This is a genomic window from Streptomyces sp. NPDC036822 (assembly GCF_055609145.1).
This window is the reverse complement of the sequence record NZ_JBVJPY010000009.1, coordinates 171,402-228,059: the sequence shown is the minus strand read 5'-3', so window position 1 is coordinate 228,059 and position 56,658 is coordinate 171,402. Positions and strand designations below refer to the sequence as shown.

Below are 56,658 nucleotides of genomic sequence, written 5' to 3'. Positions count from 1 at the left end.
TGACGATCCAGTCCGGCAGCAGGCCGATGAGGCTGCCCGCGCCGACGGCGATGGCGACGTGCACGACGAACGCGGTGGAGGTGCCGAACCAGACGTACAGCGGACGCATCCGCGTGCCCATGGCGAGGGACGCGAACATCGTCTTGTCGGGAAGCTCGGCGAGGAAGATCAGCCCGAAGGCGGTGAGGATCGCCAAGGGGTCGAGGTGCATACCGGGGGCTCTCTGCTCGATCCGGGCCCGGGATCCGCACGGCACCACGGTGGGCGACGGGAAGAACCACTCGGCCCGGCATGACGGACCACGCCCACGGAACGCGGACATGGCGAATGCCTGACCGAAGGTCTCGCCCGTCCACGCTCTCGCGCGGACCCGGCCACCGGGAACCCGAGGGTTCCAGTGTGTCGACGACCGGTTCGCGGGGCTACTCCCCTTCGCTGGCGGACAGTCTACCGGAGCCTTGCGCCGATCTTAGTAGACAGTGTCTATGGAGTTTGGTAGACACTGTCTATGACTCAGGACCAGGAAGCCGACGGACTGCGCGGCCGGCTCGTCGACGCCGGTGTCGAGCTGGTGGACGCGGAGGGGGCGCAGGCCCTCTCCCTCCGCGAGATCGCCCGGCGCGCCGGGGTGTCCCACGGCGCGCCCCGCCGCTACTTCCCCGCCCACCTCGACCTGCTCTCCGCCATCGCCCGCGAGGGCTTCGCCGAGCTGGCCGCCCGCGTCGCCGAAGCCGCCGAGGGAAAGGGCGGCGGCGCGGGCGACGACCATCGCGCCCGGCTGTACGCGCTCGCCGAGGTCTACCTCGATTTCGCCCTGACGCGCCGCGGCATGTACGAGCTGATGTTCCGGCACGACCTGCTGGAGAGCGGACGGCTCGGGCTGCGGGAGACGAGTCTGCCTCTCTTCGAGCTGCTGACCCGGCTCGTCGCTCTGGCCCTTGCCCGCCCGGAGGCCGACGCGGGCGTGGACGCGGGGGGCGGACGTGGGGCCGGGGGAGAGGGAGGGCCCGGAAGCGCCGACGGCGCCGCCCGCGCCACTCAGCCGTCCGTCGTCGCCGGGGCGCTCTGGGCGAACCTGCACGGGATCGCCCAGCTGTGGGGCTGGGGCAGCCTCCAGCTCGCCACCGGCGCCGACGCGGTGGCGCCCCTGCTCCGGGCCGCCGTCGACGCGCATCTCGGCCCGGCGGGACGCGGACGGTGACGGCCCGACGCCGCTCCCCGGAGCGTGTGCCCGGGCCGGGCGGGACGCGCGGGGTGAAGACCCGGCGCCGGCGCATCGGGCGGGCGCCTGGACCCGGCGGGGCACGCGTGGTGACGGCCCGACGCCGCTCCACGGAGCGGGTTCCCGGGCCGGGCGGGACGCGCGGGGTCGCGGTCCGGCGCCGTGCCACGCTCGCCTGCAGCGTCCTGGGCGCCGCCGTCGTCGCCCTCGACGGCACCGTGCTCACCATCGCCCAGCCGGCGCTCCAGCGCGATCTGCGCGCGGACGTCGACCAGGTCCAGTGGACGAGCACCGGCTACCTCATCGCCGTCGCCGGCCTCCTCGTCTTCGCCGGACGGCTCGGCGACCGCTACGGCCACCGCCGGCTCTTCGCCCTCGGCACGCTCGGCTTCGCGGCCACGTCGGCCTGCATCGCCTTCGCGCCCGGCATCGGCTGGGTGACGGGTCTGCGGGTCGCGCAGGGCGTCTGCGGAGCGCTGCTGCAACCGGCCACCCTGGGCATGCTGCGCGCTGCCTTCCCGGCCGACCGGCTCGCCATGCCGATCGCCCTGCGCACCAGCGCGATCGGGCTCGCCGCGGCGGCCGGCCCCCTCGTCGGGGGCGCGCTGGTGAGCGCGTACGGCTGGCGGTCCGTCTTCCTGCTCACCGCCGTGCCGGCGCTGCTCGTCGGCCTGCTCGCCGCCGCCGTCCCGTTGCCGGCCCCGCCGCCCGCTACTCGCGGCCCGCGCGCCTCCCGGGGGCTCGACCTGCCCGGCGCCTGTCTGCTGGCCGTGACGCTCGCCTGCCTGGTCCACGTGCTGGTCACCACTCCCAGCCCCCTGGTGACCCCGCTCGCGTGCGTCACGGCGCTCGCGGCCGGGTCCGCGCTCGTCCGGCACGAGCGGCGCACCCCGCATCCGCTGCTGCCACCCGCGGTGCTCCGGTCGACGCCCGTCCTCGCCGGCCTCGGCACCCTGCTCGCCGCCTCCGCGGCCCTGTTCGGCACGCTGTTCGTGACCACGTACTTCCTTCAGGACACCCTCGGTCTCGACCCGCTGCACAGTGCCTTGTGGGCCCTGCCCCTGGCCGCCGTGATGGTGCTCGGCGCGCCCGTCGCCGCGCTGCTTCCCCGCCGCTTCGGCCCCCGCGTCACGACCGTCTCCGGCGCGTCCCTGCTCGCCGTCGGCGTACTGCTCCTCGCCCGGCTCGACGAAGGGGCGACGGCCCTGGCGACCGGAGGCTGCTTCGCCCTGGTCGGCGCCGGATTCGTCACGGTCATGGTCACCGCCACCGCCGTGCTCGTGCACCGGGCGGCCGTGGCCGACGCCGGGGTCGCCGGCGGCCTCCAGCAGACCGCCATGAACATCGGCCCGGCCCTCGGCGTCGCCGTCGCGACCCTCCTGATGACCGTCGTCCCGACCGGACGCGACGCGGGCGGCACGACGCCCGCCCTGCTGGTCCTCGCCGTCATCGCCACGGCCGGCGCGGCCGCTGCGCTGGGGCTCCCGGGGCGCCCACGGCCGCCGGAGGCCGAGGCCGACACCGGGGCGGACCCCGCGGCCGGCGTCGAACCCGGCCCGACATCCGGAGCGACCTCCGCGGCCTCGGCCGGCGCCACATCCGGACCGTGATCCGGGGCGGCATCCGCATCCGCTGCCGAAGCGGGAGCCGGTGCCCCCGGCCCCCTGCCAGGCACGGAGCGGCCGTAGCGGCCGGGGTGGGCGCGGGCGTACGCCGCCGCTGAGCCGGGTGGCCCAGGCGGCGCAGCCGCATCCGAGGCCGAAGCGGAAGCCGGTGCCCCGGAGCCCCCGGTGCGCACCGAGCGGCTTCCGCAGTCCGGGGCAGGCGCGGGCGGTCGCCGCCGAACCGGGCGGCCCAGGCGGCCCTCCCGGTCCGCGCCGTCGCCGTCCCTCGTCCGGACACGCCCCGGAGGGAACCGGAGACCCGCCGCGCCCTCTGCGTACGATCACGCAATGCCCCATGGTGGTCACCGTCAGTTCCCCTCCGCCCGGACGCGTACGCAGATCACCCTCGGTCGCTCGCTGCCCTTCGTGGTCATGGCGCTGACGGTCGTCGTCGATCTCCTCACCCCCGAGCGGGAACGGTTCGACCGCCTCCTGGTCGCCGCACCCGCCCTCGCCGCGGTGACCTGGGGCGTCCGCGGGACCGTCTTCATCGGCGGGCTCGCCATGGGGCTGCGCGCGCTGCTCGGGCTCTCGCGGGGGGAGCCGTTCCTGCCCGATCTGCTCGCCAACGAGGTGGTCCTCGCGGCGGTGACGGCGGCCGCCGTCTGGGTCAGCCGGGTCCGGGTGCGGTACGAGCGGGATCTGCGGGAGGTCACGGCAGTCGCCGAGGTCGTCCAGCGGGTCGTCCTGCGCCCCCTCTCGCCCCGGCTGGGTGCCCTGCGGCTGCACCTGCTGTACGTCGCCGCGGCGGCCAAGGCACGGATCGGCGGCGACTTCTACGAGGCGGTGCGCGTGCCCGGCGCCGTGCGGCTGATGCTCGGGGACGTCCAGGGCAAGGGGCTCGGGGCCGTCGAGACCGCGTCCGTGCTGCTCGGCGCCTTCCGCGCCGCCGTCGACGAGGCGGCGGACCTGCCCGAGCTGGCCGACCGGCTCGAGAAGGGCCTCGACCGCTATCGCACCTGGGAGCCGGACTCCGACGCCGTCGAGCGGTTCGCCACCGTCGTCCTGGTGGAGGTCCCCGACGACGGGCACATCGCCCGGCTCCTCAGCTGCGGCCACCCCGCCCCGCTGCTGCAACACGGCTCAGGCGTACGGCCCGTGGAGTTCACCGACCCTTCCTTGCCGCTCAGCCTGGCGGGCCTCGCCGACCAGAGGCACCGCGTCGAGGAGGTGCCGTTCGGGCCGGGGGACCGCCTGCTGCTCTTCACCGACGGGGTGAGCGAGACCCGCGACCGTGCCGGCGTCTTCTACCCCCTGGAGGAGCGGCTGCGCGGCTGGGCGGGCGTCCCCGGAGAACGCCTCCCAGCCCTGCTCCACACCGATCTCGTGGCCTACGGGGCCGACGGCCTCGACGACGACGTGGCCGCCGTCCTCGTCGTACGCCCGTGATCCGGAGGCCGTGACGGCCGGCTCAGCCGAGCGCGTGGCCCGTCGTCGCGTCCACGTGGTCCGGGATCTCCCCGTGCCGGTCGCCGACCGAAAGCGTCCCGGTCGGCTCGAAGAGCAGGATGGACGCGCCGGAGGGAGCGTACGGGCGGTGCTCGGCCCCCCGCGGGACGGTGAAGACGGAGCCCTTGGCCAGCGTCACGGTGCGCTCCGTCCCGTCCTCCCGCAGCGCGATGCGCAGTTCGCCGTCGAGGACGAGGAAGAACTCGTCCGTGTCGTCGTGGGCGTGCCAGACGTGCTCGCCCGCCACCTTGGCCACGCGGACGTCGTAGTCGTTCACCCGCGTCACGATGCGAGGGCTCCACAGGTCCTCGAAGGAGGCGAGTGCCTGGGTGAGGGCGATGGGGTCGTTGCTGCTCAGGTCGCTCATGCGCCCATCCTGCGCCGTGACCGAGTACCGCCGCGAGTGCTAGAAAGAGCACATGTCGCAAGGATCCTCGCACGGGGCGGAGCGGGACCGTACGGGCCCGCACCGGGTCGTGGTCATCGTCGACGCCAACTCCAACCCCTTCGAACTCGGCTGTGCCACCGAGGTGTTCGGGCTGCGCCGGCCCGAGATCGGCCGCGAGCTGTACGACTTCCGGCTCTGCTCGCCCGAGCCCAGGACGCTCATGCGCGACGGGTTCTTCACCCTCACGGGTGTCGCGGGGCTCGACGCCGCCGACGACGCGGACACCCTGATCGTCCCCAACCGCCCGGACGTGCAGGTGCCCCGCCGCCCCGCCGTGCTCGACGCCGTCCGCCGTGCCCACGCGCGCGGGGCACGCCTGATCGGCTTCTGCAGCGGAGCCTTCACCCTGGCCGAGGCGGGGGTCCTCGACGGCCGCAGGGCGACCGCGCACTGGCAGTGGGCGGACTCCTTCCGCGCCCGCTTCCCCTCCGTACGGCTCGAACCGGACGTCCTCTTCGTCGACGACGGGGACATCCTCACCGCCGCCGGCAGCGCCGCCGCCCTCGACCTCGGACTGCACGTCGTGCGCCGTGACCACGGCGCCGAGGTGGCCAACGCGGTGAGCCGCCGACTGGTCTTCGCCGCCCACCGGGACGGCGGGCAGCGCCAGTTCGTCGAGCGACCGGTCCCCGACCTGCCCGAGGAGTCCCTGGCGCCGCTGCTCGCGTGGGCGCAGGAGCGGCTGGGCTCCCCGCTCGCCGTCTCCGACCTCGCCGCCCGCGCGGCGGTCAGCCCGGCGACGCTGCACCGCCGCTTCCGGGCCCAGCTCGGCACGACCCCGCTCGCCTGGCTGACCGGCGAGCGGGTGTCCCTCGCCTGCCGTCTCCTCGAACGCGGCGACGTCTCCCTGGACGTCGTAGCCCGCTCCAGCGGACTGGGTACGGCCGCCAACCTGCGCGCGCTGATGCACCGGCAGACGGGCCTGTCACCCTCCGCGTACCGCCGCCGTTTCGGTCCGGCGGCGGGCTGATCCCCTTCGGATCGCCCCCTCGCCCCTCGGCGCCCCGTTCGGGCGGCACCGTCGCGCCCCGATCCGCGGCCCGTCGGCCCGTACCGCTGCCCTCTCGACCCGCCCTCGCGCCGACGCCGTCGGACGGGGCACCTCGTCACGCGCCTGCCCGGACCGCCTGCCCGGACCGCCTCCGCGGCCGGTCCGGGGCGCCTCAGGAGCGGTACGGCGTGTTCGCCGCCGCCCAGTCCGCGAGGGCGCGGGCGCAGTCCGCCACCGACTCGCGCCAGGTCCTGGCCGCGCCGGCACCCGCCTCGTCGCTGACGTGCTTGACGATGCGCAGCGGGACCCCGGCGACGGCCGCGGCGGACGCCAGGGCGTACCCCTCCATGTCCACCAGCGGGGCCCGGGCGGCGAGCCGGGCGCGGGCCGCCTCGTCCGAGATGAAGGCGTCGCCGGTGGCGAGGACGACCCCGCCGCCGTCCGGGAGGGCCAGCGGCCCGCCGTAGGTCTCACCGGTCAGCGTGGCGAGCAGTTCGCCGTCGAGGTCGTGCTGGAGCACGGCGCCGACGACGTGCGTCCCCGTCCAGCCCGGCCGCAGGGCACCGGCCGTGCCCAGATTGACGACGCCGGAGGGGTGGGGGCCCCGGCCGAGCGTGGTGGCGAGCGCGGTCGCCGCGTTCACCTTGCCCATGCCGGTCAGCAGGATCGGCAGGTCCGTGTCGAGGAACTGCGCCTCCTCCTTGACGGCCAGGACGAGCAGGGGTCGGTCGGCCGCTATCTTCCCGATGAGTTCCATGGGGTCACGCTAGTTCGAGACGCCCCCGCCCGTACAACCGGCGGGTTCCGACCGGCCCCGTGACCACCGCGACACCGCCGGTCACCGCCGCCGCGGTGCCCCCTCCGTCACCGCCGCCACCACCCCGAGAGACGATTTCACGCCGCGGCGTGTTTCTTACTGCAGGACGCTTGTGCGCGGGCCTTCGTCCCGGCACGCTCCTCGGTATGAACACAGCCAGGCACGCCAGTGAACGCCTGATGAGCTGGCCCTCGCTGATCGCCGACCCCGCCCTCTGCGGCGCCGAGGTCGGCCTGCGGACCGCCACGCGCGAGATCGTCCACTTCCACGGTGAACACGAGGCCGACGTCCACCTGAGCCGGGCCATGATCGCGAAGCTGCGGCCCGCCCTCCTGGGGTCCAGCGCCGTGCGGTTGCGTGCCGGTTCCGGCTGGGTGACGGTCCGTCTGGACATGGGATCCGACATCGACTTGCTGGCGACGCTGGTGAGCGCCGCGCTCCAGGCCTCCACCCGCGCCCCGGACACGGGGGACGGCGTGCCGGACGGCTGCACCCGCACCTGACGTCCGCGTAGCCCGTTCGGCGGCATGCCGGAGGGGTCCCGTCTCCCTGCGGGTACTCCCCGTGGCATGCCCCCCACATCCGGTGCGCCCCACGAGGCCGCCCTCGACGAGCACGGCCACCGGTTCCGCAGGCTCTACCAGCGCGTCGTGACCTCGGTCATCGGACTCGCCTGGAGCCGGGGGCGCGAGATGGAGCTGATGCACCGGGCGATGGGGTTCGCGGCCCTCAGCCTCCTCACCCTCGTACCGCTGCTCATCATCGTCGCCGCCGCCGACCTCGCCAGCGGCCGGGGCTTCGCCCGCTGGCTCGTCCAGGGCCTCGGGGTGTCCGAGGTCTCCGAGGAGGAGGTCGAACAGCTCTTCGGTCAACCGGGGCAGGCGCTGCAACGGACCACCGCTTTCGGCCTCGCGGCGCTCGCGGCGTTCGGTGTGACCTTCGGTTCCGCCGTCCAGACGGGATACGAGCGGGTGTGGGACCTCCCGACCGCTCGCTGGCACACCATGTGGCGCCATGTCGTCTGGCTCGCCGTGCTCGTCGCCGCGCTCCTCGTCTTCGCGGCGACGCCCCCACCGGAGAGCGCCGGCGCGACCGTCGCGGTCGCCGCCGCGGACACGGTGGGGACCGCCCTCTTCTTCTGGTGGTCGCAGCGCTTGCTCCTCTGCGGGCGGATCCGGTGGCGCGCCCTCGCCCCCGGGGCCGTCTGCACGGCGCTCGGGCTGTTCGGCCTGCGGATCTTCTCCCAGTTCGTCTTCTCCCCGCTGATCGCCTCCAACGCCGTGACGTACGGGCAGTTCGGGACGGTCCTCGTCCTGCAGTCCTGGCTCGTCGGCGTCGGCTACGTCGTGTACGGGGGCGCGCTGGTCGGCCGGCTGATCCACGAACGCCGGGTCGCCCGGCGGCTCGATCGGGAGCCCCTCGACCCGACCCCTGATCCGGGCTGACCGGGGGCCGCGCCCGTGCTCACCCGATCCGGTGACGCGCGGACGGCTCGGCCGGCGCCGCCGTGCGGACCGCTTGGATGGGAGTGATCCACATGGTCCGACCGCCGAGAGAGAGCTGCCCCATGGCGAACACCTGGCTGCCGCCCGCCGAGTACATCGCGACGCTGCCGAGAGCGACGGCGTACGCCTGCCTGTACTTCACCGACACCGACGGCCGGCCCTTCCAGCTCCGCGCCTCCTACCCGACCGAGCTGTGGCAGTGGCCCGGAGGCAACATGGACCCGGGGGAGACGCCCTGGCAGACGGCGGTCCGCGAGTGTCACGAGGAGACGGGGATCGTCTTCCGGGGCCGGCCGCGGCTCCTCGGCACCCACTTCGTCGGAGACCAGGGGGAGGAGTGGCCCGCCAACCGCATCGGGTTCGTCTTCGACGGCGGCGTCCTGACCCGGGACCAGCTTGACGCCGTGGTCCTCGACCCCGACGAGCACAGCGAGTTCAGCGTGCGCACGCTGGCCGAGTGGGAGCGGGAGATGACGCCACGGAGCTTCGCGCGCCTCGCGGAGATCGACCGGGCGCGTCGGCTCGGCACCACCGTGTACGTGGAGAGCGGCGCCGAGATCTGAGAGGGGCGGCGCGCCGAGCGCGGGACGCTCCGGGAGGCCGGGGCGTCCCGCACGGCGTGAGGAGGCTTCAGCCGGGGGAGCGGCATGCCGCCCCGGGGGACTCCGAGCATGCACCAGGTGGTTTCAGAGGATTTCATGGGATCTCATCTGATATGTCTGGGACGTGTGCTGGAGCGCGACGGCCGATCTCGTGGCGGGCACCGCCATCGCCGCCGTCGGGGTGGCCTGCCTGGCCTCCGTGCGACGCCCCGGCGACGCGCCGCTGGCCGCCCTGCCCCTGCTGTTCGGCGCACACCAGATCGTCGAGTCCGCGGTCTGGCGCGCGGGCGGCGGCGCGGGCCCGGCCACGCTCGCCTGGGCCGTGATCGCCCTGCCCCTGCTGGCCCTGTGGGTCCCGCTCGGGGTCCTGGCCGCCTCCCCGCGAGCCGACCGACGGCGCCTGGCGGTCCCGGTCGCGGCCGGCGCGGCCGTCGCCGGCGTCCTCGGCCACCGCCTGGCCGACCGGCCCGTCACGGCCGAGGTCCGCGGCCACACCCTCGGATACGTGCTCGACCTGCCCTTCGCGGCCCCGCTGATCGCGGCCTATCTCCTCGCCACCGTCGGCGCGCTGCTGCTCTCCCGCGACCGCCTGCTGCGCCTCCTCGGCCTGCTGACCGGCGCCGGAGCGGTCGTCTGCGTCCTGCTGTGGCGCACGGAGTTCGTCTCCACCTGGTGCGCCTTCGCCGCCGTCGCCTCGCTCGTTCTGCTCGTCTGGGTACGAGGCCGTAACCCCCGGGCGCCTCGGCAGTTGACCAGGGCATGAAGAAGCGCAGCATGCTCGCCATCGCCTCCCTCGCCGCAGGCGTCGTCACGGCCCTCGTCACCCCGCCGCCCCACGCGACCGCCGCCACCGGCGCGGACGCGGGTGCGGCCGGCCTCACCGGACTCTCGCAGAACGACACGGAGCTCGACACCCTGCTGGACGAGGCCACGCCCGTCGTTCCCGACGGCAGCCTTCAGCTCCCCGACAGCGGCCCCCGCCCGTAGTCGGTGTCAGGACCGGGCAAGGAACGGATCTACGGATCCCCGCACCCACGGCGGTGTGCGGGGATCCGTCATGTGGCGGCAGCCCGTGCGCGCGCCGCGCACAGGGAATGACAGGATGTCCCCATGAGCGAGAACGTCTACTTCGACATCACCATCAATGACGAGCCGGCCGGCCGTATCGTCTTCAAGCTGTTCGACGACGTCGTCCCGAAGACGGCGAAGAACTTCCGCGAGCTCGCCACCGGCGAGCACGGCTTCGGCTACGCGGGCTCCCCCTTCCACCGCGTCATCCCCCAGTTCATGCTCCAGGGCGGTGACTTCACCCGGGGCGACGGCACCGGCGGCAAGAGCATCTACGGCGAGAAGTTCGCGGACGAGAACTTCCAGCTCAAGCACGACCGCCCGTACCTCCTCTCGATGGCGAACGCGGGCCGCAACACCAACGGCTCCCAGTTCTTCATCACCACCATCGTGACCGACTGGCTCGACGGCAAGCACGTCGTCTTCGGTGAGGTCGTCGAGGGCCAGGACCTGGTCAAGAAGATCGAGGGCCTCGGCTCCCGCTCCGGCGCCACCAGCGCCAAGATCGCCGTGTCCGCCTCCGGCGTCGTCAAGGCCTGAGCGCCCTCCGCCCCACGCACACCGGCGCGCCCCTGAGGGGAGCGCGCGACCGCCCCTGCCGAGTCCTCGCAGGGGCGGTCTTCGTCTGCGCCCCCGCCCCGATACGGCCCCCGGCTCGTTAACCGGATGCGCGCCTCCGGTGCCGCGTGTACGGTCGCCCCACGTGCCGATTCCGTACGGTCGCGCCACACGCCGACCCCGTACGCCCGCGGCCCGCGCCGAGCCCGGCCGGAACCTGGAGGTGAGCCCGCATGAACGACCAGCGCCCCCCTCGGGCCCTCCCCGTCGTCGCGGCGGACTGAACCGCGACCGCGCACGGGAGTGCCCGCCGAACGAGCACTCCCGAGCGAAGGAACCATGACCGTCACGCCTTTCCGGATCTCCGTCTCCGACGACGTCCTGCACGACCTGCGGCAGCGCCTGCGCCGTACGCTCTACACCGAGCCGTCCGACTCCACGTACTGGGCGGCCGGCACCGACCCCGGCTACCTCCGGGGTCTCGTCTCCCACTGGGCCGACGGCTTCGACTGGGCCAAGGCCGAGGCCCATCTGAACACCTATCCGCACCACATCGCCGACGTCGGCGGACGCCCGGTCCACTTCGTCCGGCTCAGCGGCCGGCGCGCCGAGGGCGCGCCCGCCCCCCTCCCGCTGATCCTGACGCACGGCTGGCCGAGCAGCTTCGTGGAGATGCTGCCCGTCGCCGAACTCCTCGCCGACCCCACCGCGCACGGCGGTGACCCCGCCGACGCCTTCGACGTGGTCGTGCCCTCGCTGCCCGGATTCCTCTACTCCGCTCCGCCGGCCGGGCCGTTCACGCGGCGGGGGGTCGCCGAGACCTGGCACACCCTCATGACCGAGACGCTCGGCCACGCGCGCTTCGGCGCCTTCGGCGGAGACATCGGCGGCGGGGTGACCCAGTGGCTCGGAGGCCTCCACCCCCGTGAGGTGGTCGGGGTGCACATCACCTCCGCCGTCGTCGCGTGCGACTTCGAGGCCGAACCGCCCACGCCGGAGGAGCGGACCTACCTCGACGCCCTCACCGCCTACGACGCCCAGGACGGGGGCTACAGCGAGATCATGTGCACACGGCCGGACACGATCGCCGCCGCCCTGCGGGACTCGCCCGCCGGGCTGCTGGCCTGGATCGTCGACAAGTACCGCGACTGGAGCGACTGCGCGGGGGACGTCGAGTCCCGCTGGGACAGGGACACCCTCCTGACGGTGGCCACCCTCTACTGGGCCACCGGCTCCATCGGCTCCTCCTTCCGGCAGTACTACGACTACCCGCACAACCGGCCCGTGCCGCCCGTCGAGGTCCCGGCCGCGATCACCCTGAGCCACGAACCGGCCTACGCCGACTATCCCCGGAGCCTCGCGGAGCGCACGTTCCGCGACCTGCGCCACTGGAGCACCCCGGGGCGTGGCGGCCACTTCATGGCGCACGAGGAACCCGCCCAGGTCGCCGAGGAACTGCGCGCCTTCTTCCGTCCGTTGCGGTAGCCGCGCCGCCGCTCAGGCCGCCGGGCCGAAGGCCGTCGCGTCGCGCTCCGCCCACGCGGAGAAGGAGCGCGCGGCTCGGCCCGGCGGCGCTCGACGACCTGGTCGGCGAACCGGCCGTCTCCCGGCCGGTTTTCGGGACGGGGTCGCTCTCGGGTCCTCAGGAGGACTCCTCGCCGTAGCGGCGTTCGAACTTGGCGACGCGGCCCTCGGAGTCCACCGTGCGGGCCTTGCCCGTGTAGAAGGGGTGGCTCTCCGAGGAGATCTCGACGTCGACGACGGGGTACGTCCGGCCGTCGTCCCATTCGATGGTCTGCTCACTCGTCGCCGTGGAACGGGTCAGGAACGCGAACCCGGCCGAGCGGTCGCGGAACACGACGGGTCCGTACTCCGGCTGCTTGTCCTGCTGCACATGTCCTCCTCGAGCGGCCTGCTTTCTGGGCCCAGCCTCGCGGCGCTCCGTGACGCCGACCAGCGACCGGGGGCCGACCGGGTGACGGGGCGCGGAGAGGGCGGGGCCCGTGAGGCCGTTCCCTCGTGATCAAAGGCCCGCTATCGTCAGGTGATCGCGCGCCGCCCCCGGGGCGGCCGCCGGTGAAGGGGGAAGCGCATGGCCGCCGTCGTCGTCCTGCTGGGTGTGATCGGGGTCGCCGTCGCCCTGCTCGTCGTGACGCTGCTGCGACGCGGCAGCGGACGGACCGAGAACGCCGACGGGCTTCTCATGGAGCAGGCGCGCCGAGAGCAGGCACACCACGACCGGGTCTCGTTCTCGGCCATGGCCCAGCACGGTTCGATGCCGACCATGGGCGACCACCACCACCGTCGGCGCTGACCCCGGGACCCGGGTCCGGCGTCAGGCGGGGGACGCCCAGCGGGCGGCCAGCAGGAGGGCGATGTCGTCCGGGCGGTCCGTGGCGCGTCGGGCGTCCCGGATCAGCCGGTCCGCCGTCTCCGCGAGCGGGGCGGACCCCGTGGCCGAGAAGGTACGGCGCAGCCGCTCCACGCCCTCGTCGATGTCGTGGCCCGGCTGCTCCACGAGCCCGTCGGTGAACAGGGCGAGGACCGCGCCCGGTTCCAGGCGCACCTCGGTCACCGGGTACGTCGCGTCGGCGTCGATGCCGAGGACAAGGCCGCCCGCCAGGTCCATGACCTCCGTCTCCCCGTCCGGGTGCCGCAGCAGCGGCTGGGGATGCCCGGCCCGCACGGCCTGGGTGGCACCGGTACGGGGGTCGAGGACGATGTAGCAGCAACTCGCGAACTGCCCCGGGTCGAGGGCGATCAGCAACCGGTTGGTGCCCTGCATCACCTCCTGCGGCGGATGGCCGCCGATGGCGAAGGCCCGCACGGCACTGCGCAGCTGGCCCATCGTGGCGGCGGCGGCGACCCCGTGCCCCTGGACGTCGCCGACCACCAGCGCCAGCTGTCCCTGCGCCGTCTCGATCACGTCGTACCAGTCCCCGCCGACGTCCATCCCCTGCGTCCCGGGGAGGTAGCGGGCCACGGTGTCCACCTGGTCGAGCACCGGCAGGCGGTGGGGGAGCAGGGCGTCCTGCAGTCCGCGGGCCAGCGCGGACTCGGAGTCGTAGCGGCGGGCCCGCTCCAGCGCCTGGGCGATCAGCCCGGCGAGGGCCGTCAGCACGGTGCGCTCCTCCGGGCTGAACCCGCGCGGCCGGTCGAAACCGAGGATGCACGAACCGACGGGCCGGCCCGAGGCGATCAACGGGAGGAAGGCCCGGGCCCCCGTGTCGGCGTCCAGCGGAAGCCCCGGATAGGCCACCCGCAGCTGCTCCATCGACTCGTAGAAGAGCGGTCGCCCGGTCGTGAGGGTCTCGACGCCGGGCAGCCGGGCGTCGAGACCGACGCCGTCGAACGGCTCCAGGAACCCGGGCGGGAACCCGGTCTCCCACGCGAGGTAGAGGTGGCGCTCGCTCAGGAGGTAGATCGCCAGCTGGCGGCCGCCGAAGGCGGGGAGCAGCTCGTCGGTCACCACCGCCGACACCTGGCGGGCGGTGACCGCCTCGGTCAGGGCGATGGCGAGCGCCACCGGCCGGTACAGCGCCGCCGCGCGGTCCGCGGGGGAGCCGAAGCCCATGTCCGGCTTGGTCACGGAGGTGGGCTGGTAGACGGGGTCCTCCTCGGGGAGCAGCAGCAGCGTCACCCCGTCGTGGCCGGGATAGAGCGAGACCGAGAGCCACTCCCGTTCCGAGGGGTGGGCGAGGAAGTGCACCGACTCGTCCGAGAGCAGGGCCGCGCGCAGCTGTTCCTCGTGGGCGGGGTGGCCGAACCAGGGGAAGACCTCCACGAGGGGCCGCCCGGCCAGCGCGGACCGGGGACGGCCCACGAGGTCCTCGGTCCGGTGGTTGACGTAGGTGATCCGCCCGAGCCGGTCGATGGCGAGGATGGCGCGGGGAAGCCGGTCGGTGGCGTCGGAGCCGACAAGGCCGGTGCCCAGGTCGACCAGCGAGCCGGTCAGCCGTCCTCCGGCGGGGAGGCCGGGCGGGACGTCGGCCGGCGGCGGGGCCGTCATCGCGGCCGAGGAGCCGGCCGGCCCGTCGCGGGAGGCGGCGCGGGCGGAGACCTCGAGGAGGTGGAGCCCGCCGTCCGGGCCCTTGAGCCGGATCCGCCGGGCCACGGGAGCGCCGGACTCGGCGGCCCGGCGGGCGATCGTCCACAGGGCGTAGGTGTCCTCGGGGGCGAGGCGGGCCGTGAGCGCCTCGATGGTCCCGGGCCACGGGGCCTCGTCGCCGATGATCGCCCGCAGCCCGTCGTCGACGGTGACCTTTCCGGAGTCCAGGTCCCAGTCGAAGTAGCCGATCCGGATGGGCGGGGTGCCGGCCGACGGCAGCTGGACGCACACCGGCTCCGTGGGCCACGCGACCGACGTGCCGTCCGCGCTCAGCTCCGCGAGGGCCGCGCCGAGCCGGCGCGCCTCCTCGGCGAGCCGCCCCCGGTCGCGGGCGTTGACGGGCACGCCCGGGCTGGGCGCACGCAGCACCACGAGCACCCCGAACCGCTCGCGGCCGCTGACGACCGGCGCGTAGAGGGAGGCGAAGGGGAACGGCAGGCTCGCCACGAACTGGGGGAAGAGCCGCATGGCCTCCTCCGCGTCGGCCAGGTGCACCGGCTGGCCGGAGCGGTACGCCTCCGCCACGGGGAACGGGCGGTTCACATGCATCCGCCACCAGGGCCGGAACAAGGAGCCGGGCAGACCGGCCAGGACCGCGAGCCGCAGCAGGCCGGGGGTGCCGGAGCGCAGGTACACACCGCCCGCGTAGCCGCCGACCGCCTCGATCGTCCTCAGGGCGGCCTCGGCCAGCGTCAGCGGCAGCGCACCGAACGCCTGTACGTCGGCGCGCGCTGTCCTGGCCGCGTCCCCGGCGTCGGCCGACGACACGGGGCCGGGCGCACCGTACGAGGTCACACTGCCAGCATGCTCCCGGGCCGAGCCGCCCCGCATCTCGGCGGTTGCGGACCGCGTCGCGCGGCGCTTTCCGCGCCGGGGCCGCGAGCCGTCGTCGTTCTCCGGGAATCCGGCGCCGCCCGGGGGCGAGGGGCGGTCGCGTCGGGGAACATGGGGGGCCAAGGCGGGGAGGCGGGTGCCATGGAGGCCGGTGTCCTGACAGCGGTGATCGCCGCGGCGGCGCTCGTCTGCCGCGCGGCCGTCCTGGAGTGGCGCGACCCGGGCGCCGGCCGCCGCGTCTGGGCCTTCGCGAAGGATCCGCGGGCGCTCGGTGCCGGGCTGGCCGCCGCCGTCCTCCTCGGCGCCGTGGCCTGGAGCCGGGCCGGTGCGGGCGCGGTCGTGTGGGCGGCCCTCGCCGGGGTGCTCGTGGCATCGCTGACGGCGGGAAGGCGGCCGTCCGACGACCGGGACGGCCGGCCCGGGAACCGGCCGACGTAACCTTCGGCGCCCGAACCCTTGACGTACGACTTAACTCATCCCTTGAATCATGCCTGCAACCAAGCAGTCGGCATGTTCTCGGGAGGTCGATGTCATGAGCATGATTAGCCGCGCGTCGGCCTCCTCCCCCCACCAACGGAAGAGAGAGTCATGCGCCCCTCCCGCACCCCACGGCGCGCGCTGTGGTCGGCCATGACGGCGGTGACGGTCCTCGCCGTCACCGCCCTGGGCCTCGGCACACCGGACCCCGACGCAGGGCCTCCCGTCACGGAAGCCGCCGTCAGCACCGTCGCCCAGGCCGCCGCCGTCACCTTCTCCGACGACTTCGACGGACCCGCGGGCGCGGCCGTCGACGGCGCCCGGTGGCAGATCGAGACCGGTGACAACGTCAACAACCACGAGCGGCAGTACTACACGGCGGGCAACCGCAACGCCGCGCTGGACGGCCAGGGCCACCTCGTGATCACCGCGAGGAAGGAGAATCCCGGCAACTACACCTGCTGGTACGGCCGGTGCGAGTACACCTCCGCCCGTCTCAACACGGCGGGCCGGTACACCGCGCAGTACGGCCGGGTCGAAGCCCGGATGAAGGTGCCTCGCGGCCAGGGGATGTGGCCCGCGTTCTGGATGCTGGGCAACGACCTCGGCCAGGTCGGCTGGCCCGCCTCCGGCGAGATCGACATCATGGAGAACGTGGGCTTAGAGCCGTCGACGGTGCACGGCACCCTCCACGGCCCGGGCTACTCCGGCTCCGGCGGGATAGGCGCCGGGTACACCTTGCCCGGGGGCCAGGCCTTCGCGGACGCCTTCCACACCTTCGCCGTCGACTGGTCGCCCGGCAAGATCACCTGGTCGGTCGACGGCACCGTCTACCAGACCCGCACCCCCGCGGATCTCGGCGGCCGGGCCTGGGTCTTCGACAAACCGTTCTTCCTCATCCTCAACCTGGCCGTCGGCGGCTACTGGCCCGGCGACCCGGACGGGTCCACCGTCTTCCCGCAGCAGCTCGTCGTCGACCACGTCCGCGTCACCACGGCCGACAGCCCGTCCTCCGGCGGACCGATCACCGGCATCGGCGGCAAGTGCGTCGACGTCGCCGGCGCGAACACCGCGAACGGGACGGCCGTCCAGCTGTACGACTGCAACGGCACCGCCGCCCAGAAGTGGACCGTCGGCGCCGACGGGACCATCCGCGCCCTGGGCAAGTGCCTCGACGTCGCCTCCGGCGGCACCGCCGACGGGACCGTCGTCCAGCTGTGGGACTGCAACGGCACCGCCGCGCAGCGCTGGGACGCCAACGCGGCCCGGGACATCGTCAACCCCCAGGCGAACAAGTGCCTGGACGCGACGGGCAACAGCTCCGCCAACGGCACCCGGCTCCAGATCTGGACCTGCGGCGGCGCCGCGAACCAGAAGTGGACGGTGACCCGCTGACCGTCCCGGCCCCGGACGTGCCGCGCACGTAGCGTCGCGACCCGGGCGGGACTTCAGGGGGCCGACCTGCGGGCCGGGCCTTCGGACGCCGTCCGGAGGCCCGGCCCGCAGCCCTGGAGCCCGTGCCCGGGTCGACCGTCCCGAGGGGTGCGCGTCAGGAGTCTCGCGGCGGTATGTTGCGTACAAGGACGTGACGACAGGGGGCAGGGTGACACAGCGCAGCGGCCGTACGGTGCGTGACCTGCGGCGCGAGAACCGCACCGCCGTTTTGCAGCGCCTCTACTTCGACGGTCCGCTGAGCCGCTTCTCGCTCGGCCCCGCCACGGGGCTGAGTTCGGGCTCCGTGAGCAACGTGGTGGCAGAACTGGTCGCCGAGGGACTGGTGGAGGAGGCCGGCAGCGTCGACTCCGCCGGCGGACGCCCCCGCATCCTGCTCCGCGTCAGGCCGGACAGCGGCTACATGATCGGCGTCGACGTGGGGGAGACCCGGATCCGGGTCGAACTCTTCGACCTGGCGCTCACCGAACTCGCACGGGTGGAGCGACCGCTCGCGACCGAGGGCCCGCGGCGGACCGACCGCTACGACGTCGGAGTCGTGGTCGGGCATCTGCGCGAAGGCATCGCCGAGGTTCTCGAGCGGGCCGGCATCGAGGCGGAGAGGCTCCTCGGCGTCGGGGTCGGCGTCCCCGGCATCGTCGCCCGCACCACCGAGGACGGCGCCGTGGTGCACGGCCAGACCATCGGCTGGGACGGCGTGCCGCTGGAGCGTCTGCTCCGCGAGTCCGGCCTCCTCCCCGAGTCGGTGCCGTACTACATCGACAACGGCGCCAAGACACTCGGTCAGGCGGAGATGTGGTTCGGCGCCGGACGCGGCGCGCGCAATGCCGTCGTGGTGCTCTTCGGTTCCGGCGTCGGCGCCTGCGTCGTCTCCGACGACATGCGTCCCGGCCGGGCCGTGGAGTGGGGACACCTGACCGTACGGGTCCGGGGGCGTCGGTGCCGCTGCGGCGCCCAGGGCTGCCTGGAGGCCTACGCGGGAGCGGAAGCGCTCCTGGAACGGTGGGCGGAGGCGGGCGGCCGGCCCCCGGTCGGTGTGGACGAGGAGACGGCGCTGACCGCCATGCTCGCCGCCGCGTACCCCGAAGCGGAAGCCGGTGCGGACCCGGCGACGCAAGCGGGCCCCGCCGGCGCGGCCGCCCCGGCGCGCGAGGCCGACGCGACCGCCCTGGCCGTCCTGGAGGAGACCGCGGAGTACCTCGGAGCGGGCTTCTCCGACCTGATCAACCTCTTCCAGCCCGAGCGGATCCTCGTCGGAGGCTGGGCGGGTCTCCAGCTCGGCCACCGCTTCCTGGACGCGGTACGGGCGCACGCCACCTCCTACGCCCTGGCCTACCCGGCCGCCCACGTACGCATCGACCTCGGCACCCTGGGGCCGGACGCCGTGACGGTGGGCGCCGCCATCCTGCCGCTCACCGACTTCTTCGCGCGGGGCGGACGCCGGGCCGACACGGATTCGCGGGAGCAGGAGCCCATCCCTGCCTGGCGTGCGACCCTCGAGGAGCGGACGGCCCCCTGAGCCACGTCCGGTGTGTCGCGGCTCGGGCGGCACCCCCCGGACACGACGCGTGGGCGCGGGTCACTCCTCCAGGCCCGGCAGCCCGTCCGGGGCCGGGCAGATCCGGTGGCCGGCGTGATCGAACACGTACAGCTGCGCCAGATCGACGAGCAGCGGGATCTGCGCCCCGGTGCGCACCCGGACGTGCGGGCCCGTCCGTACGACGAGGTCGCTGCGGCCGACGGCCCGCCGCTCCTCGGACGCCGGTGTCTCGGGGCCGACCGGCTGCGGTGCGTCGGCCGTGGGGGGGGCGGGTTCCGCGGGACGGGACCCGCCGGTCCTGGCCAGCGCGTGCTCGCGCAGACGCGCGAGGACGGTCCGCTGCGGGGTGCGGCGGCGGCGTCCGGCGGTGGGGCGGGGGCGGGACGCCTCCAGGTCGGCCACCACGGCCGGGTGCGAACCCGTGTTCACGTGTACGAGCGCTTCGTGGCCCTGGTACTCCACGTGCTCGACGATGCCGGTCAGCGCCACCTCGCCGGGCCGCGCCTGGCTGGGCGGGGCGATCCGTACCGCCTCCGAGCGCAGCCCCACGATGATCCGGCGCCCCTGCTGGATGCGGAGCAACTGGTGGTCGCCGCTGAGCGGTTCGGGCAGGAAGAGGCGCTGCCGGCCGAGGTCGATCGACATCCGCGCGTCCAGCGGCGCGTGCACCACGGCCTGCAGCAGGCTGATGCGCGGCGTACCGATGAACGCGGCGACGAAGACGTTCGCGGGCAGGGCGTACGTCTCGCGCGGGGTGCTGATCTGCTGGAGCACACCTCCGCGCATCACCGCCACCCGGTGGCCCAGGGACATCGCCTCGGACTGGTCGTGGGTGACGTAGACCGTGGTCACGCCGAGCTCGGCGGTCAGCCGGGCGATCTCGGCCCGGAGGTGACTGCGCAGCTTGGCGTCGAGGCTGGAGAGCGGCTCGTCCATCAGGAAGACGGACGGGCGCCGGGAGATCGCCCGCCCCATCGCCACGCGCTGCCGTTCGCCACCGGACAGCTGCCCCGGGAAGCGGTCGAGGAGATCCTCGATCGCGAGCATCCGCGCCGTGGCCTCCACCTGCGGACCGTGGTCCGTGCGCGGGTCCCGCAGCTTCAGCGGAAAGCCGATGTTCTCCCGGCCGGTCATGGTCGGGTACAGCGCGAAGCTCTGGAACACCATGGCGATGTCCCGCTCGCGGGGCGGTATGTCGTTGGCGTACTCGCCGTCGAGCAGCAGTTCGCCCTCGGTGATGTCCTCCAGGCCGGCGATCATGCGCAGTACCGTGGACTTGCCGCAGCCGGACGGCCCCAGCAGGACCAGGAACTCACCCGGTCGCACGGTGAGGGAGACACGTTCGACGGCGTAGGAGTCGCGCCCGTATCTCTTGCTGACATCGCGCAGTGCAATGGCACGGCTCATAGCGATCCGCCTGAAGGAGGGAGGAGGAAGGAGGGAGGGGAGAGCGAGGGGGGAGAAGAAGGGGGGAGAAGAAGGGGGGAGGGCGCATCAGGGGAAAGGCAGGGCGCGGGGTGTGACGCGTGCCGGATGTGACGCGTGCGGGGTGTGACGCGTGCGGGGTGTGACGCCAGAAGTTAGCCGACAAATGCCCTTCAGGGAACGCCTTGCGCCAAGATCGGGAGAAGCGGCTCCAGGTCGGGCAAGAGGCGAACCGGCCAAACAACTCCCCGCGCTCTTCAGCGAGTTGAGAGACTCGAACGAGCGCGCTCCAGCGGCGGGCGAGCACCGGTGTACCCCGGTCGGCGGCACGCCGGGCCCTCGCCGGGCGGCAGCGGGCCGGATCGACGACAGTGGGGGGCGTGGACGTCGATGTGGACGAGGTCGCCTCGGAGCTGTACGGACTGCTGCCGACGGACTTCACCGCCGCCCGGAACGCCGCCGTCTCCCGGGCCCGTGAGGCGGGCGACGCGGAAGCGGCCCGGCGGATCGCCGCGATGCGGAAGCCGACGCTCGCGGCCTGGGCGTCGACCCTTCTCGTACGGCACCGACCGGAGGAGACCGAGCGGCTGCTCCAGCTCGGGCGCGCGCTCAGGGAAGCGCACCGGAACCTCGACGGACCCCGGCTGAAGGCGCTCGGCCACCAGCAGCACGCCGTCCTGGCCGCGCTCGCCCGGCAGGCCCGTGACCTCGCCGCCGAGGCGGGGCAACCGGTGAGCGACGCCGTGGTGGGGGAAATCGAGGAGATCGTGCGGGCCGTGGTCGCCGACGAGAGGACGGCAGAGCGGTGGTCGACCGGAGTCCTGGAGAAGGCGCCGCCCGTCAGGGTCGGCTTCACCGGTCTGGAGCCCGGGCCGGGGGCCGTGCCCACGCCCCCGGGGGACGGCGGGGGAGCCCGTCCGGAGCGGGGGCGGGACCGGCGGCGCGAGGAGCCGGGGGAGGCCCGGGAGGAGGGGAGCCAGGGGCGGACGCGGGACAGGGAGAAGGAGGGGAGGGAGAGGCGGGAGGCGGCGGTCGCGGCCGCCCGGCGGGAGGTGGCACGCCGGGACAGGGAGCTGCGCCAGGCCGAGGAGGCCCGGCAGGCGGCCGGTCGCCTGCTGTCCCGGGCGGAGGACCACCTCGCCGACCTCGAGCGACGCCGCCGCGAGGCGGAGCGGGAGCGGGACCGGGCACGGGAGGACGCCGAAACGGCCGAAGAGCGGGCGACGGAAGCGGGACGGGCCGCGCAGACGGTCCGGGAGGCGCTGGAGCGCCTCCCGGACGCCTGATGACGGCACCTTTCCGCTCGGCGCAGGCCGGGCGATTGTCAGAGGTGGATGCGATGCTGCCGGGTATGGACGAGCTGATGAGAGGCCGTGTCTACGGCGCCGACCACGACGACCCCGATCCGGGGCCCAGGCCGGGGCACGACTACCGGGAACTGGTGGCCGGCCCCCTGGACGGACTGCTCCTCGACGTCACCGGTTGGACGCCTGAGCAGCTCCGGCAGGGAGCCGCACTGGCCACCGAGATAGGGACCTACGGACCCGGTGGCCGTGCCCAGTACGGACCGCGGGACGGCGATCCGTCGCACTGGGACTGGGAAGGCGACATCCGCTGAGGCGAGCGGCCCGCGGCACGACGACCGGAGGCCGGCCGGAACGCGTGTTCCGGCCGACCCCGGGAGGCGTGTCACGGACCGACGGCCGTCACAGCGCCGGGTAGGCGTTCTTCATCAGCTCCTGGAACTGGGCCGAGAACCACTGGCCCGAGATCGGCGCGTCGGGAAGGGCGCCCGACATGCTGTTGCCGTTGCGCGCGTTGCCCGTGTAGGTCGGGTCGCACATCCGGTCGAAGCCCTTGCCCTCGTTGTTCGGGATCTCCTTGCTGGCGCCGTCGGACTCGCCCGGGGGCTTCATCCACACGTACGCGTCGATGCCGGCGGCCGGAGCGGCCTGCGGCCGTTCGCCGAGGCCCGCGCCCGACTGGTTGCACCAGTTGCCGAGGTGGATGCGCCGGTCGTAGCGCCCGCCGTTGACGTACGTGTCGACCGAGGTCTGCGCTCCCGGCGTGGTGGGACGCGCGGTGCCGCCCCAGCCGTTGCGGGAGGTGTCGATCAGCATGCCGAGCTTCGAGTCGAAGCCGAGCGTGACCAGCTTGTCGCGCATCGCCTGGGCGTACGACAGCTCGTCGACGTACCGGTTCCAGTCGACCCACTTCGACTGGCGGACCGAGACCCCGTTGACGGAGTCGTTGATGCCGAAGTGGTTCTCCTTCAGGGCGCTGTAGTTGGCGGTGTTCACGATGAAGCCGTGGACGTTGGCGACCGTGGAGCCCTCGGCGGTCGCCGCCTGCTTGAAGAGTTCGGCGGAGGGGCCGAAGTTGTCGTCCCAGCCGAGCCAGCCGTGGTGGCCCGCGTCCACGTAGTTGTAGACGTTGGCGATCGAGCCCAGCTTGTTCAGCGCGTAGCCGACGCCCTTGATGTAGTTGCCGTTGGACTTCATCACGTCGCAGTTCGGGGTGGCCGTGGGGCGCCCGGAGACGTTGGTGACGAGGTTCGGCAGCGAGTCGATCTCGACGGTGGTGACGACCCGCAGGCCGGCGTACTTCGGGTCGGCGAGGACCGCCGCGATCGGGTCGATGTACTGCGTCTTGTAGCGGTCGATCTCGGTGGGGCCCAGCTCGCCGTTGGAGGCGAGCGCGGCACAGTCGCGTCCCGGCAGGTTGTAGATGACCAGCTGGACGACGAGCTCACCGTTGCCCTTCTGGACCAGGGCCTCGTCGAGGTGGTCGCGCAGGCTCATGCCGCCGTTCACGCCGCCGATGGCGGCGATGCGGTCGAGCCAGACGCCGGTGGGCTGGTTCGAGATCCTCGTCCCACCGGGCTCGGCGGCGGCCTTCTCCGACCACTCCGGGTTCACGTACACCTTGGCGCCGGCGTACGGGTTGTCGGCCTTGCCGCTGGTGGGCGGCGGCGTCGTGGGCGGGGTGGTCGGGTCGGTCGGCGTGGTGGCGCCGTTGCAGGTGACGCCGTTGAGCTTGAAGGTCGCGGGCACGGCGTTCGTGCCGCTGTAGGAACCGTTGAACCCGAAGGAGGCCGTGCCGCCCGTGGCGAGGGATCCGTTGTAGGACAGGCTCTTCGCCGTCACGGCCGCCCCGGACTGGGTGATCGTGGCGTTCCAGCCCTGGGTGACCTTCTGGTCGCCGGCGTAGGACCACTCCAGGGTCCAGGTGGCCACCGGGTCACCGGTGTTGGTGACGACGACATTGGCGCCGAAGCCGGAGTTCCACTGGTTGGTGACGGTGTAGTCGACCTTGCAGCCCGCGGCGGCGGCGCCGGCGGTGGACGACATCACGGTCGCCGTGGCGCCGGTCGCCGTGATCAGGCCGATGGCCGCCAGCAGGGCGGTGCGGCCGGTGGTACGGCTGGTTGTGCGGCTCATTTCGTGGGGTGCCTTTCAGTTCTGGGCGCGCAGGTGGTCGCGCAGCCCGATGCCGAATGCGGTGGGTGTGCCGTCGTACGACGTGATCAAGGCGGGACCCGTGGAGCAGTTCCAGGTGTTCCAGGTCCAGCCGAGATACGAGAGGGAGCGGTCGTCGAACCACTTCATGACCCGGTCGATGAAGCCGTGACCGCAGGTGTTCTCACCGATCTCGCCCGCCACCAGGGGCACGCGGGCGGCGACGGGTGCAAGGGTGCTGTCCCAACAGGCTTCGTTGGAACAGGAGTTGAAGTTGTACACGTGCCAGGCCGCGGCGAGATTGCCCGCGGGGTCGGTGGGGGCGTGGGCGAGCCACTGGCTCAGGTCGTTGGAGTACGCGATGCCGGGAACGAGGGCGAGGTTGCGGGCACCGGTCGCGCGGACCGCGTCCAGTAGGTCCTGCATCCCGGCGACCTCGTAGCCGATGCCCGGGCAGGTGCCGCCGTCGCGCCAGCAGGTCCAGGCCTGCGCGGCGGTGGAGGTGGCCCGGTCCGGATAGGGCTCGTTGAACAGGTCGAAGACGACCCGGCGGTCACCCTTGAAGGTGTCCGCGACCGAGGTCCAGAACGCCGGGGTGTACCGGGCGTTCGGCATCGGCTTCTGGCAGGAGGCGTGCACGTCCGAGCAGCCCGAGGAGTTGCCGGTGTAGAGGCCGTACGTCCAGTGCAGCTCGACGATCGGCGTCATCCCGTGCGCGAGGACGCGGTCGACCAGGCCCTTCACGGCGTTGATGTAGGAGGTGCCCCGGTATTCGGGCTTGATGTTGTCCAGGCCCAGCCAGCACTCCTCGTTGAGCGGGATACGGACGGTGTCGGCGTTCCAGTCCGCGATGGCGCGGACCGAGGCGTCGTCGACGGGACCGTCGAAGATGCCGTGGCCCTGGACGCACATGAACTCGCCACCGGAGCGGTTGACCCCGAGGAGCCGGCGGGTGGAGCCGTTCTGGTCCACGAGCCGGTTTCCGGCCACGCTCAGTTCGGGCGCGCCGGAGACGGGGTCCGGAGGGTCGGTCGGGTCGGTGGGCGTCGGCGTCGGGTCGGTGGGGGTCGGAGTGGGGTCGGTCGGGCCGGGGCCCGGGCCGACGTGGCAGGTCGTGCCGTTGAGGGTGAAGACGGCGGGTGCCGTGTTGGCGCCCGCCCAGGAGGCGATGAAGCCGGTGGTGACGCTCGCGCCCGTGGCGAGCGCACCGTTCCAGCCCTCGTTGACCGCGGTGACCGTCGCTCCGGACTGGGACCATGTCGCGCCCCAGCCCTGACCGACCTTCTGGCCGGCCGGGAAGTCGAAGGCCAGGCTCCAGCCGTTCAGCGCGGAACCGCCGTTGGTGACGGTCACCGATCCCTGGAAGCCGCCGGCCCACTGGCCGACGACCGAGTACTCCACCGTGCACGAAGGTGCGGCCGCTGCTCCGGCGGCCGTACCGACCACGGCGAAAGCGGTACTCGCCATGGTGAGCGCCGCTCCTGCGAGCAGCGCGGACAGACGTGGGGGATGACGCATGAGCGAGTCCTTGCAGCGAGGACGCGTCTGAGACGACGCGCCGACTGACGGAATCGCTCCCACTGGTGGGGCCAGACCGTAGCGCCAACCGGCGCCAAGCAAAAGAGGAGTTGAAGAAGTTCCTGGTCGAATGTGTTCGACTCTTCACGCACCTTGACGCCCTTGCGTCCCGTCTGCACAGTGGGAGCGCTCCCACTGGTTCAGAGCTTGTGTCCTTCTCTCCGCACGCCCCGCCTCCCCGAGCCGCGAGGAGAACCACCCGCATGCCACCCCTCCCCAGCAGAACCCGCAGAACACGCAGGCCACGCGCCGTGTCGGCCGCCCTCGCCGCGGCCCTGACCCTCCCCCTCGGTCTGACCGCCGTCGGCACGACCGCCCACGCCGCGGCGGTGCAGTGCAGCATCGACTACAAGACCAATGACTGGGGGTCGGGCTTCACCGCCGAACTGACCCTCACCAACCGCGCCACCACCGCGCTCGACGGCTGGACGCTCACCTACGACCAGACCGGCGACCAGAAGCTGACCAACGGCTGGAACGGCACCTGGTCCCAGTCGGGCAAGAGGGTCACCGTCGTCAACGCGGGATGGAACCGGACCGTCGCCGCGGGAGCGGCCGTCACCACCGGCGCCCAGTTCACCTACACCGGGACCAACGCCGCCCCGACCGCCTTCGCGGTCAACGGCACGCCCTGCGCCGGAGCCCACCAGCCGCCCCTCGCCGTGCTCACCAGTCCCGCTCCCGGTGCGGTCTTCTCCCAGGGCGACCCCGTGCCGCTGGCCGCCACCGCGGCCGCCGCCGACGGCGCGAGCGTCGACAAGGTGGAGTTCTACAGCGACACCGCCCTGCTCGGCACGGACACCACCGCCCCGTTCACCTTCAGCGCGACCGGTCTCGCCGCCGGCTCCCACTCGCTCTACGCCAAGGCGTACGACAGCATGGGCGCCTCCGCCGAGTCGGCCCCGGTGGGCGTCACCGTCGCCGCCGGACCGGCGCTGGTCGCCACGCCCGCGCAGTTCGGCGTCCGCCAGGGAGCCACCGGCACCTTCGACCTGAAGCTCTCCACCCAGCCCGCCGGCAACGTCACGGTGTCCACCGCGCGCACCTCGGGCAACAGCAACCTCACCGTCGGCGGGGGCGCGAGCCTCACCTTCACCCCGGCGAACTGGAACACCGCCCAGAAGGTGACCATCGCCGCGGCGGCCACCGGGACCGGTTCGGCCGTCTTCACCGCGACCGCTCCCGGCCACAGCAAGGCCGAGGTGACCGTCGCCCAGCTGGCCGCCGACTCCACCTACGACGCCCGCTTCCTCGACCTCCACGGAAAGATCACCAACCCGGCCAACGGCTACTTCTCCCCTGAGGGCATCCCGTACCACTCGGTGGAGACCCTCATCGTCGAGGCCCCCGACCACGGCCACGAGACGACCTCGGAGGCGTACAGCTACCTCATCTGGCTCCAGGCGATGTACGGCAAGATCACCGGCGACTGGACCAAGTTCAACGGTGCGTGGGACACCATGGAGAAGTACATGATCCCCACCCACGCCGACCAGCCCACCACCGGCAGCTACAACGCCTCCAAGCCGGCCACCTACGCACCCGAGCACGACCTGCCGTCGCAGTACCCGGCCCGGCTCGACTCCGGCGCCACGTCCGGATCCGACCCGATCGCCGGCGAACTGAAGAGCGCCTACGGCACCGACGACATCTACGGCATGCACTGGATCCAGGACGTCGACAACGTCTACGGCTTCGGCAACGAGCCCGGAAAGTGCTCCGCCGGACCGACGGCGACCGGACCTTCGTACATCAACACCTTCCAGCGCGGCCCGCAGGAATCCGTCTGGGAGACCGTCACCCACCCGACCTGCGACAACTTCACCTACGGCGGGAAGAACGGCTACCTCGACCTCTTCACGGGGGACGCCTCCTACGCCAAGCAGTGGAAGTTCACCAACGCCCCCGACGCCGACGCCCGCGCCGTCCAGGCCGCCTACTGGGCCGACATCTGGGCCAAGGAGCAGGGCAAGGGGACCCAGGTCACCGCGACCGTCTCCAAGGCGGCCAAGATGGGTGACTACCTGCGGTACGCCATGTTCGACAAGTACTTCAAGAAGTCGGGCAACTGCGTCGGACCCGTCACCTGCCCCGCGGGCACCGGCAAGGACAGCGCGCACTACCTGATGTCCTGGTACTACGCCTGGGGCGGTGCCACCGACACCAGCGCCGGCTGGTCCTGGCGGATCGGCTCCAGCCACGCCCACGGCGGCTACCAGAACCCGCTCGCGGCCTACGCGCTGAGCGAGTACGCCCCGCTGAAGCCCAAGTCGGCCACGGGCGCGGCGGACTGGGCGACGAGCCTCGACCGTCAGCTGGAGTTCTACCGCTGGCTCCAGTCCTCCGAAGGCGCCATCGCGGGCGGCGCCACCAACAGCTGGCAGGGCCGCTACGCCACGCCGCCGGCCGGGACGCCCACCTTCCACGGCCTCTACTACGACGAGAAGCCCGTCTACCACGACCCGGCCTCCAACCAGTGGTTCGGATTCCAGGCCTGGTCCATGGAGCGGGTCGCCGAGTACTACCAGCAGACCGGGGACGCGGCCGCCAAGACCGTCCTCGACAAGTGGGTCGGCTGGGCCCTGTCGAAGACCACGATCAACCCCGACGGCACCTACCGCATCCCCTCCACGCTCCAGTGGTCCGGCGCCCCCGACACCTGGAACGCGGCCAACCCCGGTGCCAACACCGGGCTCCACGTCACCGTCGCCGACTACACCGACGACGTCGGCATCGCCGCCGCCTACGCCAAGACCCTGACCTACTACGCCGCCAAGTCCGGCCACGCCGAGGCCAAGCGGGTCGCCAAGGCCCTGCTCGACGGCATGTGGACCCACCACCAGGACCCGCTGGGCATCGCCGTCCCGGAGACCCGCGCCGACTACAACCGGTTCGACGACCCGGTGTACGTACCGTCCGGCTGGACCGGCACCATGCCGAACGGCGACACGGTGAACAACGCGTCCACCTTCGCCTCGATCCGCTCCTTCTACCAGGACGACCCCGCCTGGCCGAAGGTCGAGGCCTACCTGGCGGGCGGCGCCGCGCCCGTCTTCACCTACCACCGGTTCTGGGCCCAGGCGGACATCGCCCTGGCCATGGGCTCGTACGCGGAGCTGCTCGAGTAGCAGCCGCCCCGCCAGGAGCCGGCTCCGCGTACGACGAGGCCGGACGGATCCGCTTCCCGGATCCGTCCGGCCATCCAAGCGTCACGCCACACGTCACACGGCGGCCCGGTCGAGCGCCGTGAACGTGAAGGAGAACCGCGCGGGGGCGGCCCGCAGCCGGTACGGCGGCAGCACACCGGGGCCGCACGACCGGGAGCCGATGCCCTGCTGCGCGTGGTCCAGACGGAGCCAGACCGTGTCACCGGGGACCAGATCGCTCCGGTGCTCCGCCGCGTCGAGCTGCTCGTCGGTCCAGCGGCGGGCCGTGAACCAGAACAGGGGGTCCCCCTCCACCCGCAGCCCGCCGTGCTCCCCGCTCAGGTCGAGCCACCGGGTGTCGATCCGGGCACCGTTCTCCTGCGGGCGGACATAAGGGGTCTGGAGATCGTCCACGCCCGCCTCCCAGCGGCCGATCCGTGCGGCGGCGCGGGTGTCCGGATAGGCCTCGCCCGGCCCGCCGCCGAACCAGGTGACCCGGTCCAGAGCGGCCGGAAGGCCGAGGCGCACACCGAGCCGGGGGAGGGGCAGCGGCCACTCGCCCTCCGGGACCACGTCGACCGTGAGCCGCAGCCGGGAGCCGTCGGACGTCCAGCGGTACGCGGTGCGCAGCCCCGCGTCCAGCGCAGCGGGCGCCACCCGGGTCCGTACCGTCAGCCCTTCACCGTCCGCCTCCACCGCGTCGACGCGGTGCCTCATCCGGTGCAGACCCACCTCGCGCCAGAGCGTTCCGTAGCGTTCGTCAGGCTTCCACCAGGCCCCGTTGTCGTTGTCCGTCGGCGCCCGCCACACGTCGAGGCGCAGCCCGCGCACGGGAATGCCGGCGAGGGAGAGCGGCTCGCCCGTACGGGCGTCGAAGGAGGCCGGACCGAGCGTGATGAGCCCCGAGCCCGCGCCCGGCCGCGCACCGCTCACGTCGCGGCCCACCACGGGCCGTCCCGGCAGCGGGAGCTGGCCCCACGCGACTTCGTGGCCCGCCGATGCCCAGGCTGTGTCGTGGGCGAGCAGCGCCCGTACGGTCCAGGTCCGCTCCCCGCCGCCGTGCCCCTCGCCGCCTCCGTCCGCTCCGGGCTCGGGCGCGGCGGGCAGGGCGACATCGGCGCTCTCCCCGGCGCGGAGCGCGGGTACCGCGAGCGGCCCGCCGCCTGCCGGCACCCCGTCCACCAGGTATGACCAGGTGAAGGACAGCGCGGAGAGATCGGCGAAGTCGTGGAGGTTGGTGATCCGTACCGAAGCCGGCGCGTCGTTCCCGGCGCCGGGGACCGGTTCGATCCGGACCGGCTCGATGACCTTCTTGTACTCGACCAGGCCGGGTGACGGGGTCCGGTCGGGGAACAGCAGCCCGTCGCAGACGAAGTTGCCGTCGTGCAACTCCTCGCCGAAGTCGCCGCCGTAGCCGTAGCCGTACTCCGGGTGGGCCAGACCGTGGTCGATCCACTCCCAGACGAAACCGCCCTGACAGCGCTCGTACCGCTCGAAGAGCCGCTGGTACGCGGAGAGACCACCGGGCCCGTTGCCCATCGCGTGCGCGTACTCGCAGAGGATGAACGGGAGTTCGCGCCGGGAGTCGGGGCCCTCGTCCTCCCGGCGGCCGATCTCCTCGACCTCGTCGTGCGTGGCGTACATCCGGGAGTAGAGGTCCGTGTCCGCGCAGGACGGATCGCCTTCGTAGTGGACGAGCCGTGACGGGTCGCGGTCGCGGATCCACGCGGCCATGGCGGTCAGACCGGCGCCGGTGCCGCACTCGTTGCCGAGCGACCAGATGATCACCGAGGCGTGGTTCTTGTCGCGCTCGACGGTCCGCGCCGCACGGTCGAGCAGCGCCGGGGTCCAGCAGTCGTCGGCCACCGGATTGCCCCGCCAGCCGGAGCGCTGGAAGCCGTGGGTCTCCAGGTCGCACTCGTCGATCACCCACAGTCCGTACTCGTCGCACAGGTCCAGGAACGCGGGGTGCGGCGGATAGTGCGAGGTGCGGACCGCGTTGACGTTGTGCCGCTTCATCAGCTCCACGTCCTGGCGCATGGTCGCCAGGTCGACGCTCCGACCGGTGTCGGGATGGAACTCGTGCCGGTTCACCCCCCGGAAGAGGACGCGGCGGCCGTTGACCTTGACCACGCCGTCCTCGACGACGACGGTACGGAAACCGACGCGCAGCCCGACGCGCTCGCCGCCGACGGCCAGCTCGCCCGCGTAGAGGCGGGGGGTCTCGGCGGTCCACGGCTCGACCGCGACCGTCACCTCCTCGTCCGTCGCCACGTCGATGCCCAGCTCCGGCACCGTGACCCGGCCCGGTACGTCGCACGCGACCCGCAGCGTGCCCGTGGCGGAGGCGTGGTCGTACGAGGCGTGCACGAAGAAGTCCCGGGCCGCGCCCTCGGGGCGGTGGTGCAGGGTGACGTCCCGGAAGATGCCCGGCAGCCACCACTGGTCCTGGTCCTCCAGGTACGAGCCGGCCGACCACTGGTGGACACGGACGGCGAGGACGTTGCCGCGCGGCCTCAGCAGGGCGCCGACCGCGAACTCGTGCGGCAGGCGCGAGCCCGTGAAGGTGCCCAGCTCCTCGCCGTTGAGCCAGACCCGCGCCGCGGACTCCACTCCGTCGAAGCGCAGCACGGCCCCGCCGCCCTCCGGCCAGTCCTCCGGGAGGTCGAAGGGGCGCAGATGGTCACCGGTGGGGTTCTCGGTCGGGACGCGCGGCGGGTCGACCGGGAAGGGATAGAGGATGTTGGTGTACGCCGGGGCACCGTGGTCCTTGCCCTGGAGCACCCAGTGTCCGGGGACCGCGATCTCGTCCCAGCCCCGGGAGTCGTACCCCTCGGCGGCGAAGGAGGCGTCCTCGGCGTCGGCGGTGGGGGAGAGCCGGAAGCTCCAGGTCCCGTTCAGGGAGAGGGAGACGGCGTTCGAGCGGGCGTACCAGGCGCGGGGCGGCAGGCAGCCGCGGCCGGGGGAGACGTCTTCGTACCAGGGCAGGGAGGGCATGGAGCTCCTGCGGGAGAGGACGGAGGGGGGAAGAGGGGGAGAGGCGGCCGGTGAGCTGGGAAGCGCTTGCCGCCCCCGGTTTCCATCCCATCCTGACCTCTCCCTCCGCGCAACCCCGGCGGCGCGCCGGGCTGTTGGACCTTTCGCGGCGGGTTGGACGGGTGTCGCCGCGTGCACCGGGCCCGGACCGACCGGCCCGGACCGACCGGGCCGGCGCGCCGCCTCCGTCAGCGGCCCGCCCGGCGCTTGTTCCAGACGTCGAAGCCGACCGCCGCGAGCAGCACCAGCCCCTTGATGACCTGTTGGTAGTCGGTGCCGATGCCGACCAGCGACATGCCGTTGTTCAGGACGCCGAGCACCAGGCCGCCGATCACGGCGCCCGTCACGGTGCCCACGCCGCCGCTCATCGACGCGCCGCCGATGAAGGCCGCCGCGATCGCCTCCAGCTCGAAGTTCAGGCCCGCCTGGGGCGTGCCGGCGTTGAGCCGCGCGGCGTAGACGCATCCGGCGAGCGCCGCGAGGACGCCCATGTTGACGAAGACCAGGAAGGTGACGCGCTTGTCCTTGACGCCCGAGAGCTTGGCCGCCGCCTTGTTGCCGCCCAGGGCGTACACATGACGGCCGACGACGGCGTTGCGCATCACGTACCCCAGACCGATCAGCAGCGCGCACATGACCAGCATGACCACCGGCACGCCGTGGAAGCTCGCCAGGGTCAGCGTGAACGCCACGACGGCCGCGGTCATCGCCACGCACTTCAGCGTCCACAGCCCGGCGGGCAGCACCTCGAGCTCGTACGCCAGCTGTCGCTTGCGGTCGCGCCACTCGCGCAGGAGCAGGAAGACGACGGTGGCCAGACCGAGGAGCAGGGTCGGGTTGTGGTACTGCGTGTAGGGGCCCATCTCGGGGATGAACCCCTTGGCGATGTTCTGGAAGCCGTCGGGGAACGGCGCCAGGGACCGGCCCTCCAGGAAGATCTGGGTGAGACCGCGGAAGAGCAGCATCCCGGCGAGCGTCACGATGAACGACGGGATGCCGAGGTACGCGATGAAGTACCCCTGCCAGGCCCCGGCGGCCGCCCCGACCAGCAGGCAGAGCACCAGGGCCAGCCCCCAGGGGACGTCGTGCCGGACCATCAGCACGGCCGCCAGGGCTCCGACGAACGCGGCCAGGGAGCCGACGGAGAGGTCGATGTGGCCGGCGATGATGACGATCATCATGCCGATGGCCAGGATGAGGATGTAGCTGTTCTGCTGGATCAGGTTGGAGACGTTGTTCGGCAGCAGCAGCGTCCCGTCGGTCCATATCTGGAACAGGACGACGAGGAAGACGAGGGCGACGAGCATGCCGTACTGGCGCATGTTGGCCCGCACCGCCTGAAGGAGCAGTGCACCGGCCGACGGGGGCTCCGGCCGGGCCGTCGCCGTGTCCTGCGCGGGGGGAGTCGTGGTGGTCATGGCGGGCTCAGCTCCTGCTCATGGTCATGTGGCGCATCAGGGTCTCCTGGGTGGCCTCGCCGCGGGCCACCTCACCGGTGAGTCGGCCCTCGGCCATCGTGTAGATCCGGTCGCACATCCCGAGGAGCTCGGGCAGCTCGGAGGAGATGAACAGCACGCCCTTGCCCTGGGCCGCGAGCCGGTCGATGACGGTGTAGATCTCGTACTTGGCGCCGACGTCGATCCCACGGGTCGGCTCGTCGAGGATCAGCACCCGGGGGTCGGCGTGGATCCACTTGCTCAGCACGACCTTCTGCTGGTTGCCGCCGGAGAGGCGGCCGACCTGCTCGAAGACGGTCGGGGTCTTGATGTTCATGGTGGCGCGGTAGCGCTCGGCGACCTGGCGCTCGTGGTGCTCGTCGACGACGCCGCGCCGCCGCATCCCCGGCAGGGACGCGAGGGAGATGTTGCGGTGGACCGTGTCGATGAGGTTCAGGCCGTACCGCTTGCGGTCCTCCGTCACATAGGCGAGACCGGCCTCGATCGCCGCCGGCACGGTCCGGGTCGACACCTCCCGGCCGTCGATCTCCACCGTCCCGGAGACGTACCGCCCGTAGGAGCGGCCGAAGACCGACATCGCCAGCTCCGTGCGGCCCGCGCCCATCAGACCGGCGAGGCCGACGATCTCGCCCGGGCGGACGGTCAGGGACACGTCGTCGACGACCGTGCGCCGCTGGTCGACCGGGTGCCGTACGGTCCAGCCGCGCACGGCCAGCGCCGGCCGGTCCGCGCCGGCCGCGTCGTGGGGCGTGCGGTCGGGGAAGCGGTGGTCCAGGTCGCGGCCGACCATGCCGCGGATGATCCGGTCCTCCGACAGCTCCGGCGCGGCGGCCGGCTCGGGCCGCACCGTCAGGGACTCGACGGTGCGGCCGTCGCGCAGGACCGTCACCGCGTCGGCGATGCGCCGGATCTCGTTCAGCTTGTGCGAGATGACGACGGAGGCGACGCCCTGCTCGCGCAGCTCCAGGATGAGTCCCAGGAGGGCGGCGCTGTCCTCGTCGTTGAGCGCGGCCGTCGGCTCGTCGAGGATGAGCAGCCGCACCTTCTTGGACAGTGCCTTGGCGATCTCGACCAGCTGCTGTCCGCCGACGCCGAGGTCGGCGACCGGTGTCAGCGGGTTCTCGCGCAGGCCCACGCGGGCGAGGAGCCGGCGGGCGCTGCGCAGGGTGTCGTTCCAGTCGACGATCCCGCGGCGTGCCTGTTCGTTGCCGAGGAAGATGTTCTCGGCGATCGACAGGTGGGGGATGAGCGCCAGCTCCTGATGGATGATCACGATGCCGCGGCGCTCGCTCGCCCGGATGTCCCGGAAGGCGACCGGCTCGCCCTCGAAGCGGATCTCGCCCTCGTAGCTGCCGTGCGGATGGACACCGCTCAGCACCTTCATGAGGGTCGACTTCCCGGCTCCGTTCTCCCCGCAGAGCGCGTGGATCTCGCGGGGGCGGACCGTGAGGTTCACCTCGCTGAGCGCGGTGACGCCGGGGAAGGTCTTCGTGATGCCGCGCATCTCCAGCACGGGACGGGACCCGTGCTCGTCCGCCTCGGGCCGCTTCACGACAGCTGTCCCGCCGTGAAGTACCCCTCGCGCACGAGGAGCTGGGTGTTCGACTTGTCGATACTGACCGGGTCGAGGAGGTACGACGGCACGATCTTCTTGCCGTTGTCGTAGTCCTTGACGTTGTTGACCTCGGGCTTCCGGCCGTTCAGTACGGCGTCGCCCATGGCCACCGCCCGGGCGGCCAGCTTGCGGGTGTCCTTGAAGACGGTCTGGGTCTGCTCGCCGCGGATGATGGACTTGACCGAGGCGAGTTCCGCGTCCTGGCCGGTGACGATGGGCAGGGGCCGCTCGGACGTGCCGTAACCGGCGCTCCTGAGGGCGGAGATGATGCCGATGGAGATGCCGTCGTACGGCGAGAGGACCGCGTCGACGCTCTCCGCGCCGTAGTTCTTGCTGATCAGGTCGTCCATCCGCTTCTGCGCGGTGCCGCCGTCCCAGCGCAGGGTGGTCGCCTGGTTCATCCGCGTCTGCCCGCTGCGTACGACGAGCTGTCCGCTGGCGAGGTAGGGCTGGAGCACCTTCATGGCGCCGTTCCAGAAGTACCGGGTGTTGTTGTCGTCCGGCGAGCCCGCGAACAGCTCGATGTCGTAGGGCTTGCCCGCGTTCCGGGCGGGCGCGCCCAGCTTCAGCCGGTCGACGATGTAGCGCGCCTCCAGCTCGCCGACCCGCTCGTTGTCGAACGAGGCGTAGTAGTCGACGTGTTCGGTGCCCATGATGAGGCGGTCGTACGAGATCACCGGGATGCCCGCGTCGTGCGCGCGCCGCAGGACGTCGGTGAGGGCGGCGCCGTCGATGGCGGCGACCACCAGCAGCCGCCTGCCCTTGGTGATCATGTTCTCGATCTGGGCGATCTGGTTCTCGACCTTGTCGTCGCCGTACTGCAGGTCGGTCTCGTAGCCGGCCTGCCGGAACTGCTTCGCCATGTTCTCGCCGTCGGCTATCCAGCGTTCCGACGCCTTGGTGGGCATGGCCAGGCCGATGGTGCCGCCCTTGCCCGCGTCGGGCCGGTAGCGGCTGCCGCCGCGGGCCTCCTGGCCGCAGGCGGAGAGGGCGAGGACGAGCAGGGAGGCGAGGGCGGCCGCCCTGAGTGTGCGGATGCGCATGGTCAGTTCCCTTCGGGGGCGGGGAAGCGCCGGAGTCCGCCGGGCAGCCGGGAGCCGAGCGGGGACATCCCGCCGTCGGCGCCGTGGCGGGCCAGCAGATCGAGGACGAGCCGGCCTCGCCGCACGCGCTCGCGTGCGGTGGCGAGGGTGTGCTCGCGCAGATGGGCGCCGTAGGGGTAGATGCCGGCGGACTTGCTGAGACCGAACTTGAGGTAGAGGGGCGCCCCCCTGCGGATCAACTCGGCGGCCTCGTACATCCGCACGAAGCCGCCGAGGTCGTCGGGCGCCTCCACATAGAGGTCGAGGGGCGCGCGGCTGGCCCGGCGGATCTCGGTGAGGTGGTCGAGGGTGAGGTCGGAGGGGACGTTGAGGGAGTCCGCGCCGAGGTGCTCGTAGACGGCGTACGACGCGGGGTTGGCGGGGCCGATGAGGGCGGAGGCCTTGAGGGTGGTGTCGGCGGGGAGCACGCCCGCCGCGCGCATCCGGTGCAGGGTCCACAGCACGCCCTCGTCGGCGACGAGCAGGCAGCGGACGCCCGCCGCGGTGGCGCGCAGGGCGTCCTCGACGCAGCCGGCGAGCGCGTCGTGGCCCCGGGCCCGCGGCCCGGCGCCACCGGAGTCCGTGCGGGTGGCGGCGCCGGTGTCCCAGGTGCCGCGCGGTCCGGTGAAGAGGCACAGCTCGACGGCGCGTTCGGCGCAGGCGTCCACCATCTCGGTGATCTCGGCGTCGGTGAGCATCCAGACGCCGCTGCCCTGGCTGACCCGGTGGACGGGGACGTCGAGCCGGGCGCTCTCCTCCAGGACGACGGCGAGCGCCTCCGGCCCTTCCACGGAGGGGACCTCGGTGCGCCAGGTGCCTCCGTCGGGGAAGCGGTGCGGAGAGGTGTCCGCGGGGTCGGCCGGAGGCACGGGATGGCCGATCCGGGCGAGCGCGTCGGCCCCGGGGCGGCGGGGCGGGGAGGGCGAAGCGTTCACGGAGGTCCTTTGTTCGGGATATCGGACACGGTTCGAAGTGAGCGGCGTGCGCCGGCGGGGAGGTGGTGCGGGTACGAGGCGTGTGCGGCGGTGGGAGCTTGGCGCGGGCTCCCGCCACCGCCGTACGGTCGACGGCCGAGTCGGGTCAGGGACGGAGCAGGATCTTGCCGGTCTTCGGATCGCCGCCGCCGACGAGGGCGACGGCCTCGGCGAACCGCTCCAGCGGGAACTCGTGGGAGATCAGCGGGGACGGGTCGAGCAGCCCGAGACCGAAGGCGCGTACCGCGTCGGCCCAGGCGCCGGAGGACGCCCCGAAGACGCTGCGTACCTCCAGCTGGCTCAGGGAGAGGTGCACCGGGTCGATCCCGACGGCCCCCCGCGTGAACATCCCGGTCAGCACGACACGGCCGCCCCGGCGGGCCAGCAGGCAGGAGGACGCGGCCGTGGAGGGCGCCCCGGCCGTCTCCACGACCAGGTCGAAGCGGCCGGCCAGCGCGGTCGCCTCGGCCGGGACGAGGCTCCGGCTCGCGCCGGACCGCAGCGCCTGCTGCCCGCGGGCCGTCCGCGGGTCGACGGCGACGAGTTCGGCGGGCGAGGAGGCGGCGAGCAGCTGGACCGCGAGCAGCCCGAGAGTGCCGGCGCCGACGACGGCGACCCGCTCGCCGGGCCGGGGGCGCCCGGCCCGTACGGCCGCGGCGATCACCGCGGCCGGTTCCAGGAGCGCGGCGGACCGCAGGTCCGCGTCGTCGTGCAGCAGGTGCAGCAGCCGGGCGGGTACGACCACGTGGTCGGCGAAGGCGCCCGGCTCCGTGAAGCCGGTCTCCGCGTACCCCGCCGCGCACAGGGTGGTCTCGCCGCTCCGGCACCGCTCGCAGGTCCCGCAGGAGCGGAAGCCCTCGGCGACGCAGCGGCGGCCGACCAGGGCGGGATCGGCGCCGGGCCCCGCCGCCTCCACGGTGCCGGACCACTCGTGGCCGGGCGTCACCGGAAAGCGGACGTAGCCGGGGTCGCGGTGTCCGTCGTACATCTCGCGGTCGCTCATGCAGATCCCGGCGGCGGCCACCCGGACCCGCACCTCACCGGGGCCCGGGCGGGGGATCTCCCGCCGCACGAGCCGGTGTTCGCCGGGTCGTGCGATGACGATCGCTCGGCTCACTTGGGCTCCCTGCGCTCCCAGCCCTCGGCCCACAGGTCGAAGCGGGCCCGCTGCTGGGGGAACGCGGCCGCCGCGTCCACGTCCAGCTCGACGCCGAGGCCCGGCTCGTGCGAGACCGTGAAGCAGCCGGTCTCCGGATCGACCTCCGGCGCGCCGCGGACGACGCCCTTGATCTCGGCGTCCGCGAAGTCGTTGAAGTGCTCCAGGATCTTGAAGTTCGGTGTGCAGGCGGCGAGCTGGAGCGAGGCGGCGGTGAGCACCGAGCCGCCCACGTTGTGCGGGGCGATCAGCGTGTAGTGGGTCTCGGCCGTCGCCGCCAGCTTGCGGGTCTCCAGGATGCCGCCGATGTGCCCGACGTCCGGCTGGATGATGTCGGCCGCCTGCGACTCGAACAGCTCGCGGAACTCGATCCGGTCGTGGATGCGTTCACCGGTGGCGATCGGCAGGTCGACCTTGGCGGCCACCTTCTCCAGCGCCTTGAGGTTCTCCGGCGGTACGGGCTCCTCCAGCCACGCGGGGCGGAACGGCGCCATCTCGCGGGCGAGCCGGATCGCCGTCGCCGGGGAGAAGCGCCCGTGCATCTCCAGCATCAGCTCCGTGTCCGGCCCGATCGCGTCCCGGACGGCCTCGATCAGCGAGACCGCGTACCGCGAACGCTCGTCGTCCAGCTCGAAGTGGCCGGTGCCGAACGGGTCGATCTTCAGCGCGCGGTAGCCACGGGCCACGACCTCCCGGGCGGCCTCGTGGTACGCCTCCGGCGTGCGCTCGGTGGTGTACCAGCCGTTCGCGTACGCCTTGACCCGGTCGGTCACCTTGCCGCCGAGCAGTTGCCAGACCGGCACGCCGAGCGCCTTGCCCTTGATGTCCCAGCAGGCCATCTCCACCACGGCGATGCCGGACATCACGATCTCGCCGGCCCGGCCGTAGTCGCCGTACTTCATGCGCCGGACGAGGTCCTCCACCGCGAACGGGTCGGAGCCGGCGATGTGGTTCGCCTCCGCCTCGCGGAGGTATCCGACCAGAGCGTCCGTGCGGCCGAGCATACGGGTCTCGCCGACGCCGGTCAGGCCCTCGTCGGTGTGGACCCGGACGTAGGTGAGGTTGCGCCAGGGCGTACCGACGACGTGTGTGGTGATTCCCGTGATGCGCACGGAGGTTGCTCCCAGGATCGGCTCGTTCGATATTTCGTCATGCGTTCGAAATGTTGGCGTGACCGTAATCAGCGCTCCGGAGAGTGTCAATGGTCCACGCGGGGCCATTGCCCGGCGAACGCGGCCGTGGTTAGCCTGTGTTCGTCATACCGGTCATTGATCGGAATATCGAACGGGTGAGGGTGGGTGGGCGGTCGTGGGACGTCTCGTACCGGCAGTGGCCAGAGCTTTCGACATCCTGGAGCTCTTCCTCCACGGCGACGGCACCCTCTCGGCCCCCGAGATCACCCGCGCCCTCCAACTGCCCCGCACGACCACGCACGAGCTGCTCACCACCCTGTCGGCGCGCTCCTACCTCGTGCCCGTCCCGGAACAGCCCGGACGCTACCGGCTCGGCGTCCGCACCTACCAGCTCGGCAGCCGCTACGCCGAGCAGCTCGACCTCGCCGCCGAGGGGCAGGCGGTCGCCCGCGAGGTCGCCGACACGTGCGGCGAGACCGTGCACGTCGCGATCCTGGAGGACGCGGACGTCATCTACATCGCCAAGGTGGACTCCACCCACGCCGTCCGCATGGTCTCGGCGGCGGGGCGAAGACTCCCCGCGCACTGCACCTCCGTCGGCAAGATGCTGCTCGCCTCGCTCCCCGAGCCGGAGCTCGACGCCCGCATCGAGGGGCGCGAGCTGGCCTCCATGACCCCGAACAGCATCACCGACCCCGCCGCGCTGCGCGCCGCCCTCGCACGGATCAGGGAACGCGGCATCGCCACCGAGCACCGCGAGTCCAACCCGGACGTCAGCTGCGTCGCCGCGCCCGTACGGGACACCTCCGGCCGGGTCGTCGCCGCCCTCTCCGTCTCCGCGCCCGTCATCCGCTGGAGCCCGGAGCGCGAGGCCGAACTGGCCGAACTCGCCGCCAAGGGCGCCGCCGACCTGTCCCTCCGGCTCGGGCACCGGAGCCGGTGATGAGAGCCGGAGGACGGACCGCGGGCGACCCCGCGATCGAGGTCGCGGTCCGCGAGCCCGCCGAGCTCGGCGAAGGGCCGACCTGGGACCCGGCCGGCGGGCGGCTGATATGGGTGGACATCCTCGGCTCCCGCCTCCACACCTACGAGCCGGACGGCGGCCACGTCTCGGTCACGGCCGTCGACCAGCACATCGGCGCGGCCAAGCCCCGGGCAGGAGGCGGCTTCGTCGCCAACCTCCGGGACGGCGTCGGCCTCTACGACACCGACGGCGCCTTCTCCTGGCTGCACCACGACCCCGTCCCCGGCCGGCGGGGCAACGACGCGGCCGTCGCCCCCGACGGCAGCCTGTGGGCCGGCACCATGCGCTACGACGAGGCGCCCGGCGGCGGACACCTCGTCCGGGTCGCCCCCGACGGCTCCGCCACCACCCTGCTCGACGGCGTGACCGTGAGCAACGGCATCGACTGGAGCCCGGACGGCGCCGTCGCCTACTACGTCGACAGCCACACCCGGCGGATCGACACCCTCCGCGTCCGGGAGGGCCTCCCGGTCGAACGGCACGCGTTCGTCGAGGCCGGAGCGGACGCCGGCTTCCCCGACGGACTGACCGTGGACGCCGAGGGCTGCGTGTGGGTCGCCTTCTGGGACGGCGGACAGCTCCGCCGCTACACCCCGCGCGGCGACCTCGACCGGACCGTCCCGCTGCCCGTACGACGCCCGACCGCCTGCGCGTTCGGCGGGCCGGAGCTGCGCGACCTGTACGTCACGACCGCCCGCACGGGCCAGGCAGGCCCGGACCCGCTCTCCGGCGCGCTGCTCGTCCTGCCGGGCATCGGCCAGGGCATGCCCGCCACCCCGTTCGCCGGATGAACGGCCCACCGTCCCCCCGGGCACCACGGCCGACCCGCCTGGACAGCCCGCCGAGCCGCCGCCTAGGGTCGGGACCCGAAACGTCGGGCAGCCGCCCGGGGAGCCGGGAACTGCCGCGGAGAACTGAAGTGGTCACCCTCGCCGATGTCGCCCGTCACGCCGGAGTGTCGGCCAGCACGGTCAGCTACGTCCTCAGCGGGAAACGGTCCATCTCCGCCACCACCCGCGAACGGATCCAGCGCAGCATCGACACCCTCGGATACCGCCCGCACGCCGGTGCCCGCGCCCTCGCCAGCAGCCGGACCAGCATCCTCGCGCTGATGATGCCGCTGCGCACCGACCTCCACCTCCCCGTGATGCTGGAGATCGCCATGGCCGTCACCACCACGGCCCGCGCCCACGGTTACGACGTCCTCCTCCTCACCGGGGAGGAGGGACCCGACGCCGTACGACGCGTCGAGGGCAGCGCCATCGCCGACGGCATGATCGTGATGGACGTGGAACTCGACGACCCCCGGCTCCCCCTGCTCCGGCAGGCGGAACGCCCCTTCGTCCTCATCGGACTGCCCGGCGACCCCAGCGGACTCGACTGCGTCGACCTCGACTTCGAGGCCGCCGGAGCCCGCTGCGTCGGTCACCTGGCCGACCTCGGACACACCGGCATCGCCGTCCTCGGCGAACCGCCCGCCGTCTACGCCCGCGGCACCGGCTTCGCCGAGCGCACCCTCACCGGCCTGCGCGCCACCGCGCGTGAGAGGGGCGTCGACCTGCTGCACCGGCCGGTCGAGGGCACGTACGCCGCCGTCTCCGCGACCCTCGGCCGGATCTTCGAGGAACGCCCCGCCACCAGCGCCCTCGTCGTCCAGAACGAAGCCGCCGTCGAACCCCTCCTCGCCGTCCTGCGCCAGCGGGGACGGGCCGTGCCCGAGGACGTCGCCGTCGTCGCCGTCTGCCCCGACCAGGTCGCCCACCAGGCTTCGGTCCCCCTCACCGCCGTGGGCGTCCCCGCCGCGGAGATGGGACGCCTGGCCGTCGAACGGCTCGTCGCCCGCCTCGGCGGACAAGCGCCCTCGGGGCCGACGCTGATCGAGCCCGAACTGACCGTACGCGAAAGCTCGGGGAGCCACCGTGATCACGGCGGCCGGTGATCCCGCGACCGAGTTCCACGCCTTCTTCGAGCGCCACTACGCCGAACTCGCCCGCCTCGCGCACCTGCTGACGGGCGACCGCGAAGGCGCCGACGACCTCGCCGCCGACGCCATGGTCGCCCTCTGGCACCAGTGGGACCGCGTCCGCGCCGCGGACCACCCGGTCGCCTACGCCCGTGGAGTCGTCGCCAACCTCGTCCGCAGCAGGATCCGCGGCGCCGTGCGGGAGCGCCGCCGCGTCGCGCTGTTCTGGGACCGGCGCTCGGAGTGGACACGGGAGCCCGACGTCCCGGTCGTGGTCGACGTCCAGTCCGCCCTGCGGGCGCTGCCCTTCCGCAAGCGCGCCTGTGTGGTCCTGCGCCACGCCTTCGACCTCTCCGAGCGCGACACGGCCCTCGCCCTCGGGATCTCGGTCGGCACGGTCAAGAGCCAGACCTCCAAAGGCATGGCGGAGCTGCAGCGCCTGCTCGGAGCGCAGTCCGCGGCCGCACTCGTCGGAGGGAAGAGCTGATGGACGAAGCGCAGGTACGCCGACGGCTGCGTGAGGCGGCCGGAGCCCATCAGCCCGACCGCGCCCGCATCCTGGCGCGCGTGGAGCGCGGGATCGCGAGCCCGCCTGAGCGCGCCGCCGAGGCGCGTCGCCGCCCCCGGGCGCTCTGGACGACGGCGGCCGCGGTCGCGGCCGCCGTCGTCGGGGTCCTCTCCCTCGGCGGCCTCGCCGCGACGACGCTGCACCCCGACGACGACCCCGGCCGCATCGCCACGATGCCGGCCGCCCCCCCTCCCGTCGGCGCGGCCGGCACCGTCGACCCGGGGAGCAACCGGTGGTGGGCGCAGAGCAATGTCACCCTCACCGCCCCCGCCCCCCTGACCGCGCTCACCGTCGAACTGCGGATCGCCCGCACCGCCGGCGTGTCGAGCACCGGCCACTGGCGCACCCGTCCCGCGGACGACTTCACCGTCTCCGTACGCCAGGAGGCGACGGCACTCGTCTACACATGGGTGCTCAAGCCGGGGCGCACGGTCCCGGCCGGGCGCCATGTCTTCGCCGGCCAGTACAACCACGCCGAAGGAGGACGGGACGCCGGATCCGACACGTACACCGTCACGTCGGCGGAGGGCTCCCACGGACGGGCCGTGACCCGCGGCGGCTTCGCGCCGGCTGCCCTCGGGCGGTGAAGCCGTGCTCAGGAGCAGAACGGCCGGGGGCTCCAGTCGCCGAGGTAGGAGCTCCTGGTCGCGGACCGGGCCTGGAGCGGCGTCAGCTGCGGCCGGTTCTCCGGGACCGTGACCACGGCGCCCGGCCCCGTGTTGCGGTACTCGGCGAACCGCTGGGCCTGCCACGGGAAGGCGTCCCGCATGTTCGCGTACGGTGCCACGGCGTCGATCCCGGGGCCGAGCACGCTGTCGCGCACCACGAGCGAGGGCCAGGCGGTCGGGTCCGAACTGGGCACCCACGGCCGGGCCAGCTTGTAGTAACCGTCCGGGGCGGCGCTGGTGATCCGGCAGTGGACGGCCAGGAAGCCGTACGCGTTGTGGCCCGCGGTCGACGGGGCGAAGACGAAGCCGTGCGGCGCGGACGCCAGGTCGGTGCGGAGCAGCGTCCGCAGATGACAGTGCTCGAGGACCGCGCGGGCCCGGCCGAAGACGAAGTCGACGTCGCCCTCGACGTGGCAGTGGGCGTAGTACTGGCGCGCGACGGCGGTCAGCGCCGTCGAGTCGGCGTAGAGGGTGTCCTGGTGGCCGAGGAACCGGCAGTGGAAGAACGCGGACCGGTCGCCCTGCGCCTTGAGCGCGACGGCCTGGGTGTCCTTGATCTCCGGGTGCCCGGCGCGCAGGAAGTCGTTGGCGAAGGTGATCCACTGCGCGGTGAACCCGTCGGCCTGGACGGTGGTGGTCGCCGACCCCGAGGTGCCGTAGGTGCCGCCGCCCGGTTTCGGCGTCCCACTGGCGTTGTCGTACACGACGACGACGTCCCGGGGGTCCTCGCCGGCCCCGATCCACGTCATGCCGGTCCGTGCCGCGTTGACGGTGACGGTCTCGCGGTACGTGCCGGGGGCGATGACCAGCGTCCACCCCGGGCCGCTCGCGGCGGTCACCGCGGCCTGGACGGTGGTGTGGTCGCCGAGCCCGCCGGGATGGACGTACAGGGTGTAAGGGGTGAGCCGGGCGGCTGGGGCGCCGAACCTGCCGAACGGTCCGCGGGACCGGGCGGTGGCGGGGGCGGCGAGCAGGACGGGGGCGAGCGCCGCGCCGGCGCTCGCGGTGAGCACGGCACGGCGGCTGAGCGGAGGCATGACGGCGCTCCTTCGCGGGAGGGGGAGGAGGAGGGGGAGGGGTGGACAGGAGCGGGGGCGGCCCGACGCGTGGTCGCGGTCGGGCCGCCCCCGGTCCGACGGCCGGGGGTGGGTCAGCGCAGCCGGCCCGCGCCCGCGCAGTGGTCCACCAGAGCCGGCACGGCCCGCGGAGTGTCGACCCGGGTGCGGAGCTGCGGTGTCCAGCCGGCGTCGCCGCGCAGGATCTCGGCCGGGAACTCCGCGTTGTGGACGGCCAGCAGGTCGACGGACCTGCCGTTGACGTGGTTGTCCGCCGTCGTGACCGGGGCGTCCTTCCACTTCTTCAGGATCTTCCCGGCGCCGACGCCCGCCGGCAGGGTGAACGCGTTCCTCTCGGCGACCAGTTGCGACTCCAGGCCGATGCCCAGGCTGTACGCGTATCCCGACGCCGGAACCACGAAGTGGTTGTTGTACGCGTCGACCTTGCCGAAGCGGACCCGCGGGGCACGTTCGATCACGTTCTTGAAGAGATTGTGGTGGAGGGTGACCCGCAGCTTGTCGCGGTCGGTCGCGCCCGCGCTGTCGCTGTTGCCGATCATCAGCGTCTTGTCGTGGTCGGCGAAGACGTTCCAGGAGACCGTCACGAGGTCGGCGCCGCGCACGATGTCCAGTTCGCCGTCGTGCTGCTGGTAGATCTCGCCGTAGTACGACGGCAGCGAGCTGTCCGGGTGCGCGCCGTCCGTGAACGTGTTGTGGTCCACCCACACGTGCGTGGAGCCGTACACGACCATGCTGTCGTACTCGGAGTTCCAGGCGCCGGTCGCGCCGTCCGTGGGATCCCACTGCGGGAAGCAGTCGAGCGGGCTCTCCAGCTTGAGGTTGCGGATCACGACGTTGTCGACGCCCTGGATCTGCAGACTGCCGCCGGTGATCCCGGCGTTCCTGCCGACGCCGACGATCGTGGTGTTGGCGGGGACGTACGCCTTGATCGCCTTGGCCTGGGCCGTGGCGGACGCCGCCCGCAGGTCCTCCTGGGGGCCGCTCACCGGAGTGTCGTACCCCCAGACCGCCGGGTCGTAGTCCGCGAGGTACCGGTCGAAGTCGTAGCCCTCGGCCTCGAAGGCCGAGCATCCGGCGGCGGTCGCGTTCAGCGTCCCCTTGATCTTGACGATCCTCGGCTCGGTGCCGGGGACGGCGAGCGCGGTCCGCAGCTGCTCCCAGGTGGTGACGGTGAAGACCCGGGAGGGGGCGGCCTTCGCGCCGCCGCTCGTCCCGGTGCCCTCCGACGCCCAGCCGTCCCCGGCGGGCAGCGCCTGCCGGGCCGGGTCGGGCGCGGCCTGGGCCGTGGCGGCGGGGCCGGTGACGGTCAGGGCGAGGGCGGTCGCGCCCACCGCCCACAGGTGTGTCTGTCTCAAGGTCGGCTCTCCTCGGATGCGGGCCAGGTGATCCACTCCGCGGGGATCTCGTCGTCCAGGCGGCGTGTGTCACCTGGTGCGAGGACGCGGGAGTGGAGGAGTGCGCCGGCGACCAGCCGGGCCACGGCGATCGCGCCGGGCGGGTTGAAATGGGTGTTGTCCTGTTCGACCGGTGTCCAGTTGAAGTACGTCTTCGTCGTCTCCGGACCGAGCTTCTGCCACAGCGCCAGGGACAGCTCCTGGATGTCGAGCAGCGGGACGCGCTCCTCGCGGGCCACCTCGCGCATCGCCGCGGGGTAGTCGCCCAGCGTCGGCAGCGCCGTGCCGGCCGCGTCGAACCTGCGCCTCTCCACCGAGGTGGCGAGCACCGGCCGGGCGCCGCGCTCGCGCGCACCCGCGACGAAGCGGCGCAGGTTGTCCTGGTAGGTGGACCACGGTTCGGTGTAGCGCGTGGGGTCGGCGGCCTTCTGGTCGTTGTGGCCGAACTGGACGAGCAGCACGTCGCCCGGCCGGATCGCCTCCAGGATCGCGGCCAGCCGGCCCTCGTCGATGAAGCTCTTCGTACTGCGGCCGTTGATCGCGTGGTTGGCGACCGTGACGCCCTGGTGGAGGAAGAAGGGCAGGGCCATCCCCCACCCCGTCTCCGGCGCCGCGTCGGCGTACTTCTGCGCGGCGGTGGAGTCGCCTGCGATGTAGAGGGTGCGCATGGGGCGGTGTCCTCGGGAGGGGCGGGAGGAGGCCGCGGCGGGGGCCGCGGCCAGGGCGAGCGCGAGGCCCGTCCCGGCCGCGACCACCGCACGGCGGCTCGGCGCGGAGGTCACTTCTTCTGCGACTTCCACTCGGCCTGCGCCGTGTTGAGCTGCTCGGCCAGGCTGTCGAGGAACTCCTTGGCCGTCGACTTGCCGAGCAGCACCTTCTGGAAGGCGGGCTCGTTGTCGGCCTTGGAGATGGTGTTCCAGTCGGGCAGGTAGTACGGCAGCTGGACGATCGCGGCCTTGCCGCTGAAGAGGACGTCGGCGGCGAGCTTGGTCGGCTCGGCCTTCTGGATCCAGGCGTCCTTGGCCGCCTCGGTGTTGGCCGGGATCGCGCCCGCCGACTCGTTCCACTTGCTGTTCGAGGCGTGCGAGGCGGCGAACTCGATGAACTTCCAGGCCGCGGCCTTGTTCTTGCTCGACGAGAACAGACCGAGACCGTCGACCGGGTTGGAGACCTGGACCCGGGTGCCGTCGTCCGTCGTCGGGTTCGGGATGCCCCGGAACTTCTCCGTACCGAGCGCCTTCACGTGGTCCTTGTACGAGCCGAGGTTGTGGTTCAGCATGCCGATCTCGCCGCTGTCCCACTGCGCGACCATCTTGGTGAAGTCGTTGTTGACGTCCGCCGCCGGCGTGTTCTTCTTGAACAGACCCGCGTACTTCTCCAGCGCGGCCACGTTCTTCGGGTCGTTGACCGTGGTCTTGTCGCCGTTCCAGAAGCTGGTGATGCCGCTCTGGCCGTACATGGCGTCCAGCGCCTGGGCGATGGAGCCGGCGCCGCCGCGGATGGTGTAGCCGAACCGGTTCTTGTCCCTGGCGGTCAGCTTGTCGGCGGCCGTGTAGAACTTCGACCAGGTGGTGGGCTCCTCCAGGCCCGCGGCCGCGAACAGGTCGGTGCGGTAGTAGAGGACGCCGTTGCTCGCGGAGGTCGGGACCGTGAAGAGCTTGTCCTGTCCGCCCGCGGACTTCACGCTCTCGACCATGCCCTCGTTCAGCTTGCCCTTGAGGGCGCTGCCGTCGATCCGGGCGTCGAGCGGCTCCAGGGCGTTCTGGGCGGCGATCCCGGCGAGCATCGCCGCTCCCACGCCGCCGACGTCCGGCAGGCCGCCACCCTGGATGGCCGTGTCGTACTTGGACTGCACCTCGGTGGAGGCGATGCCGACGTACGTGACCTTGATGTCGGGGTTCTGCTGCTCGAAGTCCTTGATGATCTCCTTCCAGACGTCGGTGCGGACACCGCCGTTGTTGTCCCAGAAGGTGATCTCTCCCTTGCCCGAGCCCTCGTCGCCCTTGTCGCCGCCCGCTCCGCTGCCGTCGTCTCCGCAGGCGGTGGCGGTCAGGGCGAGCACGGTCGTCAGGGCGAGGGCGCAGACGGCTCTGCGCCGTCCGCCACGGAAGATGGTCATCGTCGGCTCTCTTCTCTCGGGTCCTACGCGGGTCCTACGGGGGGTCTTGCGGGGGTGGTGCGATGGCGTGGGGGGAGTCAGGGGGTGAGGTGGAACGACGTGAACACGGCGGTGCCGGTGGGTCCCGTGCCGGGCGGGGCCGCCGCGAACAGGCCGAGCAGCGCGCCGACCCACCGCCAGGGGGTGGCGGCGAAGACCTCGCCGACCGGCGTGAAGCCCTCGCCGGTGTCGTACGAGAAACGGCAGCGCGCGTCCCGCCCGAGGCTGATCCGCAGCCGGGCGCTGCCCTCGGGGGCGGGCCGGTCGTACGCGGCGTCCCGCTCCCGGTCGGCGTTGGCGGGCGCGAACCGGTGCACGAGCCGCGCCGAGCCGTCCGGCTCGCGGCGCAGCCCGATCCAGCTGTAGGCGTCGCCGAGCACCACGAGCCCCGCACGGGCGCCGGGAAGCGCGCTGTCGAGCCGCAGCTCGACGTCCACCGTCCCGGCGCGCGCCGGAAGCCGCTGGGTGAGCAGATGCGGCAGCGCCCGCAGGTCGTCGACGTGCTCGCTGCGCCCGCAGGAGAGCCACAGGCCGTCACCGGAGTGCTGTGTGGTCCAGCCCTCGCCGGGATTGGCCGTCCACTGCCACTGACGGCCGAAACGCCCGCCGGGGAACGCGTCGTCGGCGGCCGGGGCGGAGGGCGCCTGCTCCGGCAGGTCCGGCTTCGCGTGGACGGCGACCGGAGTGCCCGCCGCACCGAGCACCGGCCATCCGTCGGCGCCCCAGCGCATCGGCTGGAGGTGGACGACCCGCCCGTACGCCCCGCGCTGCTGGAAGTGGAGGAACCAGTCCTCGCCACGCTGGGTACGGACCCAGCCGCCCTGGTGGGGGCCGTTGACGTCCGTGTCCCCCTGCCGCAGCACGACCCGTTCCTCGTACGGGCCGAAGAAGGAACGCGACCGGAACGCGCCCTGCCAGCCGGTGGAGACGCCGCCGGCCGGGGCGAGGATCCAGAACCACCCGTCGTGGCGGTACACCTTCGGCCCCTCCAGGGTGAACCACCCGGGGATCCGGTCGGCGTCGACGATCGTGGTCCCCTCGTCGAGGACCCTGCCGCCGTCCGGGCTCATCCGATGGCCGGTGAGCCGGTTGTTGACGCCGGAGCGGGACTTGGCCCAGGCGTGCACCAGGAAGGCCTCGCCCGTCTCCTCGTCCCACAGCGGACAGGGGTCGATGAGGCCCCGGCCCGCCTTCACCAGCACCGGCTCGCTCCACGGGCCGCGCACGGAGGGCGAGTTGACCTGCCAGATGCCGTGGTCGGGGTCGCCCCAGAAGATCCAGAAGCGACCGTCGCGGTGGCGCAGGGAGGGCGCCCAGACCCCGCCGTCGTGCCGCGGCGAGGCGTACGCGGCCTCCGGCCGGAGCCGGTCGAGGGCGTGTCCGACGATCGTCCAGTTGACCAGGTCGCGCGAGTGCAGCAGCGGAAGGCCCGGCGCGCGGCCGAAGCTGGACGCGGTGAGGTAATAGTCCTCGCCGACCCGCAGCACATCGGGGTCGGACCAGTCGGCCGCCAGGACGGGGTTGCGGTACGTGCCGTCCCCGAGGTCTCCCGTACGGGGAGCGGTCATGGTGTCGGCGGCGCTCGCGGGGCGTCCGGTGCTCGTGGCGTCGTTCACGAGGCGACCGCCTTCCGCACCAGGGACGCGGTCTCGGCCCGGTCCGGACGGCCGTCGGCGACCACGGTGACCACGCGTCGTACGACGGTCCCGCCGGCCTCGACGGTCAGCCGCCGGTCGTGGGCGAGCGAGGAGCCGACGCCCGGATACTCGGCGGCGCGGACGAACCACGGATCGCGCCGCGTCTCCTCCGTCGCTCCGGCGAACACCAGCGTCCAGCCCTCGCCCGCCATCGCCACCCAGTCGGCCCGCGCACCGTGCACGTCCTCCTCGCCGTCCGCGTCGGCGCCGAAGACGGCGGGCGCGGACGCCTCCTTCGGCGCGCGCCAGAAGAAGCCGCCGTAGGCCGCACCGGGCCGGCCGTTGGTGGCGGGACTGCCGAGGGAGAGCTCCGCCCCGGAGACGTTGGTGAGCGAGAACGTGAAGTCCAGCGCCCACGCCGTGTCCGTCAGCGCCGCCACCGCCACGGTCCGGTGCTCCCGCAGCAGCACCCGGTCCGCCGCCGTCCAGCTCAGCTCCTCCACGAACCCGTCCGGATCGCGCAGCTTGAAGCCGTCGTGCCGCTGGAGGCCGTGGTTGTCGAGCACCGTCGGCCCCTGGCCGCGTACGAAGGTGCGCCCGCCCCAGAAGTTGTGGCCCGCCACATCGGCCACGGCGACGCCCACGCCGAGGTGGTGCGGGTGGTCCTCGGGCATCAGCTCGGTGACCCGGGTCCCCGCCAGGGTGGTGACCGGGTGGAGGTACGGCCGGGGCGCGTGGTCCGCCGCCAGCTCGGGCCGGGTGAGGTACCGGGCGACCGGGCGGCCGGCGCAGCGCAGGACGATCGCGGCGTTCACCGGGCCTCCGCCGTGGTCGAGAGCGCCCAGGGGGCGCCGAGCTCGGAGTAGAGGCCGAGCATCTCGGCGCTCCGGTCGACCAGGGCGTCGATGCCGGAGACGACCCGGCGCGGCGCGTTTCCCCCCGGCTCGGTGTGCCAGAACGCCTCCGGCAGCGGCGCCGGTTCGGGGGCCAGCCGGATCGCCTCGACCACCCGCATGAAGGCGCCGGTCTCCTCGGGCGGCACGCACAGCGGCTCGCCCCGGGTCACGTGCCCGACCAGGTTCTCCAGCAGGTCCGTGCGGCCGTGGACCGTCTCCTCCGGGCCGTGACCGCCCCGCTGGAGCAGCACCCGGTCCTGCTTGTACCAGAACGTGATCCGGCCCCGGGTGCCGTGGACCACGACGTACGGTTCCGCCGCCGTCTCCGCGCACAGCGTCGCCGCCACCGTCACCCGCGTGCCCCGGGTCGTCACGATCCGGACGCAGGAGGTGTCGTCGGCCTCGATCGCGTGGGCGCGCAGGAGTTCGGTCTCGATGTGTGCCACGTCCTGGTCCCGGCCGGCGCCGGCGAGCGCCAGCGCCGTGGCGACGGCGTGCGCCAGGGGATTGGTGAGCGCTCCGTCCACGACGTCGGCACCGTCCAGCCGCCGCCGCCCCGACCAGGGGGCGCGCCGGAAGTAGGCCTCGTCGCGGACCCAGGCACCGGCCGCGCCGACACCGAGGAGCTCGCCGATCACACCCTCCGCCACCATCCGCCGGATCTCGGGGACGGCGTGCGACCCCAGCGACTGGAAGCCGATCTGGCAGGCGACGCCCGCCGCCGCCACCCCGTCCGCCATCCGCCGGTACTCCGCGAACGACGGGGCGGGCGGCTTCTCCAGGAGCAGGTGCGCCCCCCGCCGGGCGGCGGTCAGCGCCAGGTCGGTGTGGGTCTGGATCGGGGTGCAGACCACCGCGATCCGCGCCCCGGTGGAGGCCAGCAGGGCGTCGAGGTCGGAGGACTGCTCCGGCGTGCCGGTCCCTTCCAGCTCCGCCGCGTCGAGCGGCCGCAGCTCGCAGACACCGGCCAGCCGGACCAGACCGAGCCCTTCCAGGCGCCGGATGTTGAGCAGGTGCTGGCGACCGTGGCCGCGAGCGCCCGCCAGGACCACGGGCAGGGGAGACGGTGCGCCGGCGCTCATCCCTTCACCGCTCCCGCGCTGAAGCCGGTGACCAGCCACTTCTGGATGAAGGCGAACACGATCACGACGGGCACGGCCGCGATCACGCCACCGGCGGCGAGCGCGCCGAGGTCGACGCTGTCGGCGCCCATGAGGGTGTTGAGGCCGACCGGGATGGTCTGCTTCTCCTGGCTGCTGAGGAACATCAGCGCGAAGAGGAAGTGGTTCCAGGCGTGGACGAAGGCGAAGGAGCCGACGGCGACCAGGCCGGGACGCAGCAGCGGCAGGACCACGATGCGGAAGGCCTTGAAGCGGCCGCAGCCGTCGACCCAGGCCGCCTCCTCCAGCGAGTACGGCACGTTCCTGATGAAGCCGCTGATGAGGATCATGGACAGCGGGAGCTGGAAGACGGTCTCCGCGATGATGACGCTGCCCAGCGAGTTGATCATCCGCAGATTGGCGAAGATCTGGAACAGCGGGACGAGCAGCAGCGCGCCGGGGACGAACTGGGAGCAGAGGAGGGCCAGCATGAAGCCCTTCTTGATCCGGAAGTCGAAGCGGGCCAGGGCGTAGCCGCCGGCCAGGGCGATGACGGTGGTCATGACCAGCGTCGCCACCCCGATGAGCAGGCTGTTCTGGAAGAAGGTGGCGAAGCTGCGCTCGGTCCACACCTTCTCGAAGTGCTCGGTGGTCATCGGCCAGGGCACGAGCGAGGTCGAGCCGGCCGGGCGGAGGGCGAAGAGGAGGATCCAGTAGAAGGGGATCAGGGTGAAGAGGAGGTAGATGCCGAGCGGTACGTAGATCTGCCACCGGGGGGCCTCGTCCCAGGCGCGGCGCCGCCGTCGGGCGGTGGGCGCGGGGGTGCGGGGCGGGGGCGGGCCGCCGGGCGCGGCGTCGGTCGCCGGTGCGGCCGGCGCGGTCAGGGTGTGTTCCTGGGCTATCACTTGCTCTCGCCTCCGAACTTGCTCAGGCGCAGATAGACCATCGAGCAGAAGAGAAGGATCACGAACGCCACCGTGGTGAGCGCGGAGGCGTAACCGAAGTTGTGCGCGTCGACACTGGTGTTGGCGATGTACAGCGGGAGGGTGGTCGTCTCGCCGGCCGGACCGCCGCCGGTGAGGGTGTAGAGCAGGTCCACGTTGTTGAACTCCCACACCGCGCGCAGCAGGGTGGAGAGGATGATCGCGTCCTTGAGGTGGGGCAGGGTGATGTGGAGGAACTGCCGCAGCCGGCCCGCTCCGTCCACCTCGGCCGCCTCGTACAGGTCCTTGGGTACGGACTGGAGATCGGCGAGGATGAGGATCGCGAAGAACGGCACCCCGCGCCACAGGTCGGCGACGACCACAGCGGGGAAGACGGTCGCCGTGTCGGACAGCCAGGACGTGCCGTACTCCCCGATGCCCATGTCCGCGAGGTAACGGGTGATGCCCGTCTGGGAGTTGTAGAGCAGCACCCAGATCGCGGAGGTCAGGACGCCCGAGACGGCCCAGGGCGAGAAGACCAGGGCCCGGCCGAGCGCGCGGCCCGCGAAGGTCTGGTTGACGATCAGCGCGAGCGCCAGGCCGAACAGCAGCTGGAGGGTCACCTCGACGAGGACCCACTTCACACTGAAGCTCAGCGTCCCCCAGAAGTGGGGGTCGTCGGTGAAGATGCGGGTGAAGTTGTCGAACCCGGCGAAGCCGTTACGCCAGGGCTTGGTGGGGTTGTAGTGCTGAAGGCTGTAGTAGAAGACGCTGATGACCGGATAGGCGATGAAGCCCAGCATCAGCAGTCCGGCGGGGGCGATGAGCAAATACGGCAGGCGGCGGGGCGCCGCTCCGGTGCGGCGGCGGCTGGGTGCCTTGGGCGGCGGGGTCACGGCTGTGGCCATGACGGCGGCTCCGTTCTCGGGCGCGAAGCGCTTCGCGGACGGTGTTCGAGATCGCGAACAGGGGAACTGGGGGTCGGGTGGCCCGTGGGCGGCTCGGTCGGGGGCCCTCGGGGCCGGTCGGCGACGCCGGTACGGCCCCGAGGAGCTCGGGCGACGGCGTCGGTACGGGCCCGTGGAGCCCGGGCGGCGGTGCGGGCCGTCGGCCCGCGTACGGGTCAGCCCGCGTAGGGATCCGGAGTCGTGCCCGGCCGTGCCAGGAACTCGAAGTCGCACCCCGTGTCGGCCTGGGTGATCTGCTCGTTGTACAGCGCTCCGTAGCCGCGTTCGTAGCGGACCGGGGGCGGCGACCACTCCTCCCTCCGGCGCGCCAGCTGCTCCTCCGAGACCTCCAGGTGGAGGGAGCGTGCCTCGACGTCGAGGGTGATCGTGTCACCGGTACGGACCAGGGCCAGCGGCCCGCCGACATGCGACTCGGGAGCCACGTGCAGCACGCACGTGCCGTAACTCGTGCCGCTCATACGGGCGTCGGAGATCCGGACCATGTCCCGCACGCCCTGCTCCAGCAGGTGCCGGGGGATCGGCAGCATGCCGTACTCCGGCATGCCCGGGCCTCCCTTGGGCCCCGCGCCCCGCAGCACCAGCACGTGGTCCGCGGTGATCCCCAGGGCGGGGTCGTCGATGGTCCGCTGCATGGTGCGGTAGTCGTCGAAGACGACCGCCGGACCGGTGTGCTTCCACAGGTGCGGCTCGGCGGCGATGTGCTTGATGACGGCACCGTCCGGACAGAGGTTGCCCCGGAGCACCGCCACCCCGCCCTCGTCCGCGAGCGGCCGGTCCCGCGGGCGGATCACGTCGTCGTCGTGCACCAGCGCACCGGCGAGCTGCTCGCGCAGGGTGGCGTGCGAGACCGTCGGCCGGTCGAGGTGGAGCAGGTCGGTGAGGCGGGAGAGGAAGCCGGGCATCCCCCCGGCGAAGTGGAAGTCCTCCATCAGGTGCTTGCCGCCGGGACGGAGGTTGGCGAGCACCGGGACCGTCCGGGCGATGCGGTCGAAGTCGTCCAGGGTCAGCCGGACCCCCGAACGGCCGGCCATGGCGATCAGGTGGATCACCGCGTTCGTCGAGCCGCCCAGCGCCAGGACCGCGGCCACCGCGTCCTCGTACGCCTCCCGGGTCAGGATCCGCGACAGCCGCAGGTCCTCACGGACGAGCTCGACGATCCGCATCCCCGAGGCGGCCGCCATCCGGTCGTGGCCCGAGTCGACCGCCGGGATCGAGGACGCGCCCGGCACCGTCACCCCCAGCGTCTCGGCCGCCGCCGTGAGGGTGGAGGCCGTCCCCATGGTCATGCAGTGTCCGGGGGAGCGCGCCAGACCGTTCTCCAGTTCGGCCATCTCGCAGTCACCGATCAGGCCCGCGCGCTTGTCGTCCCAGTACTTCCACATGTCCGTGCCGGAGCCGAGCGTCTCGCCCCGCCAGTGCCCCGGCAGCATCGGCCCGGCGGGCACGAAGACCGTCGGCAGGTCCACCGAGGCGGCACCCATCAGCAGGGCCGGGGTCGACTTGTCGCACCCGCCGAGCAGCACCGCCCCGTCGACCGGATAGGAACGCAGCAGCTCCTCGGTCTCCATCGCGAGCAGATTGCGGTACAGCATCGGCGTCGGCTTCTGGAACGTCTCCGAGAGCGTGGAGACCGGGAACTCCAACGGGAAGCCGCCGGCCTGCCAGACACCCCGCTTCACGGCTTGCGCGCGGTCGCGCAGATGGACGTGGCAGGGGTTGATGTCCGACCAGGTGTTGAGGATCGCGACGACCGGCTTGCCCAGGTGCTCCTCGGGGAGGTAGCCGAGCTGGCGGGTGCGGGCGCGGTGGCTGAAGGAGCGCAGCCCGTCCGTGCCGTACCACTGGTGGCTGCGCAGCTCCTCCGGGCGGCGGCTCATACCGGCCACCCGGCGGCTATCGCGGCGACCTCGGCCCGCGCGGAAGCGGGCAGCTCCCGGCTCGGCGGCCGGATGTCGCGCCGGCACAGACCGAGTGAGGCGAGGGCCTCCTTGACGACCGTGACGTTGTCCGCGCTGCCGTTGGCGGCACGCAGCTCCTCGAACCGGCGGATCTGCTCCCACACCTTCATCGCGGCCGCGTAGTCGCCCGCCCGCAGCGCGTGGAGCATCTCGAGCGAGAGGGAGGGGGAGACGTTCACCAGGCCGGAGGTGAAGCCGGTGGCGCCGCTCGCGAAGTACGAGGGGGCGTAGGGCTCGGCGAGACCCGCCACCCAGACGAAGCGGTCGAGGCCCGCGTCCCGGGCGAAGGCGGCGAAGCGCGCGGCGTCCGCGACGGCGTACTTCACACCGATGACGTTGGGGCAGGCGTCGGCCAGCTCGGCGAGCCGGGCGCCGCTCAGCAGCGGGTTGCGGAGGTACGGGACGATCCCGAGTCCCGGCACGGCCTCGGCGATGGCCCGGTGGTAGTCGACCCAACCCGCCTCGGAGACGTACGGATGGACGGGCTGGTGCACCATCAGCATCTGTGCGCCGGTGTCCCGGGCGTGCCGGGCGGCCTCGATCGCCGTCGGGACGTCGTGGCCGACGCCGACGAGGACCACAGCCCGGTCGCCCGCCTCGGCGACGGTCAGCTCCGTGACCCGGCGGCGTTCCTCGGGGGTCAGGGCGTAGAACTCGCCGGTGTTGCCGTTGGGGGTGAGGGTGCGCACCCCGCCGTCCAGGAGCCGGTGCAGCAGCACCCGGTGCGCCTCGGTGTCGAGGGCCCCCTCCTCGGTGAAGGGGGTGACAGGGATGGCCACGACATCGGCGAGGGCGGTCTTCAAGGTCTCGAACGTCATGGTCACTCGCTGTCCTGGGGGAAGGCGCGCTCGACGAAGGAGGCGATGTGGGCGTGGACGGCCCGGCCCGCCCCGGCGACGTCACCGGTGGTGGCCAGACGCAGGATCTCCTCGTGCTCGGCGGCCTCGCGCTCCCAGGAGGGCACGGCGGCCCACGCCACGGTGGACACCAGGGCCGCCTGGTCGCGGACCTCGTCGAGCATCCGGCCGAGCAGCGGATTGCCGCACGGAAGGTAGAGCGCGCGGTGGAAGTCCCTGTTCGCCAGGGAGCGTTCGGCGGGGTCCGGGGCGGTGGCGGCCCTGCGCAGCGCGTCCTGGGCCGCGTCGAGCGGGGCGCCGGCGGCGACGGTGCGCCGCACCGCCTCGGGCTCCAGGAGCAGCCGGACGTCGTAGACCTCGCGGGCCATGTCCGCGTCGACCATGCGGACGGTGGCGCCCTTGTACTGGCTCATCACGACGAGTCCGCTGCCTGCGAGCGTCTTGAGCGCCTCGCGCACCGGGGTCTTCGACACCCCGAAACGGGCGGCGAGCTCGGTCTCCACCAGGGCCTGGCCGGGACTCAGTCCGCCGGTGAGTATGTCGTGTTTGATCGCCTCCAGGACGAACTGGGTGCGGGACGGTATGGGGCTGGGGGCGAAGGCCATGACGCACTCTCAGATCTCGTGTATCGCGTCTCATATATGACGTACGAAGTGCAATGCGATGAAGCTAG

50 protein-coding genes (1 of these 50 cut by a window edge) are annotated in these 56,658 nt (G+C 72.8%); 23 read left to right on the top strand and 27 right to left on the bottom strand.

From position 1 onward, the window contains the following. Positions 1-211 carry the 5' end (the start) of a TMEM165/GDT1 family protein gene (locus ACZ68P_RS21965; RefSeq protein ID WP_471008621.1) on the bottom strand. It extends 374 nt beyond the left edge of the window, so the window shows 211 of its 585 coding nt (coding positions 1-211); it begins with the start codon at positions 209-211; the stop codon falls past the left edge of the window. A gap of 297 nt (positions 212-508) precedes the next feature. Between ACZ68P_RS21965 and ACZ68P_RS21960 the strand changes: the two genes are divergently transcribed. The 3 genes from ACZ68P_RS21960 to ACZ68P_RS21950 all read left to right on the top strand — a co-directional run bounded on the left by ACZ68P_RS21960 (position 509) and on the right by ACZ68P_RS21950 (position 4,275). Beyond that, positions 509-1,201: a TetR/AcrR family transcriptional regulator gene (locus tag ACZ68P_RS21960; RefSeq protein ID WP_471008618.1), complete on the top strand. Its 693-nt coding sequence runs from the start codon at positions 509-511 to the stop codon at positions 1,199-1,201. Positions 1,202-1,308: 107 nt separating this feature from the next. After that, positions 1,309-2,832 carry an MFS transporter gene (locus tag ACZ68P_RS21955; RefSeq protein WP_471008616.1) on the top strand — a complete coding sequence of 508 codons (1,524 nt, stop codon included), beginning with the start codon at positions 1,309-1,311 and terminating at the stop codon, positions 2,830-2,832. Between the two features lie 342 nt (positions 2,833-3,174). Beyond that, a complete protein-coding gene (locus ACZ68P_RS21950) occupies positions 3,175-4,275 on the top strand; it encodes a PP2C family protein-serine/threonine phosphatase (protein ID WP_471008614.1) in 1,101 nt (366 codons plus the stop codon). Between the two features lie 22 nt (positions 4,276-4,297). On the opposite strand, the gene ACZ68P_RS21945 is transcribed toward ACZ68P_RS21950, so the two are convergent. Then, positions 4,298-4,702: a cupin domain-containing protein gene (locus tag ACZ68P_RS21945; protein WP_471008611.1), complete on the bottom strand. Its 405-nt coding sequence runs from the start codon at positions 4,700-4,702 to the stop codon at positions 4,298-4,300. 52 nt (positions 4,703-4,754) lie between these two features. Between ACZ68P_RS21945 and ACZ68P_RS21940 the strand changes: the two genes are divergently transcribed. Then, complete coding sequence (locus ACZ68P_RS21940) at positions 4,755-5,753, top strand: helix-turn-helix domain-containing protein (RefSeq protein ID WP_471008608.1); 999 nt, start codon at positions 4,755-4,757, stop codon at positions 5,751-5,753. Positions 5,754-5,946: 193 nt separating this feature from the next. Here the strand turns inward: ACZ68P_RS21940 and ACZ68P_RS21935 are convergent, their stop codons facing one another. Then, positions 5,947-6,531, bottom strand: a complete 585-nt coding sequence (locus ACZ68P_RS21935; RefSeq protein WP_471008605.1) for a nucleosidase — start codon at positions 6,529-6,531, stop codon at positions 5,947-5,949. A gap of 206 nt (positions 6,532-6,737) precedes the next feature. On the opposite strand from ACZ68P_RS21935, the gene ACZ68P_RS21930 reads away from it, so the two are divergent. The 7 genes from ACZ68P_RS21930 (at position 6,738) to ACZ68P_RS21900 (ending at position 11,809) form a co-directional block, all read left to right on the top strand. Continuing rightward, positions 6,738-7,094 (top strand): luciferase domain-containing protein, encoded by a 357-nt coding sequence (locus tag ACZ68P_RS21930; RefSeq protein ID WP_471008603.1) that lies wholly within the window; start codon positions 6,738-6,740, stop codon positions 7,092-7,094. Positions 7,095-7,160: 66 nt separating this feature from the next. Then, positions 7,161-8,036: a YhjD/YihY/BrkB family envelope integrity protein gene (locus ACZ68P_RS21925; protein WP_471008601.1), complete on the top strand. Its 876-nt coding sequence runs from the start codon at positions 7,161-7,163 to the stop codon at positions 8,034-8,036. Positions 8,037-8,158: 122 nt separating this feature from the next. Further along, positions 8,159-8,659, top strand: coding sequence for an NUDIX domain-containing protein (locus ACZ68P_RS21920; protein WP_471008598.1), 501 nt, complete (start codon positions 8,159-8,161; stop codon positions 8,657-8,659). A 163-nt stretch (positions 8,660-8,822) separates the two neighbouring features. Further along, positions 8,823-9,461 carry a DUF6629 family protein gene (locus ACZ68P_RS21915; RefSeq protein ID WP_471008596.1) on the top strand — a complete coding sequence of 213 codons (639 nt, stop codon included), beginning with the start codon at positions 8,823-8,825 and terminating at the stop codon, positions 9,459-9,461. Then, a complete protein-coding gene (locus ACZ68P_RS21910) occupies positions 9,458-9,685 on the top strand; it encodes a hypothetical protein (protein WP_471008593.1) in 228 nt (75 codons plus the stop codon). Before ACZ68P_RS21915 ends, ACZ68P_RS21910 begins: the two co-directional genes overlap by 4 nt. Positions 9,686-9,808: 123 nt before the next feature. Next, on the top strand, positions 9,809-10,306 hold the full coding sequence (locus tag ACZ68P_RS21905) for a peptidylprolyl isomerase (RefSeq protein ID WP_471008590.1): 498 nt from the start codon (positions 9,809-9,811) through the stop codon (positions 10,304-10,306). A gap of 357 nt (positions 10,307-10,663) precedes the next feature. Beyond that, positions 10,664-11,809, top strand: a complete 1,146-nt coding sequence (locus tag ACZ68P_RS21900) for an epoxide hydrolase family protein (RefSeq protein ID WP_471008587.1) — start codon at positions 10,664-10,666, stop codon at positions 11,807-11,809. A 157-nt stretch (positions 11,810-11,966) separates the two neighbouring features. On the opposite strand, the gene ACZ68P_RS21895 is transcribed toward ACZ68P_RS21900, so the two are convergent. Further along, positions 11,967-12,218, bottom strand: coding sequence for a type B 50S ribosomal protein L31 (locus ACZ68P_RS21895; RefSeq protein ID WP_471008584.1), 252 nt, complete (start codon positions 12,216-12,218; stop codon positions 11,967-11,969). A gap of 198 nt (positions 12,219-12,416) precedes the next feature. Between ACZ68P_RS21895 and ACZ68P_RS21890 the strand changes: the two genes are divergently transcribed. Then, positions 12,417-12,638, top strand: coding sequence for a hypothetical protein (locus ACZ68P_RS21890; protein ID WP_471008581.1), 222 nt, complete (start codon positions 12,417-12,419; stop codon positions 12,636-12,638). 21 nt (positions 12,639-12,659) lie between these two features. On the opposite strand, the gene ACZ68P_RS21885 is transcribed toward ACZ68P_RS21890, so the two are convergent. Continuing rightward, positions 12,660-15,263 (bottom strand): SpoIIE family protein phosphatase, encoded by a 2,604-nt coding sequence (locus ACZ68P_RS21885; protein ID WP_471008803.1) that lies wholly within the window; start codon positions 15,261-15,263, stop codon positions 12,660-12,662. Between the two features lie 144 nt (positions 15,264-15,407). Here ACZ68P_RS21885 and ACZ68P_RS21880 point away from each other — a divergent pair, with 144 nt between their 5' ends. The 3 genes from ACZ68P_RS21880 to ACZ68P_RS21870 all read left to right on the top strand — a co-directional run bounded on the left by ACZ68P_RS21880 (position 15,408) and on the right by ACZ68P_RS21870 (position 18,714). Next, a complete protein-coding gene (locus ACZ68P_RS21880) occupies positions 15,408-15,704 on the top strand; it encodes a hypothetical protein (protein WP_471008579.1) in 297 nt (98 codons plus the stop codon). Between the two features lie 150 nt (positions 15,705-15,854). Continuing rightward, positions 15,855-17,138, top strand: a complete 1,284-nt coding sequence (locus tag ACZ68P_RS21875) for a ricin-type beta-trefoil lectin domain protein (protein WP_471008576.1) — start codon at positions 15,855-15,857, stop codon at positions 17,136-17,138. Positions 17,139-17,346: 208 nt separating this feature from the next. After that, positions 17,347-18,714 (top strand): ROK family protein, encoded by a 1,368-nt coding sequence (locus tag ACZ68P_RS21870; protein ID WP_471008574.1) that lies wholly within the window; start codon positions 17,347-17,349, stop codon positions 18,712-18,714. A 60-nt stretch (positions 18,715-18,774) separates the two neighbouring features. On the opposite strand, the gene ACZ68P_RS21865 is transcribed toward ACZ68P_RS21870, so the two are convergent. Beyond that, on the bottom strand, positions 18,775-20,142 hold the full coding sequence (locus ACZ68P_RS21865) for an ABC transporter ATP-binding protein (protein ID WP_471008572.1): 1,368 nt from the start codon (positions 20,140-20,142) through the stop codon (positions 18,775-18,777). A gap of 398 nt (positions 20,143-20,540) precedes the next feature. On the opposite strand from ACZ68P_RS21865, the gene ACZ68P_RS21860 reads away from it, so the two are divergent. Then, positions 20,541-21,446: a hypothetical protein gene (locus tag ACZ68P_RS21860; RefSeq protein WP_471008569.1), complete on the top strand. Its 906-nt coding sequence runs from the start codon at positions 20,541-20,543 to the stop codon at positions 21,444-21,446. Between the two features lie 65 nt (positions 21,447-21,511). Continuing rightward, positions 21,512-21,778 carry a hypothetical protein gene (locus tag ACZ68P_RS21855; protein WP_365714102.1) on the top strand — a complete coding sequence of 89 codons (267 nt, stop codon included), beginning with the start codon at positions 21,512-21,514 and terminating at the stop codon, positions 21,776-21,778. Between the two features lie 88 nt (positions 21,779-21,866). Here ACZ68P_RS21855 and ACZ68P_RS21850 read toward each other — a convergent pair whose 3' ends face one another. Together ACZ68P_RS21850 and ACZ68P_RS21845 are read right to left on the bottom strand one after the other, a co-directional pair. Continuing rightward, on the bottom strand, positions 21,867-23,600 hold the full coding sequence (locus tag ACZ68P_RS21850) for a glycoside hydrolase family 6 protein (RefSeq protein WP_471008566.1): 1,734 nt from the start codon (positions 23,598-23,600) through the stop codon (positions 21,867-21,869). 15 nt (positions 23,601-23,615) lie between these two features. Then, a complete protein-coding gene (locus ACZ68P_RS21845) occupies positions 23,616-25,136 on the bottom strand; it encodes a cellulose binding domain-containing protein (RefSeq protein ID WP_471008563.1) in 1,521 nt (506 codons plus the stop codon). A gap of 263 nt (positions 25,137-25,399) precedes the next feature. Here ACZ68P_RS21845 and ACZ68P_RS21840 point away from each other — a divergent pair, with 263 nt between their 5' ends. Beyond that, on the top strand, positions 25,400-28,324 hold the full coding sequence (locus ACZ68P_RS21840) for a glycoside hydrolase family 48 protein (protein WP_471008561.1): 2,925 nt from the start codon (positions 25,400-25,402) through the stop codon (positions 28,322-28,324). Positions 28,325-28,417: 93 nt separating this feature from the next. Here ACZ68P_RS21840 and ACZ68P_RS21835 read toward each other — a convergent pair whose 3' ends face one another. From ACZ68P_RS21835 to ACZ68P_RS21805, 7 genes are all read right to left on the bottom strand, one after another. Next, positions 28,418-31,339: a glycoside hydrolase family 2 TIM barrel-domain containing protein gene (locus ACZ68P_RS21835; RefSeq protein ID WP_471008557.1), complete on the bottom strand. Its 2,922-nt coding sequence runs from the start codon at positions 31,337-31,339 to the stop codon at positions 28,418-28,420. 227 nt (positions 31,340-31,566) lie between these two features. Beyond that, the gene (gene mmsB / locus ACZ68P_RS21830) at positions 31,567-32,796 is read right to left on the bottom strand and encodes a multiple monosaccharide ABC transporter permease (protein ID WP_471008554.1); all 1,230 of its coding nucleotides are present in this window, start codon (positions 32,794-32,796) and stop codon (positions 31,567-31,569) included. 7 nt (positions 32,797-32,803) lie between these two features. Continuing rightward, positions 32,804-34,339, bottom strand: a complete 1,536-nt coding sequence (gene mmsA / locus ACZ68P_RS21825; RefSeq protein WP_471008801.1) for a multiple monosaccharide ABC transporter ATP-binding protein — start codon at positions 34,337-34,339, stop codon at positions 32,804-32,806. A 44-nt stretch (positions 34,340-34,383) separates the two neighbouring features. After that, entirely contained in the window at positions 34,384-35,493 is a 1,110-nt protein-coding gene (gene chvE / locus ACZ68P_RS21820; RefSeq protein WP_471008551.1) for a multiple monosaccharide ABC transporter substrate-binding protein, read from the bottom strand. A 2-nt stretch (positions 35,494-35,495) separates the two neighbouring features. Next, on the bottom strand, positions 35,496-36,467 hold the full coding sequence (locus ACZ68P_RS21815; protein WP_471008548.1) for a hypothetical protein: 972 nt from the start codon (positions 36,465-36,467) through the stop codon (positions 35,496-35,498). A gap of 145 nt (positions 36,468-36,612) precedes the next feature. Next, on the bottom strand, positions 36,613-37,623 hold the full coding sequence (locus tag ACZ68P_RS21810; RefSeq protein WP_471008546.1) for a zinc-dependent alcohol dehydrogenase: 1,011 nt from the start codon (positions 37,621-37,623) through the stop codon (positions 36,613-36,615). Continuing rightward, positions 37,620-38,774: a mandelate racemase/muconate lactonizing enzyme family protein gene (locus tag ACZ68P_RS21805; RefSeq protein WP_471008544.1), complete on the bottom strand. Its 1,155-nt coding sequence runs from the start codon at positions 38,772-38,774 to the stop codon at positions 37,620-37,622. Before ACZ68P_RS21805 ends, ACZ68P_RS21810 begins: the two co-directional genes overlap by 4 nt. A 196-nt stretch (positions 38,775-38,970) precedes the next feature. Here ACZ68P_RS21805 and ACZ68P_RS21800 point away from each other — a divergent pair, with 196 nt between their 5' ends. The 5 genes from ACZ68P_RS21800 (at position 38,971) to ACZ68P_RS21780 (ending at position 42,937) form a co-directional block, all read left to right on the top strand. Further along, positions 38,971-39,738, top strand: coding sequence for an IclR family transcriptional regulator (locus tag ACZ68P_RS21800; RefSeq protein ID WP_471008543.1), 768 nt, complete (start codon positions 38,971-38,973; stop codon positions 39,736-39,738). Then, positions 39,738-40,610, top strand: coding sequence for an SMP-30/gluconolactonase/LRE family protein (locus ACZ68P_RS21795; RefSeq protein WP_471008542.1), 873 nt, complete (start codon positions 39,738-39,740; stop codon positions 40,608-40,610). Before ACZ68P_RS21800 ends, ACZ68P_RS21795 begins: the two co-directional genes overlap by 1 nt. Positions 40,611-40,738: 128 nt before the next feature. Next, positions 40,739-41,758: a LacI family DNA-binding transcriptional regulator gene (locus tag ACZ68P_RS21790; RefSeq protein WP_471008540.1), complete on the top strand. Its 1,020-nt coding sequence runs from the start codon at positions 40,739-40,741 to the stop codon at positions 41,756-41,758. Further along, positions 41,739-42,269: a SigE family RNA polymerase sigma factor gene (locus ACZ68P_RS21785; protein ID WP_471008538.1), complete on the top strand. Its 531-nt coding sequence runs from the start codon at positions 41,739-41,741 to the stop codon at positions 42,267-42,269. Before ACZ68P_RS21790 ends, ACZ68P_RS21785 begins: the two co-directional genes overlap by 20 nt. Next, on the top strand, positions 42,269-42,937 hold the full coding sequence (locus tag ACZ68P_RS21780; protein WP_471008535.1) for a hypothetical protein: 669 nt from the start codon (positions 42,269-42,271) through the stop codon (positions 42,935-42,937). The genes ACZ68P_RS21785 and ACZ68P_RS21780 overlap by 1 nt, the downstream gene beginning before the upstream one ends. A gap of 8 nt (positions 42,938-42,945) precedes the next feature. On the opposite strand, the gene ACZ68P_RS21775 is transcribed toward ACZ68P_RS21780, so the two are convergent. The 12 genes from ACZ68P_RS21775 to ACZ68P_RS21720 all read right to left on the bottom strand — a co-directional run bounded on the left by ACZ68P_RS21775 (position 42,946) and on the right by ACZ68P_RS21720 (position 56,590). Next, positions 42,946-44,055, bottom strand: coding sequence for a pectinesterase family protein (locus ACZ68P_RS21775; RefSeq protein WP_471008533.1), 1,110 nt, complete (start codon positions 44,053-44,055; stop codon positions 42,946-42,948). A 113-nt stretch (positions 44,056-44,168) separates the two neighbouring features. Continuing rightward, the gene (locus ACZ68P_RS21770; RefSeq protein ID WP_471008530.1) at positions 44,169-45,449 is read right to left on the bottom strand and encodes a pectate lyase family protein; all 1,281 of its coding nucleotides are present in this window, start codon (positions 45,447-45,449) and stop codon (positions 44,169-44,171) included. Continuing rightward, the gene (locus ACZ68P_RS21765; RefSeq protein WP_471008527.1) at positions 45,446-46,270 is read right to left on the bottom strand and encodes a rhamnogalacturonan acetylesterase; all 825 of its coding nucleotides are present in this window, start codon (positions 46,268-46,270) and stop codon (positions 45,446-45,448) included. The genes ACZ68P_RS21770 and ACZ68P_RS21765 overlap by 4 nt, the downstream gene beginning before the upstream one ends. Then, entirely contained in the window at positions 46,267-47,607 is a 1,341-nt protein-coding gene (locus tag ACZ68P_RS21760; RefSeq protein WP_471008524.1) for an ABC transporter substrate-binding protein, read from the bottom strand. Before ACZ68P_RS21760 ends, ACZ68P_RS21765 begins: the two co-directional genes overlap by 4 nt. A 77-nt stretch (positions 47,608-47,684) precedes the next feature. Beyond that, positions 47,685-49,214 carry a glycoside hydrolase family 43 protein gene (locus ACZ68P_RS21755; RefSeq protein WP_471008798.1) on the bottom strand — a complete coding sequence of 510 codons (1,530 nt, stop codon included), beginning with the start codon at positions 49,212-49,214 and terminating at the stop codon, positions 47,685-47,687. A gap of 44 nt (positions 49,215-49,258) precedes the next feature. Further along, complete coding sequence (locus ACZ68P_RS21750) at positions 49,259-50,098, bottom strand: DUF6807 domain-containing protein (protein ID WP_471008522.1); 840 nt, start codon at positions 50,096-50,098, stop codon at positions 49,259-49,261. Continuing rightward, positions 50,095-51,261: a Gfo/Idh/MocA family protein gene (locus ACZ68P_RS21745; RefSeq protein ID WP_471008520.1), complete on the bottom strand. Its 1,167-nt coding sequence runs from the start codon at positions 51,259-51,261 to the stop codon at positions 50,095-50,097. Before ACZ68P_RS21745 ends, ACZ68P_RS21750 begins: the two co-directional genes overlap by 4 nt. Further along, complete coding sequence (locus ACZ68P_RS21740) at positions 51,258-52,163, bottom strand: carbohydrate ABC transporter permease (protein ID WP_471008796.1); 906 nt, start codon at positions 52,161-52,163, stop codon at positions 51,258-51,260. The genes ACZ68P_RS21745 and ACZ68P_RS21740 overlap by 4 nt, the downstream gene beginning before the upstream one ends. Positions 52,164-52,180: 17 nt before the next feature. Further along, entirely contained in the window at positions 52,181-53,110 is a 930-nt protein-coding gene (locus ACZ68P_RS21735) for a carbohydrate ABC transporter permease (protein WP_471008517.1), read from the bottom strand. 215 nt (positions 53,111-53,325) lie between these two features. Continuing rightward, entirely contained in the window at positions 53,326-55,047 is a 1,722-nt protein-coding gene (gene araD, locus ACZ68P_RS21730; RefSeq protein ID WP_471008515.1) for an L-arabinonate dehydratase, read from the bottom strand. Further along, entirely contained in the window at positions 55,044-55,952 is a 909-nt protein-coding gene (locus ACZ68P_RS21725; protein WP_471008513.1) for a dihydrodipicolinate synthase family protein, read from the bottom strand. The genes araD and ACZ68P_RS21725 overlap by 4 nt, the downstream gene beginning before the upstream one ends. Next, on the bottom strand, positions 55,949-56,590 hold the full coding sequence (locus tag ACZ68P_RS21720) for a GntR family transcriptional regulator (RefSeq protein ID WP_365714148.1): 642 nt from the start codon (positions 56,588-56,590) through the stop codon (positions 55,949-55,951). Before ACZ68P_RS21720 ends, ACZ68P_RS21725 begins: the two co-directional genes overlap by 4 nt. Positions 56,591-56,658: the final 68 nt, after the last annotated feature.

What these genes read in the sequence shown, in the direction of transcription:
- ACZ68P_RS21960 (WP_471008618.1), top strand. Translation starts at nt 509, where the DNA reads ATGACTCAGGACCAGGAAGCCGACGGACTGCGCGGCCGGCTCGTCGAC.
- ACZ68P_RS21950 (WP_471008614.1), top strand. Translation starts at nt 3,175, where the DNA reads ATGCCCCATGGTGGTCACCGTCAGTTCCCCTCCGCCCGGACGCGTACG.
- ACZ68P_RS21945 (WP_471008611.1), bottom strand. Translation starts at nt 4,702, where the DNA reads ATGAGCGACCTGAGCAGCAACGACCCCATCGCCCTCACCCAGGCACTC.
- ACZ68P_RS21940 (WP_471008608.1), top strand. Translation starts at nt 4,755, where the DNA reads ATGTCGCAAGGATCCTCGCACGGGGCGGAGCGGGACCGTACGGGCCCG.
- ACZ68P_RS21935 (WP_471008605.1), bottom strand. Translation starts at nt 6,531, where the DNA reads ATGGAACTCATCGGGAAGATAGCGGCCGACCGACCCCTGCTCGTCCTG.
- ACZ68P_RS21930 (WP_471008603.1), top strand. Translation starts at nt 6,738, where the DNA reads ATGAACACAGCCAGGCACGCCAGTGAACGCCTGATGAGCTGGCCCTCG.
- ACZ68P_RS21925 (WP_471008601.1), top strand. Translation starts at nt 7,161, where the DNA reads ATGCCCCCCACATCCGGTGCGCCCCACGAGGCCGCCCTCGACGAGCAC.
- ACZ68P_RS21920 (WP_471008598.1), top strand. Translation starts at nt 8,159, where the DNA reads ATGGCGAACACCTGGCTGCCGCCCGCCGAGTACATCGCGACGCTGCCG.
- ACZ68P_RS21910 (WP_471008593.1), top strand. Translation starts at nt 9,458, where the DNA reads ATGAAGAAGCGCAGCATGCTCGCCATCGCCTCCCTCGCCGCAGGCGTC.
- ACZ68P_RS21905 (WP_471008590.1), top strand. Translation starts at nt 9,809, where the DNA reads ATGAGCGAGAACGTCTACTTCGACATCACCATCAATGACGAGCCGGCC.
- ACZ68P_RS21900 (WP_471008587.1), top strand. Translation starts at nt 10,664, where the DNA reads ATGACCGTCACGCCTTTCCGGATCTCCGTCTCCGACGACGTCCTGCAC.
- ACZ68P_RS21890 (WP_471008581.1), top strand. Translation starts at nt 12,417, where the DNA reads ATGGCCGCCGTCGTCGTCCTGCTGGGTGTGATCGGGGTCGCCGTCGCC.
- ACZ68P_RS21885 (WP_471008803.1), bottom strand. Translation starts at nt 15,263, where the DNA reads ATGCGGGGCGGCTCGGCCCGGGAGCATGCTGGCAGTGTGACCTCGTAC.
- ACZ68P_RS21880 (WP_471008579.1), top strand. Translation starts at nt 15,408, where the DNA reads ATGGAGGCCGGTGTCCTGACAGCGGTGATCGCCGCGGCGGCGCTCGTC.
- ACZ68P_RS21875 (WP_471008576.1), top strand. Translation starts at nt 15,855, where the DNA reads ATGCGCCCCTCCCGCACCCCACGGCGCGCGCTGTGGTCGGCCATGACG.
- ACZ68P_RS21865 (WP_471008572.1), bottom strand. Translation starts at nt 20,142, where the DNA reads ATGAGCCGTGCCATTGCACTGCGCGATGTCAGCAAGAGATACGGGCGC.
- ACZ68P_RS21855 (WP_365714102.1), top strand. Translation starts at nt 21,512, where the DNA reads ATGGACGAGCTGATGAGAGGCCGTGTCTACGGCGCCGACCACGACGAC.
- ACZ68P_RS21850 (WP_471008566.1), bottom strand. Translation starts at nt 23,600, where the DNA reads ATGAGCCGCACAACCAGCCGTACCACCGGCCGCACCGCCCTGCTGGCG.
- ACZ68P_RS21845 (WP_471008563.1), bottom strand. Translation starts at nt 25,136, where the DNA reads ATGCGTCATCCCCCACGTCTGTCCGCGCTGCTCGCAGGAGCGGCGCTC.
- ACZ68P_RS21840 (WP_471008561.1), top strand. Translation starts at nt 25,400, where the DNA reads ATGCCACCCCTCCCCAGCAGAACCCGCAGAACACGCAGGCCACGCGCC.
- ACZ68P_RS21835 (WP_471008557.1), bottom strand. Translation starts at nt 31,339, where the DNA reads ATGCCCTCCCTGCCCTGGTACGAAGACGTCTCCCCCGGCCGCGGCTGC.
- mmsB (WP_471008554.1), bottom strand. Translation starts at nt 32,796, where the DNA reads ATGACCACCACGACTCCCCCCGCGCAGGACACGGCGACGGCCCGGCCG.
- mmsA (WP_471008801.1), bottom strand. Translation starts at nt 34,339, where the DNA reads ATGCGCGGCATCACGAAGACCTTCCCCGGCGTCACCGCGCTCAGCGAG.
- chvE (WP_471008551.1), bottom strand. Translation starts at nt 35,493, where the DNA reads ATGCGCATCCGCACACTCAGGGCGGCCGCCCTCGCCTCCCTGCTCGTC.
- ACZ68P_RS21795 (WP_471008542.1), top strand. Translation starts at nt 39,738, where the DNA reads ATGAGAGCCGGAGGACGGACCGCGGGCGACCCCGCGATCGAGGTCGCG.
- ACZ68P_RS21780 (WP_471008535.1), top strand. Translation starts at nt 42,269, where the DNA reads ATGGACGAAGCGCAGGTACGCCGACGGCTGCGTGAGGCGGCCGGAGCC.
- ACZ68P_RS21775 (WP_471008533.1), bottom strand. Translation starts at nt 44,055, where the DNA reads ATGCCTCCGCTCAGCCGCCGTGCCGTGCTCACCGCGAGCGCCGGCGCG.
- ACZ68P_RS21760 (WP_471008524.1), bottom strand. Translation starts at nt 47,607, where the DNA reads ATGACCATCTTCCGTGGCGGACGGCGCAGAGCCGTCTGCGCCCTCGCC.
- ACZ68P_RS21755 (WP_471008798.1), bottom strand. Translation starts at nt 49,214, where the DNA reads ATGACCGCTCCCCGTACGGGAGACCTCGGGGACGGCACGTACCGCAAC.
- ACZ68P_RS21745 (WP_471008520.1), bottom strand. Translation starts at nt 51,261, where the DNA reads ATGAGCGCCGGCGCACCGTCTCCCCTGCCCGTGGTCCTGGCGGGCGCT.
- ACZ68P_RS21735 (WP_471008517.1), bottom strand. Translation starts at nt 53,110, where the DNA reads ATGGCCACAGCCGTGACCCCGCCGCCCAAGGCACCCAGCCGCCGCCGC.
- araD (WP_471008515.1), bottom strand. Translation starts at nt 55,047, where the DNA reads ATGAGCCGCCGCCCGGAGGAGCTGCGCAGCCACCAGTGGTACGGCACG.
- ACZ68P_RS21720 (WP_365714148.1), bottom strand. Translation starts at nt 56,590, where the DNA reads ATGGCCTTCGCCCCCAGCCCCATACCGTCCCGCACCCAGTTCGTCCTG.